48 protein-coding genes and 1 riboswitch (2 of these 49 only partly in view) are annotated in these 57,671 nt (G+C 72.1%); of the genes, 33 read left to right on the top strand and 15 right to left on the bottom strand.

Annotation, left to right across the window (positions count from 1 at the left end):
- The 3 genes from ACIP4X_RS30665 to ACIP4X_RS30655 all read left to right on the top strand — a co-directional run.
- Positions 1-558, top strand: partial view of an ADP-ribosylglycohydrolase family protein gene (locus ACIP4X_RS30665; RefSeq protein ID WP_358735181.1) — the 3' portion only. Its footprint begins 351 nt before the window's first position; 558 of the gene's 909 nt are visible here — the last part of the coding sequence; its start codon lies off the left edge, out of view; it ends in the stop codon at positions 556-558.
- Positions 559-887: 329 nt separating this feature from the next.
- Positions 888-1,589 carry a ribonuclease HII gene (locus ACIP4X_RS30660; RefSeq protein WP_391457365.1) on the top strand — a complete coding sequence of 234 codons (702 nt, stop codon included), beginning with the start codon at positions 888-890 and terminating at the stop codon, positions 1,587-1,589.
- 68 nt (positions 1,590-1,657) lie between these two features.
- Positions 1,658-2,287, top strand: a complete 630-nt coding sequence (locus ACIP4X_RS30655; RefSeq protein WP_391457363.1) for a hypothetical protein — start codon at positions 1,658-1,660, stop codon at positions 2,285-2,287.
- Between the two features lie 207 nt (positions 2,288-2,494).
- On the opposite strand, the gene ACIP4X_RS30650 is transcribed toward ACIP4X_RS30655, so the two are convergent.
- Both ACIP4X_RS30650 and ACIP4X_RS30645 read right to left on the bottom strand, forming a co-directional pair.
- Entirely contained in the window at positions 2,495-3,109 is a 615-nt protein-coding gene (locus ACIP4X_RS30650) for a hypothetical protein (protein ID WP_358735176.1), read from the bottom strand.
- 261 nt (positions 3,110-3,370) lie between these two features.
- Entirely contained in the window at positions 3,371-5,536 is a 2,166-nt protein-coding gene (locus ACIP4X_RS30645) for a RecQ family ATP-dependent DNA helicase (protein WP_401351464.1), read from the bottom strand.
- 154 nt (positions 5,537-5,690) lie between these two features.
- Between ACIP4X_RS30645 and ACIP4X_RS30640 the strand changes: the two genes are divergently transcribed.
- The 6 genes from ACIP4X_RS30640 to ACIP4X_RS30615 all read left to right on the top strand — a co-directional run bounded on the left by ACIP4X_RS30640 (position 5,691) and on the right by ACIP4X_RS30615 (position 14,919).
- Positions 5,691-7,337, top strand: coding sequence for a DUF4192 domain-containing protein (locus ACIP4X_RS30640; protein ID WP_358735173.1), 1,647 nt, complete (start codon positions 5,691-5,693; stop codon positions 7,335-7,337).
- Between the two features lie 108 nt (positions 7,338-7,445).
- Positions 7,446-8,204, top strand: coding sequence for an NUDIX hydrolase (locus ACIP4X_RS30635; protein ID WP_358735171.1), 759 nt, complete (start codon positions 7,446-7,448; stop codon positions 8,202-8,204).
- Between the two features lie 89 nt (positions 8,205-8,293).
- Positions 8,294-10,624 (top strand): ATP-binding cassette domain-containing protein, encoded by a 2,331-nt coding sequence (locus ACIP4X_RS30630; protein WP_401351461.1) that lies wholly within the window; start codon positions 8,294-8,296, stop codon positions 10,622-10,624.
- A gap of 162 nt (positions 10,625-10,786) precedes the next feature.
- Positions 10,787-11,674: an FCD domain-containing protein gene (locus ACIP4X_RS30625; protein ID WP_391457353.1), complete on the top strand. Its 888-nt coding sequence runs from the start codon at positions 10,787-10,789 to the stop codon at positions 11,672-11,674.
- A gap of 710 nt (positions 11,675-12,384) precedes the next feature.
- Positions 12,385-13,926 carry an RNA polymerase sigma factor gene (locus tag ACIP4X_RS30620; RefSeq protein WP_358735166.1) on the top strand — a complete coding sequence of 514 codons (1,542 nt, stop codon included), beginning with the start codon at positions 12,385-12,387 and terminating at the stop codon, positions 13,924-13,926.
- Between the two features lie 135 nt (positions 13,927-14,061).
- On the top strand, positions 14,062-14,919 hold the full coding sequence (locus ACIP4X_RS30615; RefSeq protein WP_358735164.1) for a serine protease: 858 nt from the start codon (positions 14,062-14,064) through the stop codon (positions 14,917-14,919).
- A 100-nt stretch (positions 14,920-15,019) separates the two neighbouring features.
- Here the strand turns inward: ACIP4X_RS30615 and ACIP4X_RS30610 are convergent, their stop codons facing one another.
- Entirely contained in the window at positions 15,020-15,250 is a 231-nt protein-coding gene (locus tag ACIP4X_RS30610; protein ID WP_031103326.1) for a hypothetical protein, read from the bottom strand.
- Between the two features lie 441 nt (positions 15,251-15,691).
- Here ACIP4X_RS30610 and ACIP4X_RS30605 point away from each other — a divergent pair, with 441 nt between their 5' ends.
- The 3 genes from ACIP4X_RS30605 to ACIP4X_RS30595 all read left to right on the top strand — a co-directional run bounded on the left by ACIP4X_RS30605 (position 15,692) and on the right by ACIP4X_RS30595 (position 20,071).
- On the top strand, positions 15,692-17,815 hold the full coding sequence (locus ACIP4X_RS30605) for a DNA topoisomerase IV subunit B (protein ID WP_358735162.1): 2,124 nt from the start codon (positions 15,692-15,694) through the stop codon (positions 17,813-17,815).
- 112 nt (positions 17,816-17,927) lie between these two features.
- Positions 17,928-18,482, top strand: a complete 555-nt coding sequence (locus ACIP4X_RS30600) for a DUF485 domain-containing protein (RefSeq protein ID WP_358735160.1) — start codon at positions 17,928-17,930, stop codon at positions 18,480-18,482.
- Positions 18,479-20,071 carry a cation acetate symporter gene (locus ACIP4X_RS30595; RefSeq protein ID WP_358735158.1) on the top strand — a complete coding sequence of 531 codons (1,593 nt, stop codon included), beginning with the start codon at positions 18,479-18,481 and terminating at the stop codon, positions 20,069-20,071. The genes ACIP4X_RS30600 and ACIP4X_RS30595 overlap by 4 nt, the downstream gene beginning before the upstream one ends.
- 36 nt (positions 20,072-20,107) lie before the next feature.
- On the opposite strand, the gene ACIP4X_RS30590 is transcribed toward ACIP4X_RS30595, so the two are convergent.
- Positions 20,108-20,797, bottom strand: coding sequence for a response regulator (locus ACIP4X_RS30590; protein ID WP_358735156.1), 690 nt, complete (start codon positions 20,795-20,797; stop codon positions 20,108-20,110).
- A 160-nt stretch (positions 20,798-20,957) separates the two neighbouring features.
- On the opposite strand from ACIP4X_RS30590, the gene ACIP4X_RS30585 reads away from it, so the two are divergent.
- The 3 genes from ACIP4X_RS30585 (at position 20,958) to ACIP4X_RS30575 (ending at position 23,781) form a co-directional block, all read left to right on the top strand.
- Positions 20,958-21,773 carry an ABC transporter ATP-binding protein gene (locus ACIP4X_RS30585; protein WP_358735154.1) on the top strand — a complete coding sequence of 272 codons (816 nt, stop codon included), beginning with the start codon at positions 20,958-20,960 and terminating at the stop codon, positions 21,771-21,773.
- Positions 21,763-22,626, top strand: a complete 864-nt coding sequence (locus ACIP4X_RS30580; RefSeq protein WP_358735153.1) for an ABC transporter permease — start codon at positions 21,763-21,765, stop codon at positions 22,624-22,626. The genes ACIP4X_RS30585 and ACIP4X_RS30580 overlap by 11 nt, the downstream gene beginning before the upstream one ends.
- Positions 22,627-22,722: 96 nt before the next feature.
- Complete coding sequence (locus ACIP4X_RS30575) at positions 22,723-23,781, top strand: ABC transporter substrate-binding protein (protein WP_358735151.1); 1,059 nt, start codon at positions 22,723-22,725, stop codon at positions 23,779-23,781.
- A 50-nt stretch (positions 23,782-23,831) separates the two neighbouring features.
- On the opposite strand, the gene ACIP4X_RS30570 is transcribed toward ACIP4X_RS30575, so the two are convergent.
- The 3 genes from ACIP4X_RS30570 to ACIP4X_RS30560 form a co-directional block, all read right to left on the bottom strand.
- Complete coding sequence (locus tag ACIP4X_RS30570) at positions 23,832-24,512, bottom strand: response regulator (RefSeq protein ID WP_358735149.1); 681 nt, start codon at positions 24,510-24,512, stop codon at positions 23,832-23,834.
- Entirely contained in the window at positions 24,509-26,173 is a 1,665-nt protein-coding gene (locus ACIP4X_RS30565) for an ATP-binding protein (protein WP_391457343.1), read from the bottom strand. Before ACIP4X_RS30565 ends, ACIP4X_RS30570 begins: the two co-directional genes overlap by 4 nt.
- Before the next feature lie 323 nt (positions 26,174-26,496).
- Positions 26,497-27,438 (bottom strand): sucrase ferredoxin, encoded by a 942-nt coding sequence (locus ACIP4X_RS30560; protein WP_358735146.1) that lies wholly within the window; start codon positions 27,436-27,438, stop codon positions 26,497-26,499.
- Positions 27,439-27,615: 177 nt separating this feature from the next.
- On the opposite strand from ACIP4X_RS30560, the gene ACIP4X_RS30555 reads away from it, so the two are divergent.
- Positions 27,616-28,863, top strand: a complete 1,248-nt coding sequence (locus ACIP4X_RS30555) for a GTP-binding protein (protein ID WP_401351455.1) — start codon at positions 27,616-27,618, stop codon at positions 28,861-28,863.
- Here ACIP4X_RS30555 and ACIP4X_RS30550 read toward each other — a convergent pair.
- Positions 28,860-31,316 (bottom strand): DNA topoisomerase IV subunit A, encoded by a 2,457-nt coding sequence (locus ACIP4X_RS30550; RefSeq protein ID WP_358735142.1) that lies wholly within the window; start codon positions 31,314-31,316, stop codon positions 28,860-28,862. The genes ACIP4X_RS30555 and ACIP4X_RS30550 overlap by 4 nt on opposite strands.
- Positions 31,317-31,668: 352 nt before the next feature.
- On the opposite strand from ACIP4X_RS30550, the gene ACIP4X_RS30545 reads away from it, so the two are divergent.
- From ACIP4X_RS30545 to ACIP4X_RS30535, 3 genes are all read left to right on the top strand, one after another.
- Complete coding sequence (locus ACIP4X_RS30545; protein ID WP_358735140.1) at positions 31,669-33,042, top strand: pitrilysin family protein; 1,374 nt, start codon at positions 31,669-31,671, stop codon at positions 33,040-33,042.
- Positions 33,039-34,427 carry a pitrilysin family protein gene (locus tag ACIP4X_RS30540; RefSeq protein WP_358735137.1) on the top strand — a complete coding sequence of 463 codons (1,389 nt, stop codon included), beginning with the start codon at positions 33,039-33,041 and terminating at the stop codon, positions 34,425-34,427. The genes ACIP4X_RS30545 and ACIP4X_RS30540 overlap by 4 nt, the downstream gene beginning before the upstream one ends.
- Positions 34,428-34,630: 203 nt before the next feature.
- Positions 34,631-34,791, top strand: a riboswitch (cyclic di-AMP (ydaO/yuaA leader).
- 12 nt (positions 34,792-34,803) lie between these two features.
- On the top strand, positions 34,804-35,559 hold the full coding sequence (locus ACIP4X_RS30535) for a M23 family metallopeptidase (RefSeq protein ID WP_401351453.1): 756 nt from the start codon (positions 34,804-34,806) through the stop codon (positions 35,557-35,559).
- 161 nt (positions 35,560-35,720) lie between these two features.
- Here the strand turns inward: ACIP4X_RS30535 and ACIP4X_RS30530 are convergent, their stop codons facing one another.
- Entirely contained in the window at positions 35,721-36,002 is a 282-nt protein-coding gene (locus ACIP4X_RS30530; RefSeq protein WP_358735134.1) for an HPr family phosphocarrier protein, read from the bottom strand.
- Positions 36,003-36,177: 175 nt separating this feature from the next.
- Between ACIP4X_RS30530 and ACIP4X_RS30525 the strand changes: the two genes are divergently transcribed.
- The 4 genes from ACIP4X_RS30525 (at position 36,178) to ACIP4X_RS30510 (ending at position 42,068) form a co-directional block, all read left to right on the top strand.
- Positions 36,178-39,492 (top strand): GNAT family N-acetyltransferase, encoded by a 3,315-nt coding sequence (locus ACIP4X_RS30525; protein WP_401351451.1) that lies wholly within the window; start codon positions 36,178-36,180, stop codon positions 39,490-39,492.
- Positions 39,493-39,544: 52 nt separating this feature from the next.
- Positions 39,545-40,141, top strand: coding sequence for a DUF5998 family protein (locus ACIP4X_RS30520; RefSeq protein WP_100570666.1), 597 nt, complete (start codon positions 39,545-39,547; stop codon positions 40,139-40,141).
- A complete protein-coding gene (locus tag ACIP4X_RS30515) occupies positions 40,141-41,349 on the top strand; it encodes an alkaline phosphatase family protein (RefSeq protein WP_401351449.1) in 1,209 nt (402 codons plus the stop codon). The genes ACIP4X_RS30520 and ACIP4X_RS30515 overlap by 1 nt, the downstream gene beginning before the upstream one ends.
- A 68-nt stretch (positions 41,350-41,417) precedes the next feature.
- Positions 41,418-42,068, top strand: coding sequence for a thymidine kinase (locus ACIP4X_RS30510; protein WP_100570664.1), 651 nt, complete (start codon positions 41,418-41,420; stop codon positions 42,066-42,068).
- Between the two features lie 141 nt (positions 42,069-42,209).
- On the opposite strand, the gene ACIP4X_RS30505 is transcribed toward ACIP4X_RS30510, so the two are convergent.
- Complete coding sequence (locus ACIP4X_RS30505; protein WP_358737067.1) at positions 42,210-43,013, bottom strand: VOC family protein; 804 nt, start codon at positions 43,011-43,013, stop codon at positions 42,210-42,212.
- Between the two features lie 299 nt (positions 43,014-43,312).
- Between ACIP4X_RS30505 and ACIP4X_RS30500 the strand changes: the two genes are divergently transcribed.
- Positions 43,313-44,164: a sulfurtransferase gene (locus tag ACIP4X_RS30500; RefSeq protein ID WP_358737069.1), complete on the top strand. Its 852-nt coding sequence runs from the start codon at positions 43,313-43,315 to the stop codon at positions 44,162-44,164.
- Between the two features lie 167 nt (positions 44,165-44,331).
- Here the strand turns inward: ACIP4X_RS30500 and sepH are convergent, their stop codons facing one another.
- Positions 44,332-45,360, bottom strand: coding sequence for a septation protein SepH (gene sepH, locus ACIP4X_RS30495; protein ID WP_358737070.1), 1,029 nt, complete (start codon positions 45,358-45,360; stop codon positions 44,332-44,334).
- A 511-nt stretch (positions 45,361-45,871) separates the two neighbouring features.
- Between sepH and ACIP4X_RS30490 the strand changes: the two genes are divergently transcribed.
- Positions 45,872-46,777 carry a hypothetical protein gene (locus ACIP4X_RS30490; RefSeq protein WP_391457298.1) on the top strand — a complete coding sequence of 302 codons (906 nt, stop codon included), beginning with the start codon at positions 45,872-45,874 and terminating at the stop codon, positions 46,775-46,777.
- On the opposite strand, the gene ACIP4X_RS30485 is transcribed toward ACIP4X_RS30490, so the two are convergent.
- The gene (locus ACIP4X_RS30485) at positions 46,701-48,020 is read right to left on the bottom strand and encodes a D-arabinono-1,4-lactone oxidase (protein ID WP_401351446.1); all 1,320 of its coding nucleotides are present in this window, start codon (positions 48,018-48,020) and stop codon (positions 46,701-46,703) included. The genes ACIP4X_RS30490 and ACIP4X_RS30485 overlap by 77 nt on opposite strands.
- Positions 47,980-49,218, bottom strand: a complete 1,239-nt coding sequence (locus tag ACIP4X_RS30480) for an MFS transporter (protein ID WP_358737075.1) — start codon at positions 49,216-49,218, stop codon at positions 47,980-47,982. The genes ACIP4X_RS30485 and ACIP4X_RS30480 overlap by 41 nt, the downstream gene beginning before the upstream one ends.
- A gap of 287 nt (positions 49,219-49,505) precedes the next feature.
- On the opposite strand from ACIP4X_RS30480, the gene ACIP4X_RS30475 reads away from it, so the two are divergent.
- Both ACIP4X_RS30475 and ACIP4X_RS30470 read left to right on the top strand, forming a co-directional pair.
- Positions 49,506-50,633, top strand: a complete 1,128-nt coding sequence (locus tag ACIP4X_RS30475; RefSeq protein WP_358737077.1) for a ferrochelatase — start codon at positions 49,506-49,508, stop codon at positions 50,631-50,633.
- Positions 50,634-50,641: 8 nt separating this feature from the next.
- On the top strand, positions 50,642-51,457 hold the full coding sequence (locus ACIP4X_RS30470; protein ID WP_358737079.1) for an inositol monophosphatase family protein: 816 nt from the start codon (positions 50,642-50,644) through the stop codon (positions 51,455-51,457).
- Between the two features lie 313 nt (positions 51,458-51,770).
- On the opposite strand, the gene ACIP4X_RS30465 is transcribed toward ACIP4X_RS30470, so the two are convergent.
- Positions 51,771-51,944 carry a hypothetical protein gene (locus ACIP4X_RS30465; protein WP_019981855.1) on the bottom strand — a complete coding sequence of 58 codons (174 nt, stop codon included), beginning with the start codon at positions 51,942-51,944 and terminating at the stop codon, positions 51,771-51,773.
- A gap of 425 nt (positions 51,945-52,369) precedes the next feature.
- Here ACIP4X_RS30465 and ACIP4X_RS30460 point away from each other — a divergent pair, with 425 nt between their 5' ends.
- The 4 genes from ACIP4X_RS30460 to ACIP4X_RS30445 all read left to right on the top strand — a co-directional run bounded on the left by ACIP4X_RS30460 (position 52,370) and on the right by ACIP4X_RS30445 (position 55,970).
- Positions 52,370-53,023, top strand: coding sequence for a response regulator transcription factor (locus ACIP4X_RS30460; RefSeq protein ID WP_028424348.1), 654 nt, complete (start codon positions 52,370-52,372; stop codon positions 53,021-53,023).
- A 6-nt stretch (positions 53,024-53,029) separates the two neighbouring features.
- A complete protein-coding gene (locus ACIP4X_RS30455; RefSeq protein WP_358737082.1) occupies positions 53,030-54,277 on the top strand; it encodes a HAMP domain-containing sensor histidine kinase in 1,248 nt (415 codons plus the stop codon).
- A 393-nt stretch (positions 54,278-54,670) separates the two neighbouring features.
- Positions 54,671-54,967 (top strand): DUF4193 domain-containing protein, encoded by a 297-nt coding sequence (locus ACIP4X_RS30450; RefSeq protein ID WP_005481602.1) that lies wholly within the window; start codon positions 54,671-54,673, stop codon positions 54,965-54,967.
- Positions 54,968-54,980: 13 nt separating this feature from the next.
- Positions 54,981-55,970 carry a hypothetical protein gene (locus ACIP4X_RS30445; protein ID WP_358737084.1) on the top strand — a complete coding sequence of 330 codons (990 nt, stop codon included), beginning with the start codon at positions 54,981-54,983 and terminating at the stop codon, positions 55,968-55,970.
- Positions 55,971-56,037: 67 nt separating this feature from the next.
- Here the strand turns inward: ACIP4X_RS30445 and ACIP4X_RS30440 are convergent, their stop codons facing one another.
- Entirely contained in the window at positions 56,038-56,514 is a 477-nt protein-coding gene (locus tag ACIP4X_RS30440) for a DUF3093 domain-containing protein (RefSeq protein WP_358737086.1), read from the bottom strand.
- A 57-nt stretch (positions 56,515-56,571) separates the two neighbouring features.
- Here ACIP4X_RS30440 and ACIP4X_RS30435 point away from each other — a divergent pair, with 57 nt between their 5' ends.
- Positions 56,572-57,156, top strand: coding sequence for a PaaI family thioesterase (locus tag ACIP4X_RS30435; protein WP_358737087.1), 585 nt, complete (start codon positions 56,572-56,574; stop codon positions 57,154-57,156).
- A protein-coding gene (gene dut, locus ACIP4X_RS30430) for a dUTP diphosphatase (RefSeq protein WP_358737089.1) crosses the window boundary here: on the top strand, positions 57,153-57,671 show its 5' portion. 33 nt of this gene lie beyond the right edge of the window; only the first 519 of its 552 coding nucleotides appear in the window; the start codon lies at positions 57,153-57,155; its stop codon lies beyond the right edge, outside the window. Before ACIP4X_RS30435 ends, dut begins: the two co-directional genes overlap by 4 nt.

The following is a 57,671-nucleotide window of genomic DNA, read 5'->3' as shown; positions in this document are numbered from 1 at the left end:
GGGCACGGGTCGTGGGGGAGCGGTGCCGCCATGCGCACCGCGCCCCTGGGCGCCTGGTACGCGGACGACCCGGAGCAGGCCACCCACCAGGCCGAGATCTCCGCCTACCCCACCCACCAGCACCGTGAGGCCGTCGTGGGCGCCATGGCCGTGGCCGCGGCCGCCGCACTGGCCGCCGCACCCGGCGGACCGCCGAGCGCGGAGGGGCTGCTCGGTGGCGTCATCGACCTCGTACCGGCCAGGAGCGCCGTCGGCGCCGGTCTGCGGCGCGCCCGCGACATGCTCGACTACGGCGACGTGGCCACCGTCGCCGCGGTCCTCGGCTCAGGACGGCGCACGACGGCGCACGACACGGTGCCCTTCTCGCTCTGGTCGGCCGCCCGCTGTCTGGCCGACTTCGAGGACGCGTTCTGGACGACCGCCCGGGCCGGCGGTGACGTGGACACCACCTGCGCCATCGTGGGCGGCGTGCTCGCCTCGGGGAAGGCCGGGGCCCCGCCCGCCGAGTGGGTGCGGCGCACTGAGGCACTGCCCGACTGGGTCCCGTCGTCCGTGTGACCCGCACTTCGCGCGACGATTCGCGAATGCGACCCGGTATGGACGGAGCACTTCCAGATGTGACCGCCGAAGGGGCGGTCGGGTCGTGACTCAAGCTCCTTCCGGGCGTCATCTCCCTTGGAATGCAGCCGGGGGAGCGAGATCCAACGGGGCGGACAGCGACGTGTGGGGCATCGTCCGGGGCGCGATGGCGCGCCGCCCCGGAGTGTGCGTGAGCGAACGAACGGGCTGCGAATCCGGCCCCCTATCGTCCCCGTGCGGGACGGGGTGGTGCTCAAGGGAGGGCAGGGTGTCGCAGCGGGATCCGCGCAGCGTACGCTAAGGGCGCCATGCCGTACGAACCACCCACTCACACCGTCGAACGCTCCCTCAGGGCGACGACCGGAGCGAAGGTCATTGCCGGTGTCGACGAGGTGGGGCGCGGTGCTTGGGCCGGTCCCGTCACCGTCTGCGCGGCTGTCACCGGACTGCGCCGTCCACCCGTGGGACTCACCGACTCCAAGCTGCTGACCGTGAAGCGACGTACCGCACTCGCCACGGAACTGCGGACGTGGGTGACCGCGTACGCCCTCGGGCACGCCTCTCCGGAGGAGATCGACAGTCTGGGGATGACGGCGGCACTGCGGCTCGCGGCGGTGCGCGCCCTGGAGGGTCTGCCCGTCCCTCCGGACGCGGTCATCCTCGACGGTAAGCACGATTACCTGGGCACCCCCTGGAGGGTCCGTACGGTCATCAAGGGCGACCAGTCGTGCGTGGCCGTCGCGGCGGCTTCGGTGATCGCCAAGGTTCACCGCGACAAAATGATGGCCGAACTGGGTATCGAGCATGCAGACTTCGGGTTTGCGGCCAATGCCGGATATCCGTCGCCCGTGCACAAGGCCGCGCTGGAGGAGCGGGGACCCACCCCGTACCACCGGCTGTCGTGGGCGTATCTTGATGCGCTGCCCAGGTGGCGGCACCTCAAGAAGGTCCGCGTCTGGGCAGGCGGAGGCGTTCCGGAGGTCGCAGGCCAGCTCGGCTTCGACTTCTGATCCTTCCGCTCGGCCTGAAGTGCCACCCGCCCACGCGGGCCGCACCAATGTTTGATAAATATCAGCCCATGCCTCTCATTCCCGAGGAGCCTCAGATTCACGAGAGTGCCCAGGGTCCCCGCGTCACGCCGTCCGCCGGCCGCACCGCGCCGACCCCCCGCCCTGTTCCCGGCCCCCGTCCCGCGGCTCCGCCGCGCCCCGGTCGTCCCGGTGCCGCACGGCCCGCGCCGCCGGCGCAGCGCGCGTCGCGGGAGTCGGCCCCGGCCAAGCCCGGACCGTCGCGGCCGACCGCCCCCGCCGCCTCGGCGGCCCCGCAGATCCAACTGGTTCCGGCTTCCGCCGACGGCGCGCTCGACGCCGCCGAGGAAGCGCTCGACCTGCTCCTGGAGGCAGGCCGTGCCCCCGGTGACGTACTGGTGATCACCACCGGTGAGTCGCATCCGTGGGCCGCGCACGAACTGTCCTTCGGTGAGGCGTCCTACTGGGCGCAGCACGACGCGCGCGACGACGTGTTCTACGCGGACGCCGCCGTGGTCTCGCGTGCCGCGTCCCGCCCGGTCGTCGTGGTCGCGATCAACGGAGGCCCCGAGACCGCCGGCGCCACGGCCCTGTCCCTGGCGCACGCCAAGGCCGGTGCGCTGCTGGTCGTCTGCGGCGACCCGCAGCAGATCAACTCGGTGCTGGGCGCGGCTGTCTGAGCCGCGTCCGGCCCGTCCGGCGGTCCTGACCTGAGCCCGTACGGCCTCGAGTCCATTCGGCCTTGAGTCCGTCCGGCGGTCCAGGGTGCGTCCGGGCCGAGGGGCACCGACGTCGTGCCCGCCGCCGTTCGGCCGGCGGCGGGGCCTTCGTCGTGCGCACACCGGTTGGCCGTCCGGAACGAACGGGCGACGGGGGCGTGCCGTTCGTCAGCGGGCCGCCGCGCGGCGCAGCACCTCGGAGGCCGCGCCGCCGGTGCGGGGCAGCGGGGGCGGAGCCTCGGCGGTGCCGAAGGGCTCGGGTGCCGAGTACGCGTGCGGCCGCCGGCCTCCGCGGCCCTCGCCGAGGACCTGCCAGCCGTCCCGGGTCAGCGTGATGTACGCCCCGCAGCGCAGCCCGTGCAGCGTGCAGGCGTCACGCAGTCCCCACATCCACGCACCGTCCTCCTCGGTCCAACGCGCGTCCCCGTCACGGCAGTAGAGCAGTACGGCGGTGCGCACCGGGGTGCGGCGCCGCAGGTCGTGCGGGATGACCTGGCGCAGCTGGGCCAGCAGCGCGTTGCGGAACATCCAGCCGTCGGCGGGCGCCTGCCGACGGACGAAGGAAGCACTCGCCCGCACCCGCTCGTCCAGGTCGAGGACCGCGACCACGGCGGTGGCCGGTCTGGGCCGGTGCCGGGCGTGCAGCCCGCTGACGACCTCCCGCGGGTTGCGCAGCAGAGGGATGCCCGCGGCCGCCCACTCCGCGGGTTCGAGCACCCGGTGGACGGAGGTGGCGGACGTTGACAACGATGCCGCCGAGGACGGAGCGAATCCGAAGGTCACGTTCCTCCCTTCGGCTACGCGCCCACACTGCGGGCGGGATCGGATTCGGGGGAGCGCACACCGCAGGAGAGCCCTACCGGCCAACGGCTGAGCCGTGCGGGGAGCGGACTTCAATTCTTCCTCTCGAACTGGGATGCGGCAACGAGCAATTGAGGGCACCGGCCGTTATCGGGTGACCCACGGCTTATATCCCTACCCGGCGCTCGCGCCGCGACTCCTGGGACCGTCCGCGTCGTTCATGCGGGCCGCAGACATGTCCCGTCAGCCCTGCACCGCCAGGACCAGTGGCATCACCGCCTGTGCGCCGGCCCTTCTGAGCAGGCGGGCGGCGACCGCGAGGGTCCAGCCGGTCTCGGTGAAGTCGTCCACGAGCAGTACCGGGCCGGGGTTGGCGGCAAGGGCGGAGACCAGTGCCGGGGGTGCGGTCAGTGCCCCGTCCAACGCCTTCAGCCGCTGGGCGCTGTTGCTCCGCGGCACCCGCCGCGCGTCCGGCGTGTACTCCACGCCGCCCAGCAGCGGAAGGCGGCCGACCTCCGCGATGTGCGCGCCCAGGGAGTGGATCAGCCGGGGCCGGGTGCGGGAGGGCATGGTGACGACGCCGACCGGGCGCGGCCGCGCGTCCACCGCGTTCGGGGCCCAGCCGCCGGGGCCCTTCGCCCAGTCGGCCAGCACGCCCACCACGGCACGCGCCACATCCTCCGGCAGGGGAGCGTCGGAGGCATGGGCCGCGAACATCGGCCGCAGCCGGTTGCCCCAGCCGATGTCGGAGAGCCGCCCCAACGCCCTTCCCTCGGCGGCCTGTTCACCGGCCGGGATCCGTCCCTTGAGATCGACGCCGACCGCCGGTAGACCCGTCGGCCACATACGGCGGGGCTGCACCTCCACACCGGCCCGGCCGAGGTCCACGCGCGCGGCGTCCAGGGCCGCGGTGGTGGTGTCCGCGGTGAAACGGGCCCCCGCGCAGTTGTCGCAGCGGCCGCAGGGCCTGGCGCTGTCGTCGTCGAGCCGGCGCTGCAGGAACTCCATGCGGCAGTCCGTCGCCGCCGCGTACTCGCGCATCGCCTGCTGCTCGGCCTCCCGCTGCCGTGCGACCCACTCGTAGCGCTGCGCGTCGTACGTCCACGGCCGGCCGGTCGCGATCCAGCCGCCCTTGACCCGCTTGACCGCTCCGTCCACGTCGAGCACCTTGAGCATGGCCTCCAGCCGGGAGCGGCGCAGCTCGACCAGGGGTTCCAGGGCGGGCAGCGACAGCGGCCCCTGCGCGTCGGCGAGCACGTCGAGGGTGCGGCGCACCAGATCCTCGGAGGGGAAGGCGAGCGAGGCGAAGTACTCCCAGATCGCCTCGTCCTCCTTCCCGGGGAGCAGAAGCACCTCGGCGTGCTTCACGCCGCGGCCGGCGCGGCCCACCTGCTGGTAGTAGGCGATGGGGGAGGACGGCGACCCCAGGTGCACGACGAAGCCGAGGTCGGGCTTGTCGAAGCCCATGCCGAGCGCCGAGGTGGCGACCAGGGCCTTGACCTTGTTCGCGAGCAGGTCCTCCTCGGCCTGCTGCCGGTCGGCGTTCTCCGTCTTGCCCGTGTAGGACGCGACCGTGTGGCCGCGCTGCCGCAGGAACGCCGTGACCTCCTCGGCGGCTGCCACCGTGAGCGTGTAGACGATTCCGGAACCCGGCAGGTCGCCCAGGTGGTCGGCGAGCCAGGCCATCCGGTGGGCGGCGTCCGGCAGCCGCAGCACGCCCAGGCTGAGGCTCTCCCGGTCCAGCGGGCCACGCAGCACCAGGGTGTCGAAGGCGTCGCCGGTCCCCAGCTGTTCCGCGACGTCCGCGGTCACGCGCGCGTTGGCGGTGGCGGTGGTGGCGAGGACGGGGACGCCGGGCGGGAGCTCGGTGAGCATGGTGCGCAGCCGCCGGTAGTCCGGGCGGAAGTCGTGGCCCCAGTCGGAGATGCAGTGCGCCTCGTCGACCACGAGGAGCCCCGTCGCGGCGGCGAGCTTCGGCAGGACCTGGTCGCGGAAGTCCGGGTTGTTGAGCCGTTCGGGGCTGACCAGCAGGACGTCGACGGCCCCTTCGGCGATCTCGTCCTGAACGGTGTCCCACTCCTCGGTGTTCGCCGAGTTGATCGTTCTGGCGTGGATGCCGGCGCGGGCCGCGGCGTCGACCTGGTTGCGCATGAGGGCGAGCAGCGGGGAGACGATCACGGTGGGGCCGCTGCCGCGCGCCCGGAGCAGGGAGGTGGCCACGAAGTAGACCGCGGACTTGCCCCAGCCGGTGCGCTGCACCACCAGGGCCCGGCGCCGGTCGGCGACGAGGGCCTCGATCGCCTTCCACTGGTCCTCGCGCAGTCGGGCCGTGCCCGTGCCGTCGCCGACCAGGCGGGCGAGGACCGCGTCGGCCGCCTTCCGGAGGTCGGCGTTGCTCGTGTGCTCCATGGGTTCCATACAACAGGACGGCACTGACAACCGGGAAAGCGCGCAGCCGGGCCAGGCGCGCCGAAGCCGGTACGCGGGCTGCGGCTGACGTGTCCTCGTCCAGAGTTGTCCACAGGCCCAAGCGGACTTTTGCATTCCGCGAGATCGTCGGCACATGACGAATCACAGCGAAACGACCGGACCCTTCGAAAACGGGGACATCGCGTACGACGGATCCGCCGCCGTGCACCAGGTCACTCTCCGCACCCCCGCCGAGCTCGCGGACGCCCTGCCCTATCTGCTCGGCTACCGCCCCGAGGACAGCATCGTCCTGGTCGCGCTGAACGACCGGGGCGGGCGCGGCCGGTTCGGCGGCCGCGCCCGGCTCGGCATTCCCGCCAGCAGCGACGACTGGCCCTTCGCCGCCCGCCAGCTGGCCCACGGCCTGATCACGGGCAGCGAGCGCAGAGGCGCCAAGCCCGGGCAGATGGTCGCCTTCCTCTGCCAGGAGCCGGCAGCGGGCGAGTCGGGCCGGGACGTCGTACGGCGGCTGGAGCCGCTGGCCCAGAAGCTGCGTACGGAGTGCGGCCTGCTCGACGTCCCCGTGATCGAGGCACTGTGCATCTCCGGCGGGCGCTTCTGGTCGTACTGCTGCCCGACCGACGGATGCTGCCCCGACGACGGACTGCCCATGGGACTGCCCGGAACCTCCGTACTGGCCGCCGCGGCGGCGTACGCGGGCGTCCAGGTCAGGGGCAGCCTGAGGGAACTGCGGGCCAGGCTGCTTCCCTGGGAGACCGCCGCGGCCCTGGAACAGGAGATCGCCCTCGACACCGCGGGCCTGTCCCTGGTGCCCAGGATTCTCGACGAGGCGGAGCGTGTCTCGGTGGCGGAGGAGACCCTGGGGCTCGCCGAGCGCGTCATGACCCGGTTCGCCGAGGCGCCCTTCGTATCCGGTGCCGCCCGCGCGGACCTCCACGACGACCAGCTGCTCGATCACGAGGAAGCGGCGTCGCTGATCCTGGGCCTCCAGGACCGCACGACACGGGACCGCGCGGCGGAGTGGATGGAGGGCGACGAGGCCGGCCCGGCGCTGCGGCTGTGGCGGGCGCTCGCCCGGCGCTGTGTCGGTCCGTACGGAGAGCACGCCGCGGCTCCCCTGACCCTCGCCGGCTGGGTGGCCTGGTCGGCCGGGGACCAGTTGGAGGCCCGCGAGGCGCTGGCCATGGCACTCGGCGCGGACCCCGACTACCTCTTCGCCCGCCTGCTGCACCAGGCCTGCAACGATGGCCTGGACCCCGAGTCGGTCCGGCGCTGCCTGCGGGCGGAGCGCCGGGGACGGACGAGGCCGACAGCGGCGGACGTCGGCGCCGTCGCCGAAGTGGCCGGGGCGGCATCGGTCGGGACCGAGGCCGCCCAGGGCGAACCGGCCGGCAGGGGCGACGCGATCACTGCGATCACCGCGCCCCCCGGGGACGCCGGGGACGTCGAGGACATCGCGACCCCCGGGGACGTGGCCACCGCGGTCACCGCGGATGCCGGAGATGCCGTGGTGCCGCACGGGGCGAGCGGCACCGGGGGCAGCGCTGCCTCGGGGGCGCCTGCCCCCGCGTCCCGCCGTGGTCGTCGGACACGCGTGGAGGGGCCCGTCCCGGCAGGATCGCGCCCCGCGACCTCGCGGACGGACGGACCGTGCCCGGGTCCCGCCAGGGCGTCGGGTCGTCCGGGTACGCGCACTTCAGGACGGGGCGGTTCGCGTCGCCGGGGCGCCGGCAGGCCGGGTGCCGACCGGGGGAGCGGGGCCTCCGAGAAGCGCCCGTGAGGGAGCGCGCACAGGGCCGCGAAGAGGGGGGAGGACCGATGCGGATCAGCCATCGACGGGACCGGCGAAGGGAGTGTTTATCGTCAGGCAGACGACTATGATCGCGACATGCCCTACGACCCGTCAGCCTTTCCGCCTTTCGCCGTCACCGTGGACCTGGTCGTGCTGACCGTGCGCCGCCATTCCCTGTGCGCGCTGGCGGTACGCAGGGGTGAGCCGCCGTTCCAGGGCCGGTGGGCGCTCCCCGGAGGGTTCGTGCGGGAGGACGAGGACCTGGCGCAGGCGGCGGCGCGGGAACTGGCCGAGGAGACCGGGCTGCGCGCACACGACCCGTTCGCCCCGGTCCAGGACAATGGCGCGCACCTGGAGCAGCTCGCGACCTACGGCGACCCGAAGCGTGACCCGAGGATGAGGGTCGTCAGCGTCGCCCATCTCGCCCTGGCTCCGGATCTGCCGGCGCCCCGGGCGGGTGGCGATGCCGACCACGCCCGTTGGGCGCCCGTGGAGGAGCTGCTGCGCCAGGGCGGCTACGGCCGTGACGGAGAGCCGGTGGCGCCGCTGGCCTTCGATCACTCCCAGATCCTCGCGGACGGAGTGGAGCGGGCCCGCTCGAAGATCGAGTACTCGTCGCTGGCGACCGCGTTCTGCCCGCCGGAGTTCACCGTCGGAGAACTGCGCCGTGTCTACGAGGGCGTGTGGGGCGTTGCCCTGGATCCGCGCAACTTCCACCGCAAGGTGACGGGCACCCCGGGCTTCCTCGTGCCGACCGGAGGGACGACCACCCGCCAGGGCGGCCGGCCGGCCCAGCTCTTCCGGGCCGGGGGAGCCACGCTGCTCAACCCGCCGATGCTGCGCCCGGAGGTCTGAGCCTCGTCCGCCCGTCGCCGTCGTTGCGGTTGCCGAAAGCGAGGCGTGATACCCGGAAAAAGCGGACATGACGCGCTATCTTGCTGCGGGTGATCCAGGCCTTCGGACTGACCAGCGACTCCCGTAAGGACCTTCCGTCCTCCGTAGACGACGTCTCCTTCGAAGCGCACGCGGGTCGTGTCACCGCGCTCCTCGGAACGGCGGGCTCGGGGAAGACGACGACGCTCAGACTCATGCTTGAGCTCCAACAGGGCTGCGGCATCACCTACTTCAAGGGACGGCCCCTGCACCGCATCGCTCATCCCTCGCGCGAGGTCGGCGTTCTTCTGGGCGACGTTCCCGGACACCCCGCGCGCACGGTCCGCGGCCATCTGCGCATGCTGTGCGCCGCGGCGGGCCTTCCGGTACGGCGCGCCGACGAAGTCCTCGAGGCCGTCGGGCTCGTCAGCTTCCGGGACGAGCGACTCGGCACCCTGTCCCGGGGGATGGACCGCCGGCTGGGGCTGGCCTGCGTCCTGCTCGCCGGCCCGCACACGCTGGTGCTCGACGCCCCCGCCGGCGGACTGTCCGAGCGAGAAGGCCGTTGGCTGCACGGCGTGCTCCGGGCCCATGCGAACCAGGGCGGTACGGTCCTGTTCACCACGGCGGACTCCAAGGAGGCGGCCCGCACCGCAGACCGCGTCGTGACGCTCGAACGCGGCAGGCTCGTCGCCGATCAGGAGGTCGCGGACTTCGCCCGCCACCGGCTGCGCCCCCGCGTCATCGTGCGAAGCCCGCACGCTGCCCGGCTCGGGGCCCTCCTGGCCAAGGAGGCCCGTACCGCCCGCCGCTCCGTCGAAGTCGTACGCGAGACCGGCAACCGGCTGTCCGTCTACGGCAGTACGTGTGCCGATGTCGGTGAGGCCGCATTTCGCCACGGGATCCTCATCCACCAACTCGCCCACGAGGTAGGTGACATGGGAGCTGGTGCCGGTTCAACGGCTGCTGGGAAGAGGCAGCCCCCGCCCGCGGCCGCCGCTCCCGCCCCCTCGCCCGCGGACGGCAGTTCCGCCGACCCGCACCCGGGGGAGCCGTCCGTCACCAGGCGCCCGAATAACGCGTCCGGCACGGAACAAGGCCTCGGCTCTCCCTTGGAACTGCGGGCGATGGTGGCCTCTCCCGCAGTTCACAAGGGAAGCCTGCTCCCGGTGGTCGGCTCCGGTGAAGGGACGCCCGCCACCCGTACCGCCGACGGCGCGGATCTCACGACCGGTCCCGAAGCCTCCAGCTCCACCGCTGGTCTCGAAGCCCGTGGCTCGACCGCCGCGCCTGAGATTCATGACTCGACCACAGTCCCCGAAGTCCGTGACTCGACCGCCACCCCCGAAGCCAGCGACTCGACCACCGGTCCCGAGCCCAAGGCCGCCCCCGCCACCACCACAGACATTGCCACCTCCACCGACGTTGCCTCCACCGCCCCCTGTGCCGCCGGCACTTTCTCGCTCCCCGAAGAACCGTCCGCGGGTGCTGAATCCCTCGGCGAAGCCGCCGCGACCACCATGCGCCCCGACCACCCCGCACGCCCCCACCCATCCATCCCGACCCCCCGTCCCGCCGAGACCGTCGGCGTCGACGGTCCCTCCTCCCTGCCGCCCCCCATCTCCGTCCGGCCCGGTGCCAGCCCCCTGCGCCCCCTGCGTTACGAGGTGCGCCGGGCCGCCGGTGTCGGCACCGGCTTCTTCGTGAGTGCCGTCGTCCTCGTCTGTTCCGTGCTCACGGCTCTGGTCATGGGGCGGATGGGGCATGCTCCGCAGCCTCGGCTGCTGGCGGCGTGGCCGCGGCAACTGCCTCTGCCGTCGGCGGCGCTCGGCGCCGGGCTGCTCGGGGCGCTCGCCTTCGGGGACGAGTTCCGCCACCCCGCGCTCGCGGCGGACCGGGGCACCGTCCCCCGCAGGCTGGGGCTGCTCGCCGCGAAGCTGGCCGTGGCCATGGCGACCGCGCTGGTGCTCGCCTTCCTCACGGTCGGCTGCGACGCCGAGGTGCTCTATGCCGTGTACGGGCAGGAGCTCACGCAGGTCCCGGGCGACTGGTTCTCGCTGAGCGTGAGTTGGCTGTGCCTCGTGGTGGGCTGCGCCTGGGCCGGGGTGCTGGCCGCGGGGGTGTTCCGGTCCACCACGGCGGGGCTCGCGGCCGTGCTGTCCGTACCGGTGCTCGTCGTGCCCCTGGTGGAGAAGGTGATGGGAGGCAAGGCGTGGGACGCCGCCGGCCTTCCCGCCCGCCTCCGTCAGGTCCACCTGCTGCAGTGGCCCTTCGGCGGTGACCGTTACGTGTCCGCCGCGGCGCGGCTGGTCGCCCAACCCCTGGGCGGGGCATTGGCGTTGACGCTCGCCGCGCTGCTGTGCGCGTACCTGCTGACCGCGCTGCGGAGCCGGACCCGATGACAGGGGTTCGCTCCCTTTCGGTCGGGCTCCGTAAGCAACTTCCCAGGGAGAGCCCATTTCCTTCCGATAAGGCGTCAATTGAGGCGAAGTGAGCGATCACCCTTTCGTGTGCTTTTCACCAAAGACCTCAAGGGAGTTGAAGACGACGCCGACAAAAGATCCGTGAGTACCCTTGCGCACACCATGATGACCGCCGCCCGCTCCACAGACTCCGGTCTCGTCGGCCCGGGCGAACTCGACCGTTACCCCTACGCGGAGGCGCCCGTCCCCGACCGCGTCGCAAGCCCCGTCTGGGAGAGCGCCGACCCGGAACTGGGGCGCGTGGGCCGGCGTGCCGCAGGCAACCGCGGACGCGGACTGCACGGCCAACTCGTCCAGCAGCTGGGCCAGATGATCGTCTCCGGGGACCTGGGCGCCGACCGCCCGCTGGTGCCCGAGGAGATCGGCCAGCGCTTCGAGGTCTCTCGCACCGTCGTCCGCGAGTCGCTCCGCGTGCTGGAGGCCAAGGGCCTGGTCAGCGCCCGCCCGAACGTCGGGACGCGAGTGCGTCCGGTCAGCGACTGGAATCTCCTGGACCCGGACATCATCGAATGGCGGGCCTTCGGGCCGCAGCGCGACGACCAGCGCCGCGAGCTCAGCGAACTGCGCTGGACGATCGAGCCGCTCGCCGCGCGCCTCGCCGCCGGGCACGGCCGCGAGGACATCCAGCAGCGCCTGTCCGACATGGTCGAGATCATGGGGCACGCCCTGGGGCAGGGCGACGCGCTCACCTTCTCCCGTGCGGATGCCGAGTTCCACTCGCTGCTCATCCAGATCGCGGGCAACCGGATGCTGGAGCACCTCTCCGGGATCGTCTCGGCCGCCCTCCATGTGTCCGGCGGGCCCGTCACGGGCTGCGACCGCCCGAACGAGGCCTCCCTCGCGCAGCACGCCCGCATCGTCGACGCGGTGGTGGCCGGTGACGGCACCGCGGCGGAAGGCGCCATGCGTCAACTGCTCACGGTGCACCCCGAGGTCGAACGGGTGGTCCCCGCGCCGCGCGAGCACTGAACCGCGCGAGCATCGGTCCCTGCGTGGGCGGCACGGCCCGGGCCCTGCCGTCCTCCGGCGGGCTCCCGCGAAAGGCGGGTCGCCGGCCGGCCGTGGGCGCCACCCCCGGTCGCACACCGGCCGACCGCGGGCACCGCTCGCGCCGCAGGCCGAGCGACCGCGGACCTCGACCCGCCGCAGGCCGAGCGACCGCGGACCTCGACCCGCCGCGGGCCGGCTGAACGCGGGCCTCACCGCCCATCGCGCACCGGCCGACCGCGCGCGCAGCCCCGTCGCGATCCGGCCGAACGCGTGAGGCGCTCCCGTCGCAAGACGGGCCGACCGAGGGCGCCGACCCGCCGCAAACCGGCCGCCCGAGGACACCGCCCCCGCCGCGAACCCGGGAACCCGTGGGGCCGTACGTGACCGGGGCGATCCGCCGGTGGGTTCGTCGCCGTGGCGAGCGCCCGACTCCATCTGCCCACCTCTGACCGTTTTTACGCACTTACGGGGTGTGACTGGGGCCACGCAGATTGGGCGTAACACTCCTGGGTACAACGCGATGACCTAAGGGGTGACAGCCGAGGAGGGAATACGGACGCCGATGTACGGCGCTGTTCAACTTCCCGGCCCCCGCCCGCGCCGTCGGCCCAATCCCCAGGCCGGTGGTCGGCTCCTGTCCATGTCGGACGGGGCCGGAAGCCGTTTTCCAACGTTCCGAGAGGTTGTTCGTGTCGGCCAGCACATCCCGTACGCTCCCGCCGGAGATCGCCGAGTCCGTCTCTGTCATGGCGCTCATTGAGCGGGGAAAGGCTGAGGGGCAGATCGCCGGCGACGATGTGCGTCGGGCCTTCGAAGCTGACCAGATTCCGGCCACTCAGTGGAAGAACGTACTGCGCAGCCTCAACCAGATCCTCGAGGAAGAGGGTGTGACGCTGATGGTCAGTGCCGCGGAGCCCAACAAGCGCACCCGCAAGAGCGTCGCAGCGAAGAGTCCGGCCAAGCGCACCGCCACCAAGACGGTCGCGGCGAAGACGGTGACCACCAGGAAGGCCACCGCCACCGCCGCTCCGGCGGCGCCCACCGCCGGCGCGTCCGTCGAGGAAGAGGCCCCCGCGAAGAAGGCCGCTGCCAAGAAGACGACCGCCGCCAAGAAGACGGTGGCCAAGAAGACGACGGCCGCCAAGAAGACGGCTGCCAAGAAGACCACCGCCGCCAAGAAGGACGACGTCGAGCTCCTCGAGGAGGAGGTGCTCGAGGAGGCCAAGGGCGCGGAGGAGCCCGAGGGCACCGAGAGCGCCGGCTTCGTGCTCTCCGACGAGGACGAGGACGACGCGCCGGCCCAGCAGGTCGCCGCGGCCGGCGCCACCGCCGACCCGGTGAAGGACTACCTCAAGCAGATCGGCAAGGTCCCCCTGCTCAACGCCGAGCAGGAAGTGGAGCTGGCCAAGCGCATCGAGGCGGGCCTCTTCGCCGAGGACAAGCTGGCCAACTCCGACAAGCTCGCCCCCAAGCTCAAGCGCGAGCTGGAGATCATCGCCGAGGACGGCCGCCGCGCCAAGAACCACCTGCTGGAGGCCAACCTCCGTCTGGTGGTCTCCCTGGCCAAGCGCTACACCGGCCGCGGCATGCTCTTCCTGGACCTCATCCAGGAGGGCAACCTCGGTCTGATCCGCGCGGTGGAGAAGTTCGACTACACCAAGGGCTACAAGTTCTCCACGTACGCCACCTGGTGGATCCGTCAGGCGATCACCCGCGCGATGGCCGACCAGGCCCGCACCATCCGTATCCCGGTGCACATGGTCGAGGTCATCAACAAGCTCGCGCGTGTGCAGCGCCAGATGCTCCAGGACCTGGGCCGTGAGCCCACCCCGGAGGAGCTGGCCAAGGAGCTCGACATGACCCCGGAGAAGGTCATCGAGGTCCAGAAGTACGGCCGCGAGCCCATCTCGCTGCACACCCCGCTCGGCGAGGACGGCGACAGCGAGTTCGGTGACCTCATCGAGGACTCCGAGGCGGTCGTCCCGGCCGACGCGGTCAGCTTCACGCTGCTTCAGGAGCAGCTCCACTCCGTCCTGGACACCCTGTCCGAGCGTGAGGCCGGCGTCGTCTCCATGCGCTTCGGTCTCACCGACGGCCAGCCGAAGACCCTCGACGAGATCGGCAAGGTGTACGGCGTCACGCGTGAGCGGATCCGCCAGATCGAGTCCAAGACCATGTCGAAGCTGCGTCACCCGTCCCGCTCGCAGGTGCTGCGCGACTACCTCGACTAGTCCGGTACTTCGACTGGTCCGGTCGTATGACACCGAGGGCCCGGTTCCCCCAGGGGGCCGGGTCCTCGTGCTGCGCGTCGCGTGACTGTGCATGACTCTGGGTGTTCCGTGATCGTCCGAGAGTGAGGAGCACCCATGCGACGCCGTTCTGCCCGTGCCCTGATCGGGCCGCTTGTCCTGGCGGCCGCGGGGGCCGCGATACCGTTGTCCGCGGCCGCGCCGGTGGCCGCTGACAGCGTTGTCATCGGCGGCTTCCCCGTCGATGTCTCGCAGAGTCCGTGGACCGTGGCGCTCTCCAGCCGTGACCGGTTCGGAGGCACCCGTGCGGGACAGTTCTGCGGGGGCGTGGCCATCGGCCGCACCGAGGTGCTCACCGCGGCCCACTGTCTGGCCAAAGAGGCCGTGGGCATGCCGCCGACGCCGGATCTGAAGGTGATCACGGGCCGTACGGATCTGCTCTCCGATCAGGGCAAGGAGGTCCCCGTGACTTCCACCTGGGTCAATCCGCACTACGACCGCACCACCAATGCCGGTGACTTCGCCGTGGTCACTCTTGCCGAGCCCTTGCCGGAGAACGCCGTCATCCCCATGGCCGCCGCGGGTGACCCGGCGTACACGCCGGGTACGAGTGCCACGGTCTACGGGTGGGGGGACACCACGGGTGCCGCCGCCTACGCCCACAGCCTCCATGGGACACCCGTGCACGTCCTGCGGGACGAGGAGTGCCGGCAGGCCTATCCGGGCGGCGGTGAGGGCACGTACCAGCCGCAGAGCATGCTCTGCGCGGGAGAGACCGCCGGTGGCCGGGACGCGTGCCAGGGGGACAGTGGAGGCCCGCTGGTCGCGCAGGGGCGCCTGATCGGGCTTGTGTCGTGGGGCAGCGGCTGCGGACGCGCCGGGAGCCCCGGTGTCTACACGCGTGTCTCCGAGGTGGTCCGGGCGCTGGGAAGGGTCGCCAAGAAGGCGCCGCACCTGTCGTCCGGCAAGTCCTGACCGGCGTCGCGAGGCACGAGGACGGGCGGTCGCTCCTGGGTGCCAGGGGCGACCGCCCGTTCGCCGGCCTGCGCCGGAACTCGCTCGTCGGGCGGGGAGGTCAGCGCTCTTCTTCGGAGGCGTTGGCCGGGGCGGAGGTCAGGCGCTCGGTCTCGTCCTGTATCTCAGCGGCGATCTTCTTGAGTTCTGGCTCGAACTTGCGGCCGTGGTGGGCGCAGAAGAGCAGTTCTCCGCCGCTCAGCAGGACGACGCGCAGGTATGCCTGGGCGCCGCAGCGGTCGCAGCGATCAGCGGCCGTCAGTGGGCTCGCGGGGGTCAGAACAGTAGTCACGTCGCCTCTTCTCTAGCTCGACGAGCTGTCGTACCAGGGTCAACATCCAACCAGCCCCAAACGTTCCCGATCGTGGCTTTTCCTCGAAAAATCTTCTTCGGGGTGGCAGGCTGCTGCCGGTTTGGCGGCGAATGTGCCGTATTGCGTGTCTATGTGTCGTACGGGTTCGCGCTCTCGGTCATGGTCGGTCCTCTCCGGCGGGTTGCCGGTTGTTCATGAGGACGTGCCCGGAGCCTAAATGGTTCATGCCTCGAAGGGAACGTGATATGTGCTTCACTCGGATGAAGGATCGAACGTGTATGCGACCTTCTACTAGTCTGTGTTCCTGCCGAGGGTTGCGTTACAAGGGCTCTACCAGGCCTCGGTACCCTCTGAGCGGCTACCCAAGCCGTGCCCTTACCCAACAGGGCCCCATCTGAAATTCAGCGAGGAGCGAACCGCGTGACCGCCGAGACGTCCGTGCCGTCCACAGCGCTGCTGGCAGGAGCAGACCGCGACGGTTCCAACTACACCGCTCGGCACCTGCTCGTCCTCGAGGGGCTCGAGGCCGTGCGCAAGCGCCCGGGCATGTACATCGGGTCGACCGACAGCCGCGGTCTGATGCACTGCCTGTGGGAGATCATCGACAACTCCGTCGACGAGGCCCTCGGCGGCTACTGCGACCACATCGACGTCGTGCTGCACGACGACGGCTCGGTGGAGGTGCGGGACAACGGCCGCGGCATCCCGGTCGACGTCGAGCCCAAGACGGGCCTGTCCGGCGTCGAGGTCGTGATGACCAAGCTGCACGCCGGCGGAAAGTTCGGCGGCGGCTCGTACGCCGCCTCCGGCGGTCTGCACGGCGTCGGTGCCTCCGTCGTCAACGCCCTGTCCGCCCGGCTGGACGTGGAGGTGGACCGCGGCGGTCACACCCACGCGATCAGCTTCCGGCGCGGTGTGCCCGGCGCGTTCACGACGGGCGGGCCCGAGGCCAAGTTCGAGCCGGGGAGCGGTCTGCGCAAGGCCAGGAAGATCCCCAAGAGCCGCAGCGGCACCCGCGTGCGCTACTGGGCCGACCGCCAGATCTTCCTCAAGGACGCCAAGCTCTCCCTGGAGACCCTGCACCAGCGCGCCCGTCAGACGGCGTTCCTGGTGCCCGGACTGACCATCGTCGTCCGTGACGAGTACGGCCTCGGCGAGGGCGGCAGCAAGGGCGAGGAGTCCTTCCGCTACGACGGCGGCATCAGCGAGTTCTGCGAGTACCTGGCGAGCGACAGGGCGGTCTGCGACGTGCTCCGCTTCACCGGGCACGGGACCTTCAAGGAGACCGTCCCGGTCCTCGACGACCACGGCCAGATGACGCCCACCGAGGTCACCCGCGAGCTCGGCGTGGACGTCGCCCTGCGCTGGGGGACCGGCTACGACACCACCCTGCGGTCCTTCGTCAACATCATCGCCACCCCCAAGGGCGGCACGCACATGGCCGGCTTCGAGCAGGCCGTCGCCAAGACCATGAACGAGGTGCTGCGCGCCAAGAAGATGCTGCGCGTCGCCGAGGACGACATCGTCAAGGACGACGCCCTGGAGGGCCTCACCGCGGTCGTCACGGTCCGCCTGGCCGAGCCCCAGTTCGAGGGGCAGACCAAGGAGGTCCTCGGCACCTCGGCGGCCCGCCGCATCGTGAACAACGTCGTCACCAAGGAGCTCAAGGAGTTCCTGACCTCCACCAAGCGCGACGCCGCACAGCAGGCGCGCGTGGTGCTGGAGAAGGCCGTCGCCGCGGCCCGCACGCGCATCGCGGCCCGCCAGCACAAGGACGCGCAGCGCCGCAAGACGGCCCTGGAGTCCTCCTCGCTGCCCGCCAAGCTCGCCGACTGCCGCAGCGACGACGTCGACCGCAGCGAGCTGTTCATCGTCGAGGGCGACTCCGCGCTCGGCACGGCGAAGCTGGCGCGGAACTCCGAGTTCCAGGCGCTGCTGCCGATCCGCGGCAAGATCCTCAACGTGCAGAAGTCGTCCGTCACGGACATGCTGAAGAACGCCGAGTGCGGCGCGATCATCCAGGTCATAGGAGCCGGATCCGGCCGGACCTTCGACATCGACGCGGCCCGCTACGGCAAGATCATCATGATGACCGACGCCGATGTCGACGGCTCCCACATCCGGACCCTGCTCCTGACGCTGTTCCACCGCTACATGCGCCCCATGGTCGAGGCGGGCCGGGTGTTCGCCGCGGTGCCGCCGCTGCACCGCATCGAGCTGATCCAGCCGAAGAAGGGCCAGGACAAGTACGTCTACACCTACTCGGACCGCGAGCTGCGCGACAAGCTGCTCCAGTTCCAGAGCAAGGGCGTGCGGTACAAGGACTCGATCCAGCGCTACAAGGGCCTCGGTGAGATGGACGCCGACCAGCTCGCGGAGACCACCATGGACCCGCGCCACCGCACCCTCCGCCGGATCAACCTCTCCGACCTGGAAGCCGCGGAGGGCGTGTTCGACCTCCTGATGGGCAACGACGTGGCGCCCCGCAAGGAGTTCATCGCGAGCTCCGCCGCGACCCTGGACCGCTCGCGCATCGACGCGTAAGGCTCGCGTAGGAACGCAGCCGGGTAACGCACAGACGGGACGCGTCACCTGATGGGGTGAAGACCGGGGGGAAGAGAAGTCGGGGAACTTCCGGTTCTGTCCATCCTTGGGCATGCAGTCAAGCAACGACCGCCTCCGCGCCGGCGGGGGCGGTCCCGGGAACGTGCCCGGGACCGACGAAGGCCCAGACCCGGAGTCCGAGGACATCAGGTACCGCGACCCCTGGTACGACGCGCTGGCCTCCGGCTGGGGCGACGGCAACGGCACGGGAGCCCCCGACACACCGGCACCGGCGGCCCGCCGCGAGGGGCGGACCGGTCCTGGGGACGGCGCGGCGGCCGCCGCGTACCTCGAAGTGCAGCGCAGCCCGGCGTTCCAGGAGGTGCGCAGCCGCTACCGGAGGTTCGTGACGCCGGCCGTCACCCTCTTCCTCGTCTGGTACGTGGGCTACGTCGTGACCGCGACGACCGCACCGGGGTTCATGGCCCGGCCGGTGGCGGGCGCGGTGAACGTCGGGATGCTCGCGGGCCTCGGCCAGTTCCTCAGCACCTTCCTCCTCACCTGGGCCTACGCCCGGCACGCCCGGCTGCGCAGGGACCGTGCGGCGCTCGAACTGCGCTGGGACACCCAGGAGCTGACGCGCGGCGTGCGCGGTGGTGCCTTGTGACCGGCAACCACCAGACCCTGGCGCTGGTGCTGTTCAGCGGCTTCGTGGTGGTCACGCTCGGGATCACCACCTGGGTGAGCCGCAAACGGCACGGATCGGCCGAGGAGTTCTACGCGGGCGGGCGGCTGTTCTCGCCGATGGAGAACGGTTTCGCCGTCGCGGGCGACTACGCGTCGGCCGCTTCCTTCCTGGGCGTCCCCGGACTGATCGCCCTGTTCGGCTACGACGGTGTGCTGTACGTGGTGGGCTTCTTCGTGGCCTGGCTGGTCGTGCTCCTCCTCGTCGCCGAACTCGTCCGCAACTGCGGGCGGTTCACGCTCGCCGACGTGGTCGCGGCGCGGATGAGCGCGCGGCCGGTGCGGATCGCGGCGGGAACTTCCTCGGTCACCGTGTCCGTTCTGTATCTGGTGGCGCAGATGGTGGGCGCGGGCAGCCTGGTGGCGCTGCTCCTGGGCCGGACCGGCGCCGGAGTGCAGGCCTGGACCGTCATCGGCGTCGGCGCGCTGATGGTGATCTACGTGTCGTTGGGAGGGATGCGGGCCACCACCTGGATCCAGATCGTCAAGGCGGTCCTGATGCTGGGCGGCACCGTGGTGCTGACCGTGCTCGTCCTGGTCAGGTTCCACGGCGACATCGACCGGCTGCTGCTCACCGCGGCCGAGCGCAGCGGCCACGGGGACGCCTTCCTGGTACCCGGACTGAAGTACGGCGGGGACCTGACCTCGCGCCTGGACTTCATCAGTCTCGGACTGGCGCTGGTGCTCGGCACCGCGGGGCTGCCGCACATCCTGTCCCGCTTCTACACCGTGCCGACCGCGCGGGCCGCCCGGCGCTCGGTGATCTGGTCCATCGGGCTGATCGGCGGCTTCTACCTGATGGCCATCGTCCTCGGCTTCGGCGCGGCCGCGATCGTCGGTCCCGACGCCCTGCGCGGGTCCAACGCGGCCGGGAACACGGCGGTCCCGCTGCTGGCCCTCGACCTCGGCGGCGGCGCCGACTCCACGGCGGGGACGGTGCTGTTCGCGGTGGTGGCCGCGGTCGCCTTCGCCACGATCCTCGCGGTGGTCGCCGGAATCACGCTCGCCTCCTCGGCATCGGTGGCCCACGACCTGTACGCGTCGTTGCGGCGCCGCGGTGCCCGGCAGCGCAGCGAGGTGGCCGTGGCGCGCGTCGCCGCGGTCGGCATCGGCGTGGTCGCGATCGCCCTCGGCCTGCTCGCCCGCAACCTCAACGTGGCTTTCCTGGTGGGCCTCGCCTTCGCCGTCGCCGCCTCGGCGAACCTGCCGGTGCTGCTCTACTCCCTGTTCTGGCGCGGCTTCACGACCCGCGGCGCGGTGTGGGCCGTGTACGGCGGTCTGGTTCCCGCGCTCGGGCTCGTCGTGCTCTCCCCGGTGGTCTCCGGCAGCCCCGACGCCCTGTTCCCGGGCGTCGACTTCCAGCTCTTCCCACTGGAGAACCCCGGCATCGTCTCCGTCCCGCTGGGATTCCTCGCCGGCTGGCTGGGCACCATCACCTCTCGCGAGACCCCGGACGAGGCCAGGCACGCCGAGACGGAGGTGCGGTCGCTGACGGGGGCGGGGGCCGTGTAGAGGCACCCAGGGACGCCGTACGCGTGGACAGAACAACTAGGGCGCCACCCACGCGTAGCGGTGCTCCGGGCGGCCCGTGTCGCCGTACTTCAGGGACAGGCGCAGGCGTCCCGCCTGTTCCAGGTGGCGCAGGTAGCGCTGGGCGGTGGAGCGGCTCAGGCCGGTGCGGGCGGCCACCTCGTGGGCGGACAGGGGCTGGTCGGCGCGGTGCAGGACACCGCAGATCAGGTCCGTCGTCGGTTCCGAGTGGCCGCTGGGCGGCCCCGGGGACGCGGGAGCGGGCGCGGTGCGCAGGGCGCCGAAGATCCGGTCCACCTGCTCCTGCCCGGTGACGCCGCGCCCGACCCGGTCGACGGTGCGGCGCAGGGCGGCGTAGGACTCCAGGCGGGTGCGCAGCGCGGCGAAAGTGAACGGTTTGACCAGGTAGTGCAACGCGCCCAGGCGCATCGCCTGCTGGACGGTCGCCACGTCGCCGGCTGCCGTGATCATGATGACGTCGGTGCCGATGCCCTGTTCCCGCATGCGGTGGACGAGTTCCAGACCCGTGCGGTCGGGCAGGTAGTGGTCGAGGAGGACCAGGTCGATGCCGTCGCGCTGCACGGTCGACAGGGCCTGCGCGGCACTGTGCGCGCGGGCGGCCACCCGGAAACCGGGAACCTTTCCCACGTATCTGGCGTTTATCTCAGCGACACGGAAGTCGTCGTCGACCACCAGGACGTCGATCATCGGGCCTCTTTCCCTCAAGGCCAGGTGGGCGTTGAGCTGTTGTCCGGCTCCGTTGTTGTAGCGCGAGCAAAACGAGCACAACAGGTGCTTGCGAGCAAAAGAACGGCTTGCGCTCAGAAGACTGCTGCTGTGGCCGGGGCCACATCTACCGTCCCGGGCCATGAGCGCAGACACCAGCCCCGCCATCGAGCTACGGGGCGCGAGCAAAACGTTCAGGACCCCGTCAGGGGGCCTGCACACGGCCGTCAGGGACCTCGACCTCACCGTGCGGCGCGGCGAGTTCGTGGCCGTGGTCGGCCCCACCGGCTGCGGCAAGTCGACGACCCTGACCCTCGTCAGCGGGCTGGAGGAGCCCACCGAGGGCGATGTGCTGGTGGCCGGCGAGCCGGTGCGGGGCGTCGGCGGGAAGGTCGGCTTCGTCTTCCAGCAGGACGCCACCTTCCCCTGGCGCTCGGTGCTGTCCAACGTGATGGCCGGGCCGCGATTCCGCGGCACGCCGAAGGCCGAGGCGAAGGAGAAGGCCCGTGCGTGGCTGGCCAGGGTCGGGCTCGCCGCGTTCGAGGACCGCTACCCGCACCAGCTCTCCGGTGGCCAGCGCAAGCGCGTCGCCCTCGCCGCCACCTTCGTCAACGACCCCGAGATCCTGCTGATGGACGAGCCGTTCTCGGCGCTCGACGTGCAGACCCGGGCGCTGATGTCGGACGAGCTCCTGGAGCTGTGGGAGGGCACGGGCGCCTCGGTCGTCTTCGTCACCCACGACCTGGAGGAGGCCATCGCCCTGGCCGACAAGGTCGTCGTCATGACCGCCGGTCCCGCGACCGTGAAGCAGGTCTTCGACATCGGCCTGCCGCGGCCGCGCAAGGTCGAGCAGGTGCGCCTCCAGCCGGAGTTCATCGACATCTACCGCGAGATCTGGGAGTCGCTCGGCGAAGAGGTCCGCATCACCCGTGAAAGAGGTGCCGCCCATGTCGCCTGACGTTCTCAGCACTCCGGTCGCCGACACGGTCAAGACCCCGGACCGCGCGCACTCCAGGGCCCGTGCCGCCCGCAAACGCAAGGTGGTCGTCGGCTTCGCCCGCGCCGTGGTGCTGGTGGCCGTGCTCGGCCTGTGGGAGGCACTGTCCCGGGCCGAGGTCATCGATGCGTTCAACTTCTCGATGCCCTCGGAGATCTGGGACCAGGTCTGGACCTGGACCATGCACGGCACCGCGCAGGGCTCGCTGGGCGAGCAGATCTGGTACACGCTCTACGAGGCCCTGATCGGCTGGGTGTTCGGCGTGGTGGTCGGTGTGGTCCTCGGCATCGCGCTCGGACGCATCACCTTCCTCGCCGATGTCCTCGGCCCGTACATCAAGGTGCTCAACTCCCTTCCGAGGATCGTCCTGGCCCCGATCTTCGTGATCTGGTTCGGGCTCGGACCGCTCTCCAAGATCGCCTCGGCCGTGGTCCTCGTGTTCTTCCCGGTGTTCTTCAACGCCTTCCAGGGCGCCCGGGAGGTCGACCGCAACCTGGTGGCCAACGCGCGGATCCTCGGCGCGAGCGACCGCCGGGTCACCTTCCAGGTGGTCATCCCGTCCGCGACCTCGTGGATCTTCACCAGCCTGCACGTCAGCTTCGGCTTCGCCCTCATCGGCGCCATCGTCGGCGAGTACATCGGCGCCACCAAGGGCATCGGCCTGCTGGTCGCGGCGTCCCAGGGCACCTTCAACGCGGCCGGTGTGTACGCCGCGATGGTCATCCTGGCCGCGGTCGCGCTCGTCGCCGAGGGGCTGCTCACCTTCGCCGAGCGCCGCATCTTCCGCTGGAAGCCGGCGGACTCCGAGCACTGACGCCGCCTGCCGGGCCCGCGCTCGCCGCACAGGCCTTCTCCGGGGCCCTGCTGCCCCCGCCCCCGTACCGCCATTTCTCACAAGGACGTGACCCTCATGCGCAAGAGCACCAGATTCGCCGCCTCGGCCGCCGCCGGCCTGCTCGCCCTGTCCTCCCTCACCGCCTGCGCCAACGAGGCGGCGAGTTCCACCTCCGGCACCGGCAGCGGCGGGGGCGGCAAGGGGGAGAAGGTCAAGATCATGGTGGGCGGCCTGGACAAGGTCATCTACCTGCCCGCGATGCTCACCCAGCGCCTCGGCTACTTCGCCGAGGAGGGCCTGAACGTCGAGCTGCTGAGCGAGCCCGCCGGTGTCCAGGCCGAGACCGCGCTCGTCTCCGGCCAGGTCCAGGGCGCCGTCGGCTTCTACGACCACACCCTGGACCTCCAGACCAAGAAGAAGTACGTCGAGTCCGTGGTGCAGTTCTCGCACGCGCCCGGCGAGGTGGAGGTCGTCTCCAACAAGGCGGCGGACAAGATCACTTCACCGAAGGACTTCAAGGGCAAGAAGCTCGGCGTCACCGGCCTCGGCTCCTCGACCGACTTCCTCACCAAGTACCTGGCGGTCAAGAACGGGGTGAAGATCAGCGAGTTCAGCCCGGTCGCCGTCGGCGCGGGACCGACCTTCATCGCCGCGCTCGAAAAGGGCTCCATCGACGGCGGTATGACGACCGATCCGACCGTCGCGACGATCCTGGACAAGAAGGCGGGCAAGGTCCTCATCGACATGCGGACGCCCGAGGGTTCGCAGGAGGCGCTCGGCGGCCCGTACCCGTCGTCCAGCCTGTACATGCAGACGGAATGGGTCGACAGCCACAAGGAGACCGTCCAGAAGCTGGCCAACGCGTTCGTCAGGACGCTCAAGTGGATGTCCACCCACAGCCCGAGCCAGATCGCCGACAAGATGCCCGCCGACTACTCGCAGGGCAACAGGTTCCTCTACGCCACGGCCATCAAGGACACGCTGCCGATGTTCACCACGGACGGCGTGATGCCCGAGAACGGCCCCGAGACCGTCGAGAAGGTCCTCAAGGCGTTCAACCCCAACATCCAGAACCACGACGTGGACCTGAGCAAGACCTACACCACCGAGTTCGTTGAGAAGGCCAAGGGCTGAGATCCGTATGCAAGGGGGCCACGGCCTTCCCCTCCCCCCGAGCCGTGGCCTCAGGCGCGGGCCGCCCACACGTAACGGTGTTCGGGGCGGCCCGCGCCGCCGTACTTCAGCGTCAGCCGGACCTGTCCGGTGCGCTCCAGGAACTTCAGGCAGCGCTGGGCGGTCTGCCGGCTCACCCCGGTCCGCTCGGCGACCTCGTGGGCCGACAGGGGCCCGGCGGCCCCCATCAGGGTCCGGCGGACGAGTTCGACGGTCGCGGGGGAGTGGCCCTTGGGCAGGGTGGGCTCCGGCGGCGCCGACAGCGCCCCGAAGAGCCGGTCGACCTCGGCCTGTTCGGCCTCCCCGCCACTGTCCAGGGTGCGGCGCAGCGCCGCGTACGCCTCCAGTCTGGAGCGCAGCCCGGCGAAGGTGAACGGCTTGATCAGGTACTGCAGCGCACCGTGCCGCATCGCCGCCTGCACGGTCGACACGTCACGGGCCGCCGTCACCATGATCACGTCGGTCCCGAGGCCGCGGCTGCGCATCTCCCGTACGACCGACAGGCCCGTGTCGTCGGGCAGGCAGTGGTCCATGAGGACCAGGTCGAGCCGCGGCAGCGTCTCCAGCCGGTGCAGGGCGTCGGCGGCGGTGTGTGCCGCGGCGGCCACGCGGAAGCCCGGCACCTTCTCCACATAGGCGGCGTTGACCTGCGCCACCCGGACGTCGTCGTCCACGACCAGGACCTCGATCACCGCTCCTCCTCGCCGGTCCCGGCGCCGAGGGCGGCCACCGGGGCGGGCTCCGCCTCGGCGAGCGCCTCGGGCAGGACGACCGTGAACTCCGCGCCGCCGCCGGGCGCCTCGCCCACCGTGACGGTTCCGCCCTGCCGCTCGGCGAGCCTGCGCACCAGGGACAGACCGATACCGCGCCTGCCGTGCGCCGGCGGCTGCTTGGTGGACCACCCCTCCGTGAAGATCAGGTCGCGCCTGCCCGCCGGGACCCCGGGCCCGGTGTCGCGCACCCGGAGCACGGCGGTACGGCCCGCCGCGCGCAGTTCGACCTCCACGCGCGCGTGCGGAGTCCCGGCGACCGCGTCCAGCGCGTTGTCGGCCAGGTTGCCGACGATCGTGACCAGACCCCTGGGGTCGACGAGCCGGTCCGGCAGGTGCGTGCGGTCCGACAGCCACAGCGCGACCCCGCGCTCGGCCGCGACGGTCGCCTTGCCGACCAGCAGGGCGGCGAGCAGCGGGTCCTGGATCTTCTCGGTGACCTGCTCGGTGATGGCCCGGTGGTCGCCGACCACCTCGCCGACGAACTCCACGGCGTCGTCGTACATCTCCAGTTCGAGCAGCCCGAGCAGGGTGTGCATGCGGTTGGCGTGCTCGTGGTCCTGGGCACGCAGGGCGTCGATCAGGCCGCGCGTCGAGTCCAGCTCCCGGCCCAGCTCCTCCAGTTCGGTGCGGTCGCGCAGGGTGGCGACGGCACCCCCGTCGTCGGTGGGCATCCGGTTGGCGACCAGGACGCGCTGTCCGCACACCGTGAGCAGGTCCGTGCCCGTCACCCGCCCGGCCAGGACGTCGGTCGTACGGCCCTCGCCGAGCGCCTCGTCGAGCGACCGGCCCACCGCCTGGTCGCCGAGGCCGAGCAGCCGCCGCGCCTCGTCGTTGAGCAGCCGGATCCGCCCGCCGCGGTCCAGGGCCACGACTCCCTCCCGGATGCCGTGCAGCATGGCCTCGCGTTCGGCGAGCAGGGCCGCGATGTCCGAGAAGGCGAGGTCCCTCGTCTGCCGCTGGACCCGGCGGGAGACCACCCACGCGGCCAGCGCGCCGACGGCCAGGGCACCGCCGGCGTAGGCGAACAGGCCCGGAATGGCGTCGATCAGCTTGGCCCGCACGCTGTCGTAGGCGATGCCGACCGAGACCGCGCCCACGATGTGGTGGCCGCCGTCGTACAGGGGCACCTTGCCGCGTGCCGAGCGGCCCAGCGTGCCGGTGTCGATCTCCATGACCTTCCGGCCGGCCAGGGCCGTGCTGGGGCTCGTCGACACGTGCCGGCCCACCTGTTCCGGATCCGTGTGCGACCAGCGCATGCCCCGTCTGTCCATCACCACGACGTACTCGGCGCCGGTCGCCTTCCGGATCCGCTCCGCCTCCCGCTGCACGGGGCCGTCCACGGCCGGGACGGTGTGCTGGAGGTCCTGTGCGATCTGCCGGTTCTCGGCGGTGGTCTCGGCGATGGCGAGGGCGCGGCGCATCGCCTGCTCGTCCAGCTGGTGGCTCAGCGGCGCGAGGAACAGGCCGGTCGCGAGCACGGCGACTCCCGCGGCGATCGCCAGCTGCATCAGCAGCACCTGCGAGAAGACACGTCGCGGCAGGCCCAGCCGCCGGCGGCGGGCGGGAGGAGTGGCGCTCATGGGCATGACAGTACGTCGCGACACGGAGGCTGTTCGCGAGCTGCCCCGCTGTGTGGCACGGATCTCCCGCCCCAGGGCCCGACCTCGCCCCGTCGCCGTGCCACGCCGTCGCCCCGGCTTGCCGTCGTGCTGCCGTGTCGAGCTGGCGAGTTGCTGTGCCGTCCCGTTGCTGTCTCGCGTCCCCGCCGTGCCGTCGCCCCGCCGTGCTGTCGCGGTGCCCCGTCGAGCGGGGGTGCTGTTGTGCTGGCGTGCCGTCGGTGCATGGGCCTTCAGCGGCGGCACGAGGCCGGTGCGCCTCGGGGAGGCGCGTGGGGGGTGGGGCGTCAGGCCCGCAGTCCCGCGGGTGCCAGTTCATGGACGGCCGTCACGTCCATGCGTGTCGGGCCGCCCAGTACCGAGGCGCCGCAGCTTTCCGGGCGTGGTGGGAGGGCGGCCTCCTGGGTCACGGTCACGTGCCACCGGCGGCCGTCGGTGTGGGCGACCGTGACCTCCCAGCGCGGCGCCGGTCCGTCGGTGCGTACGACGCTCAGCGCGTCCGCGCGGTACTCGCGCGCCGCCTCCCGCACCGCCAGTTCCGCGGCCTGTCCGGGCCGTTCCCATGCCGTGCGGCCCCGGCAGCCTTCGAGGACCATCCGGCCCTCGCCCACACGGTGCAGGATCTCCTTGACGGCGTGGGCCTCGGCCCGGCCGTAGGCGTATCCGAACGGCAGCACGAGCAGGGTCGGCGAGAAACGGTGGCCGCCCAGGTGCGTGACCTCCCAGACGTCCTGGACCCCGGAGGCGGCGAGTTCGGCCGCGAGGGGGCGGCCGAGGAGGGCGCAGCACTGGTCCCGCTTGCCGTTGGTGCACACCAGCGCGAGCGGATCACCTGTGTGTGGCCCGCCCTGGAGCGCGGCGTCGAAGGTGTGATGGTCACCCATGCCCAGCGCGGCGAAGTCGAGGGCCAGCAGCTGTTCCGGATCGGCGGTCATGGCGCTGTGCAGCCATACGTTCCCCGGGACCGTATGGGCCGCGTACACATGCCGTACGGACTGGTTGCGGCGGTCGGCGTGCCGCCCCGGACGGCGGATGAGCGCGATCCGCACGCCGGTGCCCCGCGCCGCGCGCTCCAGCGCGCGTCCGAGCGCGGGGTCCAGGTGGCTCGAAGCGAGTGCCTTGGCACCCCAGGGGCCGGGCTGTTCCAGCAGCAGCCAGGTCGTCGCCGTGGCCGCGGTGGCGGCCATCGGCTCGTCGAGCTGCCGGGAGGCGGTCGAGCACGTACTCACACAGGTGAGCCTAACCTGACTCGGGCCGTAACCATTCCAGCCGTCGGGGTGATCTTCTCCGGGCACTCGCGCAGCGCCCCGACGCGCGTACGGCTCGTATCCTTGGTCGGCATTCCATCCTCGTACGTGCACAGGGCCCTGAGCCGGTGCACGCGTCGGCATGAGAGAGGTCGCGCGGTGAGTCAGCCGAACCGGTACCCGAGCCCGAGCCGCAGCGCGGCGCAGATCCCGGTCGTGGTGCTCGCCGGTTTTCTCGGCTCGGGCAAGACCACGCTTCTCAACCATCTGCTGCACCGCAGCGGCGGCAGCCGCATCGGCGCGATCGTCAACGACTTCGGCGCCGTCGAGATCGACGCCATGGCGGTCGCGGGCGCCCTCGGGGACTCCACCGTCTCCCTCGGCAACGGGTGCCTGTGCTGCGCGGTCGACGCCAGTGAACTCGACGTCTACCTCGACCGGTTGACGAGCCCGGCCGCCGGTATCGACGTCGTCGTCATCGAGGCCAGCGGACTCGCCGAGCCCCAGGAACTCGTCCGCATGGTGCTGGCCTCCGAGAACCCCCGGGTCGTCTACGGCGGGCTCGTCGAGGTCGTGGACGCCGTCGAGTTCGGCGACACGCGGGCGCGGCATCCCGAGATCGACCGGCATCTGGCGCTCGCCGACCTCGTCGTCGTCAACAAGACCGACCGGGCCGCCGACGGCGAGAAGGTGCTCGCACTCGTACGGTCCCTGGTCGACGGGGCCGCCGTCGTCGCGGCCTCGTACGGCAGGGTGGACCCGGAGTTCCTCTTCGACTGCCGGCCGAGCGAGGAGCGGGTCGGGCAGCTCTCCTTCGACGACCTGCACGCGTCCGGCGCGGACGAGGAGCACGACCACCACGCCGGGCATCTGCACGCCGGCTACGACAGCCTCTCCTTCGTCTCCGACGTGCCGCTCGATCCCCGCCGCCTGATGCGGTTCCTGGACAGCCGGCCCGACGGGCTCTACCGGATCAAGGGGTACGTCGGCTTCGGCCGCCACGACGTGCGCAACCGCTACGCCGTGCACGCCGTGGGGCGATTCCTGCGCTTCTACCCCGAGCCCTGGCCGGACGGCGACGACCCCCGTCTCACCCAGCTCGTGCTCATCGGCTCCGGCATCGACGCGGGCGCCCTCGGCAAGGAGCTGGAGGCGTGCGAGCAGGACACCCCGCACGCCGACGAGCACGGCATGTGGGGCGTCCTGCGCTACGTCCGGGCCCCCGAGGGACACGACCCCGAGGCCCCGCACCAGACGGACCTGGACCCGACGGACCTGGACCCGACGGTCCCGGACCCGACGGTCCCGGACTCGACGGTCCCGGACTCGACGGTCCCGGACTCGACGGACCTGAACCCGACGGACCTGGTCCCGACAGACCCGGACCCGTCGGAACCCCCGGTCTAGGCGGGCCCCACGACCACCGCCACCGTCTTCGGCAGCGACACACCCGAGCCGTCGCGGCGCGGGTCGAGCTGCGGGAGTTCGGCCGGGGTGCCGTTCTTCTGCGCGGCCAGGGCCGGGGTGGCCCCCGCCCAGGCGAAGGCCAGGCAGTCCTCGCCCTTCAGGAACCGCTGGCAGCGCACGCCACCGGTGGCGCGGCCCTTGCGCGGGTACTGGTCGAACGGCGTGACCTTGCCCGTCGTCTGCACGCAGTCGTCCAGCGTGCCGCGCGAACCGGCCACGGTGAGGACGATCGCGTCCGCGGCCGGGTCGACGGCCGTGAACGAGATGACCTTGGCGCCCTCGGTGAGCTTGATGCCGGCCATGCCGCCGGCCGGGCGGCCCTGCGGGCGGACCTGGGAGGCCTGGTAGCGCAGGAGCTGGGCGTCGTCCGTGATGAAGACCAGGTCCTCCTCACCGGTGCGCAGCTCCACCGCGCCGACGATCCGGTCACCCTCCTTGAGCGTGATGACCTCCAACTCCTCCTTGCTGGACGGGTAGTCGGGCACGACCCGCTTGACGACGCCCTGCTCGGTGCCGAGTGCCAGGCCGGGCGACGACTCGTCCAGCGTGGTCAGGCAGACCACGGTCTCGTCGTCCTCCAGGGAGACGAACTCCGCCAGCGGCGCTCCGCCGGCGAGGTTCGGAGCCGACGTCTGCTCCGGCAGCTGGGGCAGGTCGACGACGTTCACGCGCAGCAGCCGACCCGCCGACGTCACCACGCCCACCTCTCCCCGGGCGGTCGCCGGGACCGCCGAGACGATCACGTCGTGCTTCTGCCGCTTGCCGTCCGTGCCCTGCGCGAACGGTTCGCCGTTCGCCGTGCGGGCCATCAGGCCCGTCGAGGACAGCAGAACACGGCACGGGTCGTCCGCCACCTGCAACGGCACCACGGCGGCCGGGGCGTCGCTCGCCTCCAGCAGCATCGTGCGCCGGGGAGTGCCGAACTTCTTGGCGACCGCGGCCAGTTCGGCCGAGACCAGCTTGCGCAGCTCCGCGTCGGACTCCAGGATCCGGGTCAGCTCCTCGATCTCCGCGATGAGCTTCTCCTTCTCCGCCTCCAGCTCGATGCGGTCGTACTTGGTCAGCCGGCGCAGCGGGGTGTCGAGGATGTACTGGGTCTGGATCTCGCTCAGCGAGAAGCGCCGCATCAGGCGCTCCTTGGCCTGCGCGGAGTTGTCGCTGGAGCGGATCAGACGGATGACCTCGTCGATGTCCACCAGCGCGGTGAGCAGGCCCTCCACCAGGTGCAGCCGGTCGCGCCGCTTGCGCCGGCGGTACTCGCTGCGGCGCCGTACGACCTCGAAGCGGTGGTCGAGGTAGACCTCCAGCAGCTCCTTCAGGCCGAGCGTGAGGGGCTGACCGTCGACCAGGGCGACGTTGTTGATGCCGAAGGACTCCTCCATCGGCGTCAGCTTGTAGAGCTGCTCCAGGACGGCCTCGGGCACGAAGCCGTTCTTGATCTCGATGACCAGGCGCAGCCCGTGCTCGCGGTCGGTGAGGTCCTTGACGTCGGCGATGCCCTGGATCTTCTTCGAGCCGACCAGGTCCTTGATCTTGGCGATCACCTTCTCCGGGCCCACGGAGAAGGGCAGCTCGGTGACGACCAGCCCCTTGCGGCGCGCCGTCACGGTCTCCACCGAGACCGTCGCGCGGATCTTGAAGGTGCCGCGACCGCTCTCGTAGGCGTCCCTGATTCCGGACAGGCCGACGATCCGGCCGCCGGTGGGCAGGTCGGGGCCCGGGACGTGCCGCATCAGGGCGTCCAGGTCCGCGGTCGGGTGGCGGATCAGGTGGCGGGCGGCCGCGATGACCTCGTTGAGGTTGTGCGGGGGCATGTTCGTGGCCATGCCGACGGCGATGCCGGAGGCGCCGTTCACCAGCAGGTTCGGGAAGGCGGCCGGCAGGGCCACCGGCTCCTGCTCCTGGCCGTCGTAGTTGGGGGCGAAGTCGACGGTGTCCTCGTCGATGGACTCCGTCATCAGGCCGGTGGCCTCGGCCATCCGGCACTCGGTGTACCGCATGGCGGCCGGCGGGTCGTCGTTGCCGAGGGAGCCGAAGTTGCCGTGGCCGTCGACGAGCGGGACACGCATCGAGAAGGGCTGGGTCAGGCGCACCAGGGCGTCGTAGATCGACGCGTCGCCGTGCGGGTGCAGCTTGCCCATGACCTCGCCGACGACGCGGGCGCACTTGACGTAGCCGCGGTCGGGGCGCAGCCCCATCTCGTTCATCTGGTAGACGATGCGGCGGTGCACCGGCTTGAGTCCGTCCCGGGCGTCGGGCAGCGCGCGGGAGTAGATGACCGAGTACGCGTACTCGAGGAAGGAGCCCTGCATCTCGTCGACGACGTCGATGTCGAGGATCCTCTCCTCGTACGCGTCGTCGGGCGGCGGGGTCTTCGTGCTGCGGCGGGCCATCGCTGCCGGCTCCTTGCTGAAGCGTGACGGGATCTGACGCCGACCATTGTGGACCGCGCGGCTGACAACCCGGACCACGCCCCGTCCCCACAGGGCACGTTCCGCCCTCGGGCCCCGCCTCTGGGGCCCCGCGCCGTCCCGTGGCCGCTGGTGGCAGCGGTGCCCCTGGTGCCGCTGCGAACTGCGGGGACGTCCCCGTCGCGTGGTGCCGTCGTGACGCACGGCTTTTCCGTCTCGCTCCGGGCGTACGGACCGTGGGAACTTCGCCACAGGTCCGCACGCTTGCATACAGTGGCAGGACCGGTAGGAAAAGGGCGGTTCGCGGACCGCCATCGCGATCGAAGGGACGTACATGCCCATGGGTCACACGGCCGCAGCCGAGGCAGGCTCCGGCGGCCTGACAGCGACCGAGCACCGCCTGGCCAACGGCCTGCGCGTGGTGCTCTCCGAGGACCACCTGACCCCGGTCGCGGCGGTGTGCCTCTGGTACGACGTCGGCTCGCGGCACGAGGTAAAGGGACGCACCGGCCTGGCTCACCTTTTCGAGCACCTGATGTTCCAGGGCTCCGCCCAGGTCAAGGGCAACGGCCACTTCGAACTGGTGCAGGGCGCGGGCGGCTCGCTCAACGGCACCACCAGCTTCGAGCGCACCAACTACTTCGAGACGATGCCCACCCACCAGCTGGAGCTCGCCCTCTGGCTGGAGGCCGACCGCATGGGTTCGCTGCTCGCGGCGCTGGACGACGAGTCCATGGAGAACCAGCGGGACGTCGTCAAGAACGAGCGCCGCCAGCGCTACGACAACGTCCCCTACGGCACCGCCTTCGAGCGGCTGACCGCCCTCGCCTACCCCGAGGGCCACCCGTACCACCACACGCCGATCGGATCCATGGCGGACCTCGACGCGGCCACCCTGGAGGACGCGCGCGCGTTCTTCCGCACGTACTACGCGCCGAACAACGCCGTGCTGTCGGTCGTCGGCGACATCGACCCGGAGCAGACCCTTGCCTGGGTCGAGAAGTACTTCGGCTCCATCGCGTCCCACGACGGCAAGCCCGAGCCCCGTGACGGCTCCCTGCCCGACGTGATCGGCGGGCAGCTGCGCGAGGTCGTCGAGGAGGAGGTTCCGGCCCGCGCCCTGATGGCCGCCTACCGGCTCCCGCACGACGGCACGCGCGCGTGCGACGCGGCCGACCTGGCGCTCACCATCCTCGGGGGCGGCGAGTCCTCCCGGCTCTACAACCGGCTGGTGCGCCGCGACCGTACGGCCGTCGCGGCCGGTTTCGGACTGCTGCGGCTGTCCGGCGCGCCCTCCCTCGGCTGGCTGGACGTGAAGACCTCCGGCGATGTCGAGGTCCCCGTCATCGAGTCGGCGATCGACGAGGAGCTCGCCCGGTTCGCCGAACAGGGCCCGACGGCGGAGGAGATGGAGCGCGCCCAGGCCCAGCTGGAGCGCGAGTGGCTGGACCGCCTCGGTACGGTCGCGGGCCGCGCCGACGAACTGTGCCGCTACGCCGTCCTGTTCGGCGACCCGCAGCTCGCCCTGACCGCCGTCGGCCGGGTCCTGGAGGTGACGCCCGAGGAGGTCCAGGAGGTCGCCAAGTCCCGCCTGCGTCCCGACAACCGCGCGGTGCTCGTCTACGAGCCGACCGCCGCCGACACGCAGGACGACGCCCAGGACGCGGACGCCGCGGCCACCGACGAGACCGAGGAGGCGGCGAAGTGACCGAGCTCGCCACGATGGAGTTCCACCCCCGGCCGCAGGCCGGCGAGGCCAGGCCGTGGGCGTTCCCCGCCCCCGAGCGCGGGACGCTGGACAACGGCCTGACGGTGCTCCGCTGTCACCGCCCCGGCCAGCAGGTCGTCGCCGTCGAGGTGCTCCTTGACGCACCCCTGGAGGCGGAGCCGGCCGGCCTGGACGGCGTGGCCACGATCATGGCGCGGGCCTTCTCCGAGGGCACCGACCAGCACTCCGCCGAGGAGTTCGCCGCCGATCTTGAGCGCGCGGGCGCCACCCTCGACGCGCACGCCGACCACCCCGGCGTACGGCTCAGCCTGGAGGTCCCGGCCTCCCGCCTGGCCAAGGGGCTCGGCCTGCTGTCCGACGCCCTCAGGGCCCCCGCGTTCGCCGACTCCGAGGTCGAGCGGCTGGTGCGCAACCGGCTCGACGAGATCCCGCACGAGCTGGCCAACCCGGCCCGCCGCGCCGCCAAGGAGCTGTCCAAGGAGCTCTTCCCGGCCGACTCGCGCATGTCGCGGCCGCGCCAGGGCACCGAGGAGACGGTGGAGGCCATCGACTCGGCGGCCGTCCGCGCCTTCTACGACCGGCACGTGCGCCCGTCCACGGCCACCGCCGTGGTCGTCGGCGACCTCACCGGCATCGACCTCGACGAGCTGCTGGGCCGGACCCTGGGCGCCTGGACCGGCGCGCCCGCCAAGCCGCGGCCCGTGCCGCCGGTGACCGCCGACGACACCGGCCGCGTCGTCATCGTGGACCGGCCCGGCGCCGTCCAGACGCAGCTTCTCATCGGCCGCATCGGCGCCGACCGGCACGCACGCGTGTGGCCCGCCCAGGTGCTCGGCACCTACTGCCTCGGCGGCACCCTCACCTCCCGCCTGGACCGCGTCCTGCGCGAGGAGAAGGGCTACACCTACGGCGTGCGGGCGTTCGGCCAGGTGATGCGCTCGGCCCCCGACGGGTCGGGCGCCGCGATGCTCGCCATCAGCGGCTCGGTCGACACCCCGAACACCGGCCCGGCCCTGGACGACCTGTTCACGGTGCTGCGCAAGCTCGCCGCCGAGGGCCTCACGGACGCCGAGCGGGACGTCGCCGTGCAGAACCTCGTCGGCGTGGCCCCGCTGAAGTACGAGACGGCCGCCGTCGTGGCGGGCACGCTGGCCGACCAGGTCGAGCAGCACCTGCCCGACGACTACCAGGCGACGCTCTATCAGCAGCTCGCCGCCACCGGCACGGTGGAGGCCACCGCGGCCGTCGTCAACGCCTTCCCGGTGGACCGTCTGGTGACGGTCCTCGTCGGTGACGCGGCGCAGATCAAGGAGCCCGTCGAGGCCCTGGGCGTCGGCCGGGTCACCGTCGTCGAGGCCGAGTAGCGGCACACACGCGCGTGGGGCCCTGGTGACCGAAGCGTCACCAGGGCCCCATGTTGTCCGGATGTTGCCCGAATTGAGGGAGAGATCGCCTGTCTGCCCTGTGGTATGCGCTACAAAACTTCTGATCCGTTTGGGAATTGAAAGCGGCCCCGCTTAGCGTCGGTCCGGCTGTTCGTCGGGCAGTGCGCCGCGTCCGCGGCACCGGACAGTCATCGCCGAGTCCCCGTACGGCGCGAGCCAGGGGAGCCGGGGACCCACCGTCCCTGGGGTGAATCGGACACCCGCGCGCGATGCGAGGGGGCCGTAGGAGACCTTCCTGCTCCGAACCCGTCAGCTAACCCGGTAGGCGACAGGGAAGGAAAGGACCCACGTCTCCATGGCGTTCACCCGCGCCGCCGGGAAGCACCGGCGGCCGAGCCGGATGCACCGCACCACCGCCCGCGCGGCGGGCGTCGCGGCCCTGGCCACCACCGGTGTCATCGGCACCCTCGCCGCCCCGGCCCTCGCGGCGGAGGCTCCCGCCCCCGAGGACACCGGCCTCACCCCGGTCGTCACCATCGGCGACAGCGTCGCCGAGAAGATCGACGCCCAGGCCGTCGCCCAGCACCGGGCCGCCGCGCGCAAGGAGGCCGAGAAGGCCGCGCGCAAGAAGGCCGCCGAGCAGGCGGCGAAGGAGCGCGAGACCAAGGCGCGCGCCGCCCGCGAGGCCGAGCGCAAGCGCCTCAACGCCTTCGTCGCGCCGATCTTCGACTCGTACGTGTCGACCGGCTACCGGACCGGCGGCTCCCTGTGGTCCTCCGGCACCCACACCGGCATCGACTTCCACGCCGCGAGCGGCACCGGCGTCCACGCGGTCGGCAGCGGCACCGTCGTCGACGCCGGCTGGGGCGGGGCGTACGGGAACCAGGTCGTGATCAGGATGGCCGACGGCATGTACACCCAGTACGGGCACCTGTCGTCCATCCAGGTCTCGGTGGGTCAGCAGGTCACCCCCGGCCAGCAGATCGGCGTGTCCGGCGCCACCGGCAACGTCACCGGACCGCACCTGCACTTCGAGGCCCGTACGACCCCGGACTACGGCTCCGACGTCGACCCCGTGGCCTACCTCCGCAAGCACGGCGTCGACGTCTGACCCGCCGCCCGGCGCACCGTCCGCCCGGCACTCCCGAGGCCCCGGCTCCCGAGCCGGGGCCTCCGGCGTTCCCCGGCGGTCTTGTGGCTGCCGCCGGGCATGCCGAAGCCGTGCCACCCGTCCGGGCGGCACGGCTTCGGCGCAAAACCGTTCCTGCCGGGTCAGACCGTCTCGGGAAGCTCCTCGAGTCCCTCGGCGACCAGCTTGGCCAGGCGGTCGAGCGCGGCCTCCGCGCCGTCGGCGTCGGAGGCCAGGACGACCTCCTCGCCGCCCTCGGCGCCGAGGCCGAGCACGGCCAGCATGGAGGCCGCGTTGACGGGCGTCCCGTCGGCCTTGGCGATCGTCACCGGGATGCCTGCGGCCGTGGCGGCCCGGACGAAGATGGAGGCGGGGCGGGCGTGGAGGCCCTCGGCCCAGCCGACGTTGACGCGGCGCTCAGCCATGTGTTGCTGCCCTTCGGGTGTCAGGGTTGTCTAGACCAGTTTTCCATACGTGAAACGAGCCCGGAGCGGCGGTGTGCGCCGCTCCGGGTGGCGTCGGACCGCGGCCTCGGTCCGATGTGTGTCCTCCACAGACTGCCGCGCGCCGCTGTGGGACGCGAGCCGTACGCTGGGGCCCATGCAGACCTCGCCGGACCGGCACGAGTACCCCGCGCACTGGGAGGCCGACGTGGTACTGCGCGACGGCGGCACCGCACGGATCCGCCCCATCACCGCCGATGACGCCGGCCGTCTGGTCAGCTTCTACGAACAGGTGTCGGACGAATCCAAGTATTACCGCTTCTTCGCGCCCTACCCACGGCTGTCCGCGAAGGACGTCCACCGCTTCACGCACCACGACTTCGTGGATCGGGTGGGACTCGCGGCCACGGTCGGCGGCGAGTTCATCGCCACCGTACGCTACGACCGCATCGGCACGGACGGCATGCCCGCCTCGGCGCCGTCCGACGAGGCCGAGGTCGCCTTCCTGGTGCAGGACGCGCACCAGGGCCGGGGCGTCGCCTCCGCGCTCCTTGAGCACATCGCGGCCGTCGCCCGGGAGCGCGGAATCCGCCGCTTCACCGCCGAGGTGCTGCCGGCCAACACCAAGATGATCAAGGTGTTCACGGACGCCGGGTACACCCAGAAGCGCAGCTTCGAGGACGGCGTCGTCCATCTGGAGTTCGGCATCGAGCCGACCGACCGCTCGCTGGCCGTGCAGCAGGCACGGGAACAGCGAGCCGAGGCACGGTCCGTACGGCGGCTGCTCGTACCCGGCTCGGTCGCCGTCATCGGAGTCGGCCGCACGCGCGGCGGCGTGGGCCGCGGGCTCCTCGACAACATCCGCGACGCCGGCTTCACCGGCCGGCTCCACGCCGTGAACCGGGCCTTCGGTGAGGACTGCCGGGAGATCGACGGGGTGCCCGCCCACCGCTCGGTGCGCGACATCGACGGCCCCGTGGACCTCGCCGTCGTCGCCGTGCCGGCCGAGCACGTACCGGACGCCGTCGCCGAGTGCGGCGAGCACGGTGTGCAGGGGCTCGTCGTGATCTCCGCGGGCTACGCGGAGAGCGGCCCCGAGGGACGCGAGCGGCAGCGCGCGCTCGTACGGCAGGCACGCTCGTACGGCATGCGGATCATCGGGCCCAACACCTTCGGGATCATCAACACCTCGCCGGACGTTCGGCTCAACGCCTCCCTCGCCCCGGAGATGCCCCGGCCCGGCCGCATCGGACTCTTCGCCCAGTCCGGGGCCATCGGCATCGCGCTGCTGTCCCGGCTGCACCGGCGGGGCGGCGGGGTCACCGGGGTCACGGGCGTGTCGACCTTCGTGTCGGCCGGCAACAGGGCGGACGTCTCCGGCAACGACGTCATGCAGTTCTGGTACGACGACCCCGACACCGACGTCGCCCTGATGTACCTGGAGTCCATCGGCAACCCGCGCAAGTTCACCCGCCTGGCCCGGCGTACGGCGGCGGTGAAGCCGCTGGTCGTGGTGCAGAGCGCAGGCTCCGCCCCGCCGGGGCACGCGGTACGGGCGACCCGGCTGCCGCATGCGACGGTGTCCGCGCTGCTGCGGCAGGCCGGAGTGATCCGGGTCGACACCATCACCGAACTGGTCGACACCGGCCTGCTGCTCGCCCGGCAGCCGCTGCCGCCGGGACCGCGGGTGGCGATCCTCGGCAACTCCGAGTCGCTGGGCGTGCTGACCTACGACCGCTGTCTCGCGGAGGGGCTGCGCCCCCAGCCGCCGCGCGACCTGACGACGGCGGCCTCGGCGGAGGACTTCCGGGTCGCGCTGTCCCGGGCGCTCACCGACGAGACCACCGACGCGGTGGTCGTCACGCTGATACCGGCGGTGGGGGAGGAGGCCGCCGCGGACACCGCCCTGGCCGAGGCGCTGCGCTCGGCCGCCCAGGAGGTCCCCGGCAAGCCGGTCCTGGTGGTCCACGTCGAGTTCGGCGACCTGGCGGAAGCCCTCTCCGCCGCCACGAGCACGGCCCCGCCCCCCGGCCCGGGCCCCCAGCCGCCGGCGACTCCGCTGCTGCCGCGCTCCACGGCACCCGGGTCGGCTCAGGCTCTCCCGAGGGGTCCGGACCGCCCGACGGGCGGGGCGTCCCCGGCTGGTCCGGTTCACCAGGCGGGCGCTGCTTCCCTGGCGGGCGCGGACCATCAGTCGGGCGGGGTGTCCCCGGCCGACTCGGGCCCTGAGCCCGGCGTGGCGCCGCACGTCGGCCAGGGCCCCCGGCCGGGGGCGGGCCACCGGTCCGGCCCGGTCTTTTCGCCCGCAGACCCGCACCCCGAGACCGGCACTGGCCCGAACCCCGAGACCGGCACCGGCCCGAAGGCGCGCACGGGACCCGGACGAGGACCTGGCCAGGCCTCCGGCCCTGGTCAGGCCTCCGGCCCTGGTCAGGCCCCCGGCCCCGGTCGGGAATCGGGTCCCGACCAAGCATTCGCCGCAGGTTCGCGGCCCGGTGCCGGTCCCGGTCCTGGGCGACCGGCCTCCGCCGTGCCCGAAGGGCCCGGAGGAACGGGCCCCGGGCCTGTGGCGTCGGCCGGTGCGAGCGCCGAGTCGGCCGCCGCCGGACCGCGGCTGATCACCGCCTATCCCGCCGCCGAGCGCGCCGTGCGGGCGCTCGCCGAAGCGGTCCGGTACGGACAGTGGCGGCGGGAGGCCGCGGAGCCCGGCCGGGTGCCGGAGTACGAGGACATCGACGAGAAGGGCGCCGCCGTGTTCATCGGCGGGCTGCTGGAGCGCGGGCAGGGCCTCACGCTCGGCACGGAGAAGACCTGCGAGCTGCTCGGCCGGTATGGCATCCACGTGCGCCGGGCCCTGCCCGCACCCACCCCCGACGACGCCGCCGAGGCTGCCCGCACCCTCGGCTACCCCGTCGCTCTGAAGGCCACCGCCCCCCATCTGCGGCACCGCGCCGACCTGGGCGGCGTACGCCTCGACCTCACCGACGAGGAGCAACTCCGCTGGGCATACGCCGAGTTGACCGACCTCTTCGGCAAGCCCGAGGAGGTGCGGCCGGTGGTGCAGGCGATGGCACCCCGAGGCGTCGACACCGTCGTGCGCGCGGTGATCGACCCGGCGGCCGGCGCCGTGCTCTCCTTCGGGCTCGCCGGCGTCGCCTCCCAACTGCTCGGCGACATGGCCCACCGGCTGATCCCCGTCACCGACCGCGAGGCCACCTCCCTGATCAGCTCCATCCGCACGGCGCCCCTGCTGTTCGGCTGGCGCGGCTCCGCCCCGGTCGACACAGCCGCCCTGCAGGAGCTGCTGCTGCGCGTGTCACGGCTGGTCCACGACCACCCGGAGGTCGTCGCCGTCACCATGGAACCGGTCGTCGTCGCCCCGCGCGGGCTGACCGTCCTCGACGCCACCGTGCGCCTGGCACCCCCGCCCGCGCGCGACGACCTCGGCCCGCGCACGCTCCCGGTGTACTGACCGCGGCTCCTCGCTCCGCGGCGGTGCCTCGCAGTCGGTGCGCCCCCGTAGGATGGACGGCATGGCCAAGACCAGTACGACGACCCAGGGGCTGCGTTCGGCGATCGAACGCAGCGGCTACTACCCGGCTCTCGTGGCCGAAGCGGTGGAGGCCGCCGTGGGCGGAGAGCCCATCCGGTCGTACCTGGTCCACCAGGAGACCACGTTCGACCAGAACGAGGTGCGGCGGCACGTGACGGTGCTCGTCCTCACCGGCAACCGCTTCATCGTCAGCCACACCGACGAGCAGGCCGCCGACAGCACCTCCCCGACGCCGTACGCCACCACGTCCACGGAGTCGGTCAAGCTCGACCGGATCTCGTCGGTCGTGGTCAGCCGCGTGGTCGCCAACCCCGAGCAGTACACGCCGGGCACGCTGCCGCGCGAGGTCGTGCTGACCATCGGCTGGGGCGCCGTGTCCCGTATCGACCTGGAGCCCGCCGCCTGCGGTGACCCCAACTGCGAGGCCGACCACGGCTACACGGGCAACTCGACGGCGGACGACCTCAGCCTGCGCGTCAGCGAGGCCGGCGACGGCCCCGAGACGGTCCGGCAGGCCCTCGCCTTCGCCCAGGCCATCTCCGAGGCCACCGCGGACCCGACCCGCTGATGACCCGCCCCTTCTTCCCCGACGACGCCACCGCCTGGGACCACCCGGTGCCGCTGGCCGTCGAGTCCGCACCCGTCCCCGCGTACGGCACCGGCTCGCTCGCCGACCTGCTGCCCACGCTGGCCGCCGGGATGGGCGTCCCGCGGATGACGGCCGCGATCGACGAGCTGGCCCCCGTCGACCGCGCCTGCGTCTTCCTGATCGACGGCCTCGGCTGGGAGCAGCTGAAGGCGCACCCCGCGGAAGCGCCCTACCTGAACTCCCTGCTCGGCAGCTCGCGCGGCGGAACCGGCCGCCCGATCACCGCCGGGTACCCGGCGACCACGGCGACCTCGCTCGCCTCCGTCGGCACCGGCCTGCCCCCGGGCGCGCACGGCCTGCCCGGCTACACCGTGCGCAACCCGGCCACCGGCCAGCTGATGAACCAGCTGCGCTGGCAGCCGTTCACCGATCCGCGCGCCTGGCAGCCCCACCCCACGGTCTTCCAGCTTGCCCAGCAGGCAGGCGTGCACGCCGCCCAGGTGTCCTCCCCGGCCTTCCAGAACACCCCGCTGACCAAGGTCGCGCTCAGCGGCGGCACGTTCCTGGGACGGCTGACCGGCGAGGAGCGCATGGACGTCGCGGCCGAGCAGCTCGCCGCCGCCGACCGGGCCCTCGTCTACACGTACTACTCGGAACTCGACGGCGCCGGTCACCGCTACGGCGTCGACTCCGACACCTGGCGCGGACAGCTCATGCACGTCGACCGGCTGGCGCAGCGCCTGGCCGAGCAGCTCCCGCCGCGCAGCGCGCTCTACGTCACCGCCGACCACGGCATGATCGACGTCCCGTTCGACGAGCAGCACCGCATCGACTTCGACGAGGACTGGGAGCTGCGCGCGGGCGTCGCCCTGCTCGGCGGCGAGGGACGCGCGCGGCACGTGTACGCGGTGCCGGGCGCCGAGGGCGACGTGCTCACCTGCTGGCGCGAGGTGCTCGGCGAGCAGTTCTGGGTCGCCTCCCGGGACGAGGCGATCGCGGCGGGCTGGTTCGGGCCGCGCGTCGACGAGCGGGTGTACGCGCGGATCGGCGACGTGATCGCCGCCGCCCGCGACGACGTCCTGCTCATCGCCTCCGAGCAGGAGCCGAAGGAGTCGCTGATGGTCGGCAACCACGGTTCGATGACCCCTGCCGAGCAGCTGGTCCCCCTGCTGGAAGTACGCTCCTGAGGCCCCTTCCCCGCCTGCTCGCCGTACACCACCGTCCTCCACACTCGCCGAAAGGTGCCCGACTGCTCATGCCAGAGCTGGTGTTCTTCTCCGGAACCATGGACTGCGGGAAGTCGACACTGGCTCTCCAGATCGAGCACAACCGCTCCGCGCGCGGACTGGTGGGCATGATCTTCACCCGTGACGACCGGGCCGGCGAGGGCAAGCTGTCCTCACGCCTCGGCCTGGTGACGGACGCGGTGGAGGTCGAGGACGGCGTGGACCTGTACGCCTACATCGTCGACCACCTCTCGCAGGGCCGGCGCGCGGACTACGTGATCGCGGACGAGGCGCAGTTCCTCGCGCCCGAGCAGATCGACCAGCTCGCGCGCGTGGTCGACGACCTGGAGATGGACGTCTACGCCTTCGGCATCACGACGGACTTCCGCTCCAAGCTGTTCCCCGGGTCCCAGCGCCTGGTCGAACTGGCCGACCGCGTCGAGGTCCTCCAGGTCGAGGCCCTGTGCTGGTGCGGCGCCCGCGCCACCCACAACGCCCGTACCGTGGGCGGCGTCATGGTGGTCGAGGGCGCCCAGGTGTTTGTCGGCGACGTGACCCGTTCCATGGACGAGATCGGCTACGAGGTCCTGTGCCGCCGCCACCACCGCCGCCGCATGACGGCCGCCTCGGCCCGCGCGGCGGCTCTGTCCCCGGACGTACTGCCGGTGACCGCGGACTGACCGAGCGCCCGCGTCCGAGTCCGCGCGGCAGCACACGCCGGGGCACCGCCGCCGGTGCCCCGGCGCTGTCACCGGATGTCCCACCGGTATCACCCTCCTGAGCGACACCAGCCGTCAACACCGCTTGCCGTCCTGCCGTGCTCACCGCGCGCTCCGGATCAGGGCGAACCGGGCCCCCTCCGGATCCGTCACGGTGGACACGCGGCCCTGGGCGGTGTCATGGGCGGGGGTGAGGACCCGGCCGCCGAGGGCGACGAGGTGGGCGGTCGCTTCGTCGGGGTCGGGGACCTCGAAGTATGTCGTCCAGTGCGGGCCCCGGTCGTGGGGCAGGGATCGGCCCACCCCGTGGACCGCGGCGACCGGGCGGCCGTCGAGGTGCAGGGTCACGCGGTCGGTGTGGGCGGAGCCGTCCGGCTTCTGTTCGTAGCCGAACAGCCTGGTGTAGAACGTGGCGGCGCCCGCGGTCTCGTAGGTCAGCAGCTCGTGCCACACCGGGGTGCCGGGCAGTCCGGCGATCTCCGCGCCCGGGTGCGGCCGGGCCCGCAACAGGCCGAAAACCGCGCCCCACGGGTCCGAGCCGATCGTCAGGCGTCCGATGCCTTCCGCGTCCAGCGGCCCCACCCCGATCGTGCCGCCGGACAGCCGTACCGTTTCGGCCGTCAGGTCCACGTCGTCCGAGGCGAGATACGGCGTCCACGCCGCGGTCAGGCGCCGGCCGGGCGGCAGTTGCCCGATGCCGCCCACCTCGCGGCCGTTCAGCAGGGCCCGCACACCGGGGCCGAACCGGCTCGGCCCGGGCTGGAACTCCCAGCCGAAGAGCTCCCCGTAGAAGGCCTGCGCGGCGGCCGTTCCGTGCACCATCAGGCTCACCCGGCACGGTGTGCCCGGCCTGTTCCGGGCGGGTGCCCGGTCGTTCGGGACGCCCGGCTCCGGTGCCTCGGTCATCGTCACCTTCTCCTCGGCCTCCAGGGCCTCTCGACGGCCGCCTCGATTCCGTTCTCCGGACCCCGAGCCGATACGCCGCTCCCGTGTCGGGCACGCTTTTCGAAGATCCGGCACGGCAGGGTCCCGTCCGGAGGGTGCCCGGTGTGTGGTGTCCCGCCCGTTTCGATGCGTTTACCGAAGGATGTCGATCGGCTGTACAGCATGTGGCCGATCCCGTACGCCTCGTGATCGGAAGTGTCCGGCCGAGCAGAGTAGCCCGACCCGGGCGATGCGGCCACCCCATGCGCGAGGATGTGGCCATGAACGCCATCATTTCCGCATCCGATCTCGCGACCGCCCTCGCGGGGCCGCGGCCGCCCGTGCTGCTCGACGTCCGCTGGCAGCTCAGCCTGGCCACGGCGGCCGGCGCGGCACCCTTCGACGGGCGCGCGGCCCACGCGGCCGGGCACATCCCCGGCGCGGTCTTCGTCGACCTGGACCGCGAACTGGCCTCGGCGCCGGGCGGAAGCGGCCGCCATCCGCTGCCCGACCTGGAGGTGTTCGGCGCCGCGATGCGCCGTGCCGGGGTGTCCGCGGCCCGGCCGGTCGTCGTTCTCGACGGCGGACAGGGCTGGGCGGCGGCCCGCGCGTGGTGGCTGCTGCGCTGGACCGGGCACCCCGACGTGCGGGTCCTGGACGGCGGCCTCGCGGCCTGGGAGGGCACCCTGGAGACCGCCGTGCCCGAGCCGGCCGAAGGCGACTTCGTGCCGAAGCCCGGCGCGCTGCCGCTCCTCGACGCCGACGCGGCCGCGGCGCTCGCCCGGTCCGGCGTGCTGCTCGACGCCCGCGCGGGGGAGCGGTACCGGGGCGAGGTGGAGCCGATCGACCCGGTGGGCGGCCACATCCCGGGCGCGCTGTCCGCGCCGACCACCGAGAACGCCGGCCCAGACGGGAAGTTCCTGCCGGCCGGGGAACTCCGGGCGCGGTTCGCGGCGTTGGGCGCGACCGACGGGCGTGACGTCGGCGTCTACTGCGGCTCCGGCGTCTCCGCGGCGCACGAGGTGCTGGCGCTGGCCGTCGCCGGAATCCCGGCGGCCCTGTACGTCGGCTCGTGGTCGGAGTGGTCCTCGGGTCCGTCCCGGCCGGTCGCGGTGGGTCCGGACCCGCAGTGACGGGACGTCAGGCCGCCAGTCGGGAAGATACTCACAACGAGTGACGGGCAGTCAGCCCGAACCGGCGCCGGACCGTCAGGAACCCGGTGGCGGCGCCGGGCACGGCGAAGGGCCGCACCCCACGGGCGCGGCCCTTTCCTCTCGTACTGCGGTGCTGCCGCTGCCTGTTACTCCTGCTTCTTGCGGCGCGTGCCGAACACGATCTCGTCCCAACTCGGTACGGCGGCCCGGCGGCCGGGCCGGACGCCGTCCGCCTCGGCCTGCCGGTCGGTGGCGCCGGTGAGGCGGTCGCGGTGGCTGGTGACGGAGCGCGGCATGAGGACGTCCGCGTAGGCGGAGCCGGCCGAGGCCGCGGGGGCCGGGGGCTCCTCGGCCACCACCAGGTCCTCCTCGGGCTCCTCCACCGGTTCCGGCGCGCGTTCGGGCACCACCAGGTCGCCGCGGAAGCTCGGCACCGCCTCCAGCAGGCTGGTCAGCGTGTCCCGCTCGCCGACGCTCTCCTCGGGGGGCTCGGGCGCCTGCCCCGGCAGCGCCGGACGGTCGCGGTCCCGGTCGAAGGAGCGCTCGCGCGGCAGACGCGCGATGCGCGGCACGAACGGAAAGCTGGGTTCCGGGGAGCCGAGGTCGTCGGACTCGCCGATCAGGGCGCGGGCCTCGTCGTCGACGGCCTGCACCAGACGCCGCGGCGGGTCGTACGTCCAGCTCGCCGAGTGGGATTCGTCCGCGACCCGGTAGACCAGCAGGACCTCCCAGGTGCCGTCGTCGCGGCGCCAGGAGTCCCATTGGGCGGTGTCCTTCTCGGCGCCGCGCAGCAGCAGCCGCTCCTGGACGGTCTCGCCGAGCAGCGGACCGGAGTTCTCGCCGGGGCGGCGTACGGGGGTCTTGCGGGCGCGCTCGGCCATGAAGGCGCGCTCGGCGAGCACGGGGCCCTCGAAGCGCCGTACCCGGTCGACGGGGATGCCGGCGAGCTGGGCGACCTCTTCCGCGGTCGCGCCCGCTCGTATCCGGGCCTGGATGTCGCGGGGGCGGAGATGGCTCTCCACCTCGATCTCGATCTGGCCGAGGCGGGGACGGTCGCCGCGCACCGCGGCGCGAAGACGTTCGTCGATCGGAAGCGTGTACTCCGTGCTGTCCGCAGCCTTGAGCACCAGCCGTGTGCCGTCATTGGAGACGGCCACGACACGCAGTTCGGGCATGGGGACCTCCCGGGTGGTGCCTGCCGACGTCACGTGCGTCGCTGCTTCCGCTAGTCGAGTGTGGCCTGCCCGGGTGCAGCCTGCCACAACCTTGCCGAGTTGCCCGGCGTGTCGGGCACGGGCCCTGGAACGCCGTTATGGCACGGTTACCTGTTTGCAACGCTAAGTGACCAACACCGTCACCCTGTGCAATCAAAGCCCCCTCCCGGCGGTCCAGCATGGTCCCGGACACCCCGAAGGGAGGCCGGGCCCAGGGCTCACAACGGTACTCCATTCGGGCCACGTGCGTGGATGGGCACGCCGCCCGACTTCTTGCCAGAGGCGGTACTCGGCCGCCCCCGTCCGGCTTTTTCGATCATGCCCGTGGGGAACTTCACTTAATCGCCGCAATCGGAACTATCGCTTTCGTCCGTACGTCCCCTTTCTCGTGCGGTCGGCCGATCACCTACGAAAGGTGCGGCCCTGCGGGAAAGATGCGGCTCTGTACGAAAGAGGCAGGCAAGGTCCGGTCATGCGTGAAAGGTCCGACGGTGAGGGTGTGCCGAATACCGGCGAGGAGGTGAGGAGGAGGCGGTTCGACCTGAGCGTCGCCCAGGTCGCGGGCAGCGCCCTGGCGGCGGTGGTCGCCGCGAAACTCGCCTCGTACTTCGGCGTCTACGGCACGATCCTCGGGGCCGGTGTCGTCAGCGTCCTGGCCACCTGCGGCGGTTCGGTCCTGCAGCACTTCTTCCGGCGTACCGGCGAGCAGCTCCGCGGGGTGGGCACCTTCCCGGGCGCCTCCCCCGGTGCGGTCCCGGGCACCTGCGCGGCCGCTTTCCCGGCCGTGTCCCCGGCAGCCGGGCCCGGCCCGGTCCCGGTGGCCGCCCCCGCCGGGCGTGTCCCGCCGCCGGTGGGCGAGTTCGGTGAGGGGACCGTCTACCGGGCCCGGACCAGGAGCTGGAAGCGGCCCGTGGTCGCGGCCGCCCTCGTCTTCGGGGTGACCATGGCCGGAATCACCGCCTACGAGCTGGTGTCGGGCGACAGCTTCAGCGGCGGCAGGGGGACGACGGTCGGCTACGCCGTGACCGGCCACCGCTCGCCCTCCTCCGTGACCCCCGGCGAACACGCTCCCACCTCCTCGCCCTCCCGCACGCCCGGGACCGGGACCGGAACATCGCCGGACGGAGCCGCCTCCGCTCGCCCCGACAGCGGGACCGGGGCGAGCCCCACGCCCGCCCCCGACGCCACGGGGAACAGCGGCGACAACGGAAGCGACACCACGGGGAGCGCGGGCACCGACAGCACAGGGGAGGGCCGGCCCTCCGACTCCGGCACCACGGCCCCGGCGCCCGGCGCGAGCGCTACGGCCCCAGCACCCTCCGCAAGTAGTCGTTCTGGAACAGCCGCTGGGGATCCAGCCGGTCCCGCAGCGCCGTGAACTCCCCGAAGCGCGGGTGAACCGCGGCGAGTTGGCCGGCGTCCCTGGTGTGGATCTTGCCCCAGTGCGGCCTGCCCTCGTACGCGGTGAAGATGCTCTCCGCGGCCGTGAAGTACCGCTGGTAGGGGGTGCCCCGGAACATGTGGACCGCGATGTACGCGCTGTCCCGGCCCGAGGCGGTGGACAGGGTGATGTCGTCGGCGGGCGCGGTGCGCACCTCCACCGGGAAGCTCACCCGCAGTCCGGAGCGGTCGACCATCGCCTTCAGCTCGCGCAGCGCGTCGGCCAGGGCCTCGCGCGGCACGGCGTACTCCATCTCCACGAAGCGCACCCGGCGCGGCGAGGTGAAGACCTTGTAGGGGATGTCGGTGTACGTCCGCGCGGACAGCGCGCGGCTGGAGATCCCGGCGATCGACGGAATGGCGGCGGGCACCGCGCGGCCGACCCAGTTGGCCACCTGGAAGACGCCGTTGGAGAGGAACTCGTCCTCGAACCAGCCGGCCATCCGCCCCACCGGCTGCTCGGGGCCGGCGCTGCGGTTGTTGCGCTTGGTGTTGGTGCTTCCGGTGTGCGGGAACCAGTAGAACTCGAAGTGCTCGTTCTCCGCCCAGAGTTGGTCGAACTCCGCGAGCACCTGATCCAGGCTCATCGGTTCCTCGCGGGCGGTGAGCAGGAAGAGCGGCTCCACCGCGAACGTGAGCGCCGTGACGATCCCCAGCGCGCCCAGGCCGATGCGGGCGGCCGCGAAGACCTCCGGGTTCTCCTTCGCGGAGCAGGTGAGCACCGAGCCGTCCGCGGTGACCAGCTCAAGGCCCTTGATCTGGGCGGCGATCGACGCGGACTCGCGGCCCGTGCCGTGGGTGCCGGTGCTCGTCGCCCCGGCCACCGTCTGCTCCATGATGTCGCCCATGTTGGCGAGCGAGAGGCCCTCCCGCGCGAGAGCGACGTTGAGTCGCTCGAGCGGGGTGCCCGCCTCGACCGTGACCGTCATGGCCTTGCGGTCGACCCCGCGTATGCCGGTCAGCAACCGCGGGCGGATCATGACGCCGTCCGTCGCGGCGATGCTCGTGAAGGAGTGACCGGTGCCGACGGCCTTCACTCGCAGCCCGTCCTCGGCGGCCCCGCGCACGGCGGCGGCGACGTCCGCCACCGTGGCCGGAGTGACCTCCCGCCCGGGACGCGCGGCGACGTTGCCGCCCCAGTTACGCCACGTGCCGTTCTTCGCGCTCGTCGTGCTGCTCAACGAAGCCTCCCCGACGCGGAGCCGGCCTGCTGAGCCGGCGGTACCCGAGGAAACCGACCGCCACCGCGACGGCCCCGGACACCGCCGGAACCCCGTACCCGGCCCGCGCCCCGGCCGCGTCGATCACCCAGCCGGCCACCGAGGAGCCCAGTGCCACCCCGACCGCGAGCCCGGTGCTCACCCAGGTCATGCCCTCGGTCAGGTGCGAGCGTGGTACGTGCTCTTCGACGAGGGCCATCGTCGTGATCATCGTGGGAGCGACGGACAGGCCCGCAACGAACAGCGCCACGGCCAGAAACGGCAGGTTTCCGACCAGTAGGAGGGGGATCATACTCACGGCCATCGTGCAGATGCCCAGCAACCAGCGCCGGGCGGGCGGTCCCGCGAAGCGCAGCAGGCCGAACACGACGCCCGCCGTGCAGGAGCCCGCCGCGTAGAGGGCGAGCACGACGCTCGCGGCGCTCTTGTGCCCCTGCTGCTCGGCGAAGGCGACGGTGACCACGTCGACCGCCCCGAAGATCGTCCCGGTCGCCACGAAGGTCGACACGAGCACCTGGAGCCCGCGCGCACGCAGGGCGGAACCGCCGACGTGGTGCTCGCGCGGGTGCGGCTCGGGCTCGGTGGCGCGCTGGGCGGTCAGCCAGAACACGCCCACCGCCAGGAAGCAGGAGGCCAGCAGCGGCCCCGCCTCCGGGAACCAGACCGTGGACAGTCCGATGGAGACGATCGGCCCGAAGATGAAGCAGGCCTCGTCCACCACCGACTCGAAGGAGTAGGCGGTGTGGAGTTGCGGTGTGCCCCGGTACAGGGCGGCCCAGCGCGCGCGGACCATCGCGCCCAGGCTGGGCACGGTGCCGATCCCGGCCGCGCAGACGAACAGCACCCAGTCCGGCCACCGGAAGTGCGCCGCGCACAGCAGGACCGCCGAGGCGGTCAGCGCGACGAGCGTCGCGGGACGCAGCACCCGGCGCTGCCCGTGCCGGTCGACCAGCCGGGATATCTGCGGGCCGAGGACCGCCGCGGCCAGCGCGATGGTGGCAGACAGCGCGCCCGCGAGTCCGTAGCGCCCGGTGAGCTGGGAGATCATCGTGACCACGCCGATGCCCATCATCGCCAGCGGCATCCGGCCGAGGAAACCAGCGGCGGAGAAACCCTTGGAGCCTGGAGCGGCGAACAGGGCACGGTACGGGCTGGGCACAGGGTCTCCGCGAATCCGGTAAGGCGTGCAGGAAGCTGATACAGCTTACGGACCGGGTGCCCCCGGCGCACCACCCCCTCCGGACTTCCGGACACATCTCTCCACGGACGCCCGCGCAACCTCCCACTCCGGACTCCCGCGCCCCCCGTCTCCGGACTCCCGCGCGCCCCCGTCTCCGGACTCACGCGCGCCCCCGTCTCCGGACTCACGCCCGCGGTCCACTCCGGACTCCCCCGCCCCTGCGGGCCGGGAGCCCGCCCGCCGGTGCGGAGTGGCAGGATCGAGGCATGCCTGACGTGCTCGACGCCACCCCGTACGACGCCCTGCTCCTGCTCTCGTTCGGCGGCCCCGAGGGGCCGGACGACGTGATCCCGTTCCTGGAGAACGTGACGCGTGGGCGGGGCATCCCCACCGAGCGCCTGAAGGAAGTGGGCGAACACTACTTCCAGTTCGGCGGGGTCAGCCCGATCAACGCCCAGAACCGCGCCCTGCTCGACGCGCTGCGCAAGGACTTCGCCGACCACGGCGTCGATCTGCCGGTCTACTGGGGCAACCGCAACTGGGCCCCCTACCTGACGGACACCCTGCGGGACATGGTCCGCGACGGCCGCCGCCGCATCCTGGTCCTGGCCACCAGCGCCTACGCCTCGTACTCCGGCTGCCGCCAGTACCGCGAGAACCTCGCGGACTCCCTCGCCGCCCTCGAGGCCGAGGGCCTGGCCCTGCCGAAGGTCGACAAGCTGCGGCACTACTTCAACCACCCCGGCTTCCTCCAGCCCATGATCGACGGCGTGCTGGAATCGCTCGCCGGCCTTCCCGAGGACGTCCGCGACGGCGCGCACATCGCCTTCTGCACCCACTCGATCCCGGTCTCCGCCGCGGACACCTCCGGCCCGGTCGCGGGCCACGGCGACGGCGGGGCGTACGTCCGGCAGCACCTGGACGTGGCGCGGCTGATCGCCGACGAGGTCCGCGAGCGCACCGGCGTCGACCACCCCTGGCAGCTCGTCTACCAGTCGCGCTCCGGTGCCCCGCACATCCCGTGGCTGGAGCCCGACATCTGCGACCACCTGGAGGAGCGGCACGCCGCCGGGGCCCCGGCCGTCGTCATGGCGCCCATCGGCTTCGTCTCCGACCACATGGAGGTCATGTACGACCTCGACACCGAGGCCACGGCCAAGGCCGCGGAACTCGGCCTTCCGGTGAGCCGCTCCGCCACCGTCGGCGCCGACCCGCGGTTCGCCGCCGCCATCCGCGACCTGATCATGGAGCGGGCCGCCACCGAGCGCGGACAGCGGGTCACGCCGTGCGCCCTGGGCGCGCTCGGAGCGGACCACAACCTCTGTCCGGTGGGCTGCTGCCCGGCCCGTACGCCCCGGCCCGCCGCCGCGGGCGCCGACAGCCCCTACGCGTGAGGAGCCCCGTGACCGACACCCTGCCCGCCGAACTGCTGCAGGTCGCCCGCCAGGCGGCGGCACGCGCCGGAGAGCTGCTGAAGGACGGCCGCCCGGCCGATCTGACGGTGGCCGCCACCAAGTCCAGTCCGATCGACGTCGTCACCGAGATGGACATCGCTGCGGAGAAGCTGATCACCGGCCTGATCGCCGACCGGCGCCCCGACGACGGCCTCCTCGGCGAGGAGGGCGCCTCCGTCGAGGGCACGAGCGGTGTCCGCTGGGTGATCGACCCGCTCGACGGCACCGTGAACTACCTGTACGGACTGCCGACCTGGGCCGTCTCCATCGCCGCCGAGCAGGACGGCGAGGCGGTCGTCGGGGTCGTGGCCGCCCCGATGCGCGGCGAGTCCTTCCACGCCGTGCGCGGCCGCGGCGCCTGGGCGACCGGAACCTGGGCCGGCGAGCGCAAGCTGTCCTGCCGCGCCGCGCCGCCCCTGGACCAGGCCCTGATCGCCACCGGCTTCAACTACGTGGCCGACGTCCGCGCCCACCAGGCCGACGTGGCCCGCCGGCTGATCCCGCTGCTGCGCGACATCCGCCGCAGCGGTTCCGCCGCGGTGGACCTGTGCGACCTGGCGCTGGGCCGCCTTGACGGTTTCTACGAGCGCGGTCTGAACGCGTGGGACTTCGCCGCGGGTGACCTGATCGCCCGGGAGGCGGGCGCCGTGACCGGTGGCCGCCCGGGAGAGCGCCCGTCGCGCGATCTGACGGTGGCGGCCGTCCCGGGCGTCTTCGAGCCCCTCCAGAGCCTCCTGGAGGACCTCGGCGCCTGGCACGACTGAGGCCACGGCAGGACGGCGCCAGGAGCACGGACCGTAGGGTGCCGGGCCACCCACCCCGCGGACCGTAGGGTGCCGGGCCACCCACCCCGCAGACCGTGGGTGCGGGCCCACCTGCCCCCGCCGGTCCCACGCGCCGGCCGCGAGGAAGCCGAAGGGCGCGCCGGTGTCGAGAAGGCGAACGCGCGAAGGCGCGAAGCGCTGAGCACGATCGCCTTCTCGACACCGGCTGAAAGCGCCCGCAGGCGACCGAGCCAAACACACCAGGACCCCGGCGCTGGATTCGCCGGGGTCCTGGTGTGCGCGTGCAGGCTGGTCAGACGCCGGACACGCCGACCTCCACACCGTGTTCGGCGGCGAGGCGGCGCAGGTCGTCGAGTTCGGCCAGCTCGACCTCTACGAGGAAGTCGTCGCCCTCGTCACGAGCCCGGGTCAGATCGGACTCGGTTGCCTTTATGCGCTGCAGAAGTCCTGCGGTGAATGCGTCCATGCTTGCGCCCCCTCGTCCTGGGTCGGTGGGTCGGTGGCACGGGGGTGTGCCGTTCGGAAGGGGCGATCACGTCTCAGCAGGTGCCCGGCGCTGCCCGACCGGGCGGCGACGGCGCTGGACACCCACACCCACTCTGCGGAAGCGGATCGCGGAGTACCGCATGGTGCTGCGGCACATGCAGAGCGTGATCGCGGGGTGTAAACCCGTCCTCCCCCGCCTCTTCGCGGCGGAAACCTCGGCCGACAAGAAAATTCGCAATTCACGGACGCTTCGCCCACAGCTCGCCCGCAGTGCACCGGCCGCTACCACGGCTTACCGCCGACTTATGGTCGAAAAGGGCAGGATGGAAACACACACGAACGAAGACCCTGCCGGCGTGTGCCCCGAGCGGCGCTACGCGGGTGGACACAGGAAGGACATGCGACGTGCGCGTACTCGTCGTCGAGGACGAGCAGCTGCTCGCCGATGCGGTGGCCACCGGACTGCGCCGGGAGGCCATGGCCGTCGACGTCGTGTACGACGGTGCGGCCGCCCTTGAGCGCATCGGCGTCAACGACTACGACGTGGTCGTCCTCGACCGCGATCTTCCGCTGGTGCACGGCGACGACGTCTGCCGCAAGATCGTCGAACTGGGCATGCCCACGCGCGTGCTGATGCTCACCGCCTCCGGTGACGTCAGTGACCGTGTCGAGGGCCTGGAGATCGGCGCCGACGACTATCTGCCCAAGCCCTTCGCGTTCAGCGAGCTGACGGCACGCGTGCGTGCCCTGGGGCGGCGCACCAGCGTGCCCCTGCCGCCCGTTCTGGAGCGCGCCGGGATCAAGCTCGACCCCAACCGCCGTGAGGTCTTCCGCGACGGCAGGGAGGTGCAGCTCGCGCCGAAGGAGTTCGCGGTCCTGGAGGTCCTGATGCGCAGCGAGGGCGCCGTGGTCTCCGCGGAGCAGCTCCTGGAGAAGGCCTGGGACGAGAACACCGACCCGTTCACCAACGTCGTGCGTGTCACGGTGATGACGCTGCGGCGCAAGCTCGGCGAGCCCCCGGTGATCGTCACCGTGCCCGGCTCCGGCTACCGGATCTGAGCCGCCGTGGCCGCGACCCCGGCGCCGCCGCAGGCGCCCCCGAAACCCACCTGGGACCCCAGAAGGCCGGAGCCGGCCTTTCCGTGGCTGCGTCCGACCATCCGGATAAGGCTGACGCTGCTGTACGGCGGCATGTTCCTGATCGCCGGCATCCTGCTGCTGTCGATCATCTACCTGCTTGCCGCGCAGGCACTGCGCACCGGCAACCAACCGCTGTTCAAGATCGTCGACTTCAACGCACTGAGGGTCACCAGCACGGACTGTCCGGGCGTCGACAACGGCAACCTGTCGCTGTCGGAGTTCAACGCCGCGATCAGCGCCTGCATCGACCATCAACGCCAGGCCGCCCTGGACAGCCTGCTCAGCCGCTCGCTGCTCGCCCTGCTCGGTCTCGCCGTGATCGCCTTCGCGTTCGGCTACGCGATGGCCGGCCGTGTGCTGTCCCCGCTCGGCCGGATCACCCGCACCGCCCGCGCGGTGGCCGGCTCCGACCTGTCCCGGCGGATCGAGCTGGACGGCCCGGACGACGAGCTGAAGGAACTCGCGGACACCTTCGACGACATGCTGGAGCGGCTGCAGCGGGCCTTCACCGCCCAGCAACGCTTCGTCGGCAACGCCTCGCACGAGCTGCGCACCCCGCTCGCGATCAACCGCACGCTTCTGGAGGTGCAGCTCTCCGACCCGCACGCGCCGATGGAGCTCCAGCAGCTCGGCAAGACCCTGCTGGCCACCAACGAGCGCAGCGAACAGCTCGTGGAGGGCCTGCTGCTGCTCGCCCGCAGCGACAACCAGATCGTCGAGCGCAAGCCGGTGGATCTCGCGGAGGTCGCTTCGCAGGCCATCGACCAGGTGCGCGGGGAGGCGGAGGCCAAGGGGGTCGTGATCCGCGGCGAGCGCAAGCCGGCGGTGGTCCAGGGCAACGGCGTGCTGCTGGAGCGGATCGCCCTGAACCTGGTGCAGAACGCGGTGCGGTACAACGTGGTCGAGGAGGGCTGGGTGGAGGTCATCACGGACGTGCAGCACGGTCAGGCGATCCTCGTCGTCACCAACACCGGCCCGGTCGTCCCGGCGTACGAGATCGACAACCTCTTCGAGCCCTTCCGGCGGCTGCGCACGGAGCGCACCGGCAGCGACAAGGGTGTCGGCCTCGGTCTGTCCATCGCCCGCTCGGTGGCGAGGGCGCACGGGGGCCATATTTCGGCCCAGCCGCGTGAGGGGGGTGGGCTGGTGATGCGAGTGATGCTGCCGATCTGAGATCATTGCGCCGACACGCGGGGATGTTCGCTTTGCGCTGAAATTCCCGGGAGCGTTCCCGGCTTCATCGTGTGTGATCGATCACATGGGCGGTTTTCCGGCCATCTACTCTGCGTGGTCATGTGAACCCCCAAAATGCCGGAAAAATCCCGGTTTTCAGGGGGCAGGATCACGGGAAGTACACGGTGAGACCGCTTTGGAGCGGGGCATCCGGACCGTGTACGGTCCCGATCGCCATCCAAGCCGATCACTCTTGAGGAGTGCGGTTGGGTGTCGATTGAGTAACAGACCTTGATGTGAGGCAAAATCTCCGCCTCAGGTCGGGCACAAGTCCGGCCTCTCACGCGTTACGTGCGCTGGAGACACCGCATACACCCAGAGGGGGAGAGCGACATGGCAACCGATTACGACACCCCACGCAAGACCGACGACGACGTTGACTCGGACAGCCTGGAAGAGCTGAAGGCCAGGCGGAACGACAAGTCGACGTCGGCCGTCGACGTCGACGAGTTCGAGGCCGCCGAAGGCCTGGAACTGCCCGGCGCGGACCTCTCGAACGAGGAGCTGGCCGTCCGGGTGCTGCCCAAGCAGCAGGACGAGTTCACCTGCATGAGCTGCTTCCTGGTGCACCACCGCAGCCAGCTGGCCCGGGAGAAGAACGGTCAGCCGATCTGCCGCGACTGCGACTGAGGCAGGGTCGGCCGTGACTGGCTCGACCCCTCCTTGGAAGCGCCGCATCCCCCGCGGGGGAGCGGACCCGGGACCGTCCGACGGTCCCCACGGCGCGCGTGACGACGAGCGAGGGCCATCCCGTACCACCGATCCGGACGGATCGGCGGGATCGCCCGCGCTCGCTTCGGTCTTCGGGCGCGGTGACCCCGCCGACCCGGCGGGCGGATCCGCGCCCGCGGCCCGGCGGCAGGCCGCGGCGATCCGGCATCGGGCCCGGAGGGCCGGGAAAGCGGCCAGGAACGGCGCCCGAGTGGGCGGTGGTCACGCCAGGGCGGCCCTTTCGTACCTCACCGACCGCGTCATCGACATGGCCCCGCGGATCCCCGTACGGGACCTCACCACGCTCCGCAGGCAGTTCCCGGACCTCGGAGCGGAACAGCTCGCCGACAAGCTCGTGGCGGGCGCGGCGCACGCCTCCTCCACGGTCGGGGCGGGCGTCGGGGCGGCGGCGATGCTGCCGGTACCGCCCGCGATGCCGACGCAACTGGCGGCGGAGGTCACCGGAGTCGCGGCGATCGAACTCAAGCTGATCGCGGAACTCCACGAGGTGTACGGGGCGCGGCCCCCCGGAAATCTGAAGGCCCGCAGTACCGCGTATCTGGCCGCCTGGTCGCACGAGCGCAAGATCGACGTGCGGAACCCGACGACGATCGACATTGCCCTCGGGGGCCGGGTGAAGCGCCAGCTCCGCCGGCAGATCATGAAGCGGACGGCGCGGGGCCTGCCCAAGCTGACGCCCTTCATGGTGGGCGCCGCGGCCGGAGCCGTCATGAACCGGCGCGAGACCAGAAGGCTCGCCGCCCGCATCCGCTCGGACCTCCGCAAGGGCCAGGTCCCGTGGGACGAACTGCCCCCGCTGCCGCGTCTGGAGTCGGCCGGGCACCCGATGCGGCTCCAGGACACCGACGACGATTCGGACGGTCCCGGCACCACCGGCGGCTCCGGAGAGCCTGAGAACTGACCTGGCCGCCGCCCAGGAATCACCTGTACGAAGCCGCGCGGCCGCGGCCTGGACCGCGTCGCGGGCGTTACGCGGCCTCGGCCTCCGCGGCGGCCCGCGCCGTACGCAGCGCCTCGGCCAGCCGCTCCGGCTCCCGCGTCGACAGGTACAGGTAGGGCGTGGGGTCCTCGGGGTCGGTGACGATGACCCGCAGCGCCCCGGGGATGTAGGCACGCAGCAGCAGGAAGGCGCGGGTGTCGGCCTTGTGGGTGCGCCAGGCGCGCGCCTCCTCCGCGTCCAGCACCTCCGTCTCGCCGAGTGCCGCGACCGGGATCTTCGCCTCGCCCGCGATCAGCAGGCCGCCCACGACCCGGATCCGCGGCGAGCCGTAGGAGCTCGCCACGACCGCCGACGCCGCGGTGCCGCCGACCAGGCCGCCCAGCATCGGCAGGGTGCCGAAGGGGAGCAGGACCAGGGCGCAGGAGATGCCCATCAGAAGGCTGATCAGCCACCAGGAACGGGGCGCGGTGAGGCGTTCTTCGTACGGCTGGGCGGAGAGCTGCATGAACCAAGCTTGGCACGGTGTCGGGCGCACGCCGACGCGCGGGTAAGGTCTGCGCCTGTGAGTGGTAGTTCCGCAGCTCTTCAGCCCCCGCCCGACGCCGTGGCCCCGGTCCGGCACCCCGACGCCCCCGCCCCCGGCGAACTCCTCGGCTCGCACTACGCGGAGTGCTTCGGCTGCGGCGGGGAGCAGCCGCACGGGCTGCACCTCCAGGCGCGGGCCGGGGACGGCGTCGCCATCACCGCCGAGTTCACCGTGCAGCCCGCCCACCAGGGCGCGCCCGGCCTGGCCCACGGCGGGGTCCTCGCGACCGCCCTCGACGAGGCCCTCGGCTCGCTGAACTGGCTGCTGCGGACGATCGCCGTGACCGGGCGACTGGAGACGGACTACGTGCGCCCGGTGCCGGTCGGCACCACCCTGCATCTGGACGCCGAGGTCACCGCCGTGGCCGGACGGAAGATCTACTCCAGGGCCACCGGACGCGTCGGCGGTCCCGACGGGCCGGTCGCCGTCCGCGCCGAGGCCCTGTTCATCGAGGTCAAGGTCGACCACTTCGTAGACCACGGCCGCGAGCAGGAGATCCAGGCCGTCATGAACGACCCCGACCAGGTCCGGCGCGTCCGCGCCTTCGAGGTGAACCCGTGAGCCGTGAGCCCCTGAACGTGCTGATCCGGCGTGTCGACGCCGACGTACCGCTTCCGGCGTACGCGCGACCCGGTGACGCGGGCGCCGATCTGTGCACCACTGTGGCGTGCGAACTGGCGCCGGGGGAGCGGGCGGTACTGCCCACGGGTGTGTCTGTCGCGCTCCCCGAGGGGTACGCGGCCTTCGTGCACCCGCGATCCGGACTCGCCGCCCGCTGCGGTGTCGCCCTCGTGAATGCCCCGGGGACGGTTGATGCCGGGTACCGTGGGGAGATCAAGGTGATCGTGGTGAATCTCGACCCGCGCGAGTCCGTGCGGTTCGAGCGCTTCGACCGGATTGCCCAACTGGTCGTCCAGCAGGTCGAGAGGGTCCGCTTCCAGGAGGTGGCGGAGCTTCCCGGCTCGGCGCGGGCCGAGGGGGGCTTCGGGTCCACCGGCGGCCACGCCGCCGTGGACGGCGCGAGCGGCACGAACGGCCGGTCCGCCGTGGGCGGACCGGCGGGTGGGAATCGATAC

Source organism: Streptomyces sp. NPDC088817, from assembly GCF_044750345.1.
In the GTDB taxonomy this organism is placed as follows: domain Bacteria; phylum Actinomycetota; class Actinomycetes; order Streptomycetales; family Streptomycetaceae; genus Streptomyces.
This window is presented reverse-complemented; position numbering and strand designations above follow the sequence as displayed.

Bases quoted from the DNA above. Each gene is read 5' to 3' on its own strand.
- ACIP4X_RS30520 (WP_100570666.1), top strand. From the start codon at position 39,545: ATGGACGGCATGGCCAAGACCAGTACGACGACCCAGGGGCTGCGTTCG.
- ACIP4X_RS30500 (WP_358737069.1), top strand. From the start codon at position 43,313: ATGAACGCCATCATTTCCGCATCCGATCTCGCGACCGCCCTCGCGGGG.
- ACIP4X_RS30505 (WP_358737067.1), bottom strand. From the start codon at position 43,013: ATGACCGAGGCACCGGAGCCGGGCGTCCCGAACGACCGGGCACCCGCC.
- ACIP4X_RS30525 (WP_401351451.1), top strand. From the start codon at position 36,178: ATGCAGACCTCGCCGGACCGGCACGAGTACCCCGCGCACTGGGAGGCC.
- ACIP4X_RS30510 (WP_100570664.1), top strand. From the start codon at position 41,418: ATGCCAGAGCTGGTGTTCTTCTCCGGAACCATGGACTGCGGGAAGTCG.
- ACIP4X_RS30530 (WP_358735134.1), bottom strand. From the start codon at position 36,002: ATGGCTGAGCGCCGCGTCAACGTCGGCTGGGCCGAGGGCCTCCACGCC.
- ACIP4X_RS30575 (WP_358735151.1), top strand. From the start codon at position 22,723: ATGCGCAAGAGCACCAGATTCGCCGCCTCGGCCGCCGCCGGCCTGCTC.
- ACIP4X_RS30450 (WP_005481602.1), top strand. From the start codon at position 54,671: ATGGCAACCGATTACGACACCCCACGCAAGACCGACGACGACGTTGAC.
- ACIP4X_RS30535 (WP_401351453.1), top strand. From the start codon at position 34,804: ATGGCGTTCACCCGCGCCGCCGGGAAGCACCGGCGGCCGAGCCGGATG.
- ACIP4X_RS30545 (WP_358735140.1), top strand. From the start codon at position 31,669: ATGCCCATGGGTCACACGGCCGCAGCCGAGGCAGGCTCCGGCGGCCTG.
- ACIP4X_RS30640 (WP_358735173.1), top strand. From the start codon at position 5,691: ATGACGAATCACAGCGAAACGACCGGACCCTTCGAAAACGGGGACATC.
- ACIP4X_RS30490 (WP_391457298.1), top strand. From the start codon at position 45,872: ATGCGTGAAAGGTCCGACGGTGAGGGTGTGCCGAATACCGGCGAGGAG.
- ACIP4X_RS30580 (WP_358735153.1), top strand. From the start codon at position 21,763: ATGTCGCCTGACGTTCTCAGCACTCCGGTCGCCGACACGGTCAAGACC.
- ACIP4X_RS30615 (WP_358735164.1), top strand. From the start codon at position 14,062: ATGCGACGCCGTTCTGCCCGTGCCCTGATCGGGCCGCTTGTCCTGGCG.
- sepH (WP_358737070.1), bottom strand. From the start codon at position 45,360: ATGCCCGAACTGCGTGTCGTGGCCGTCTCCAATGACGGCACACGGCTG.
- ACIP4X_RS30515 (WP_401351449.1), top strand. From the start codon at position 40,141: ATGACCCGCCCCTTCTTCCCCGACGACGCCACCGCCTGGGACCACCCG.
- ACIP4X_RS30550 (WP_358735142.1), bottom strand. From the start codon at position 31,316: ATGGCCCGCCGCAGCACGAAGACCCCGCCGCCCGACGACGCGTACGAG.
- ACIP4X_RS30440 (WP_358737086.1), bottom strand. From the start codon at position 56,514: ATGCAGCTCTCCGCCCAGCCGTACGAAGAACGCCTCACCGCGCCCCGT.
- ACIP4X_RS30590 (WP_358735156.1), bottom strand. From the start codon at position 20,797: ATGATCGACGTCCTGGTGGTCGACGACGACTTCCGTGTCGCTGAGATA.
- ACIP4X_RS30660 (WP_391457365.1), top strand. From the start codon at position 888: ATGCCGTACGAACCACCCACTCACACCGTCGAACGCTCCCTCAGGGCG.
- ACIP4X_RS30635 (WP_358735171.1), top strand. From the start codon at position 7,446: ATGCCCTACGACCCGTCAGCCTTTCCGCCTTTCGCCGTCACCGTGGAC.
- ACIP4X_RS30645 (WP_401351464.1), bottom strand. From the start codon at position 5,536: ATGGAGCACACGAGCAACGCCGACCTCCGGAAGGCGGCCGACGCGGTC.
- ACIP4X_RS30465 (WP_019981855.1), bottom strand. From the start codon at position 51,944: ATGGACGCATTCACCGCAGGACTTCTGCAGCGCATAAAGGCAACCGAG.
- ACIP4X_RS30600 (WP_358735160.1), top strand. From the start codon at position 17,928: ATGCAGTCAAGCAACGACCGCCTCCGCGCCGGCGGGGGCGGTCCCGGG.
- ACIP4X_RS30655 (WP_391457363.1), top strand. From the start codon at position 1,658: ATGCCTCTCATTCCCGAGGAGCCTCAGATTCACGAGAGTGCCCAGGGT.
- ACIP4X_RS30565 (WP_391457343.1), bottom strand. From the start codon at position 26,173: ATGAGCGCCACTCCTCCCGCCCGCCGCCGGCGGCTGGGCCTGCCGCGA.
- ACIP4X_RS30475 (WP_358737077.1), top strand. From the start codon at position 49,506: ATGCCTGACGTGCTCGACGCCACCCCGTACGACGCCCTGCTCCTGCTC.
- ACIP4X_RS30585 (WP_358735154.1), top strand. From the start codon at position 20,958: ATGAGCGCAGACACCAGCCCCGCCATCGAGCTACGGGGCGCGAGCAAA.